The organism is uncultured Ruegeria sp. (assembly GCF_947497005.1).
In the GTDB taxonomy this organism is placed as follows: domain Bacteria; phylum Pseudomonadota; class Alphaproteobacteria; order Rhodobacterales; family Rhodobacteraceae; genus Ruegeria.
Genome location: NZ_CANMFF010000027.1, coordinates 1 through 46,013, shown reverse-complemented (window position 1 = coordinate 46,013; position 46,013 = coordinate 1). Strand labels below are relative to the sequence as shown.

Here is a 46,013-nt window from a genome sequence, read left to right as displayed (position 1 = left end):
CGACGGTACTGACGGACCGCCGCCATCAACGCAGAAAACACTTGCAATGCAGGCGCCACCCACACAAGACATTCACCCGCAGTTTGTCATGCTGCAGCGCGGCCCGTCGAACCTGCCGTTCGCTGCAAACGCAAAACCTCAGGCCAGCCAAATTCGCACAATACCGACAAAGTTAGCATTTGCAACGCTTGCACCAATGATTGCTTTTTGGGTGTTCATGGCCCAGTTTCTCGGCAAAACTCACACCCAAAACAATCTATTCTGCTGGAAACAAATAAAAGAGCTTTCGGTCGAGGTCGTGCCGCATTCGAGGTGCAATTAGAGTGTAAAGCTAAAGCCAGATAGATATCTAAAACTCGTCAAATTCCGGGACGTTGCCAAGCCGAATGAGGAAACTTGGCGACCCGACTTCGCCACTGTTCGGATCCTCACTGACCATGTAGGCATCGGCGCCAGCGCAATCGTCGGATTGCGCTTCTCTTTCTGCTCTGTTTTGTGCCTCCGCTGCCGTGGAGTATTCAAATTGTTTGCCAATTTTCAGGCTTCCTTGCCCTCCGCGTCCTGGCTTCTGTTCGACATATGTCTGGCAGATATAGTGAACTTTTTTTGAGCTCTCATCTGAGAGTGTCATGACAAAATCCTTGAAACGAGTACGGGCGCTACTGATGCATGAGATAAACAGTGCTCGCTAGCCACTTTGTTTGTGTTTCGCTCAATCAAGTCGCGTGGAGAGGAGGGCCAACGTTCTTGTCACCGATTTTTGACGGGCTTCGGCGGACTGGCTTCAGATGGTGTCTTCGCATCCCTTTCGAGCCGAGTTTTGCGAAGCCGAGCGTTCTTGATCTGTCTTTGCTCTGCTTCTTCGTTGACCATTTCCCGAACGACTCGCGTTGTTTTTTCCATCGGCGTTTCCGCCATGGGAACGTGTGCATTGAAGAGAGTTGCTTTTTTCGGCTTTGCCAATGGTTATTCTCCTATCCGTTTCCAACGGCGCATTTATCAGTTAAGTATTTCAAATTGATGCCAGGTGATTGCCTGGTCCTTGAGAGACACGCGCGTGTCGTGAAGGACTGCCACGGAGCAGTTTTGTCTGAACGTCAGGAGCAGACATAGCTTTCATCAACGCACTATAGTTCATTTGGAATCTCATTTCCGTTCCCACGCTCTGCGTCGAATTGTAAGTGCCGACGACAAGATGATCGCTTGTTGCACCGATGAGTCTATTTCCAGGGGGCATAGAAAGCCCAAAAACGTCCGTATCTTGCTGACCAATGGCGAGGATTAGTTGTGTGCTTTGTCCGCTTTTTGGGACAAGGTGAAGTCTTTTGAATACCGGGTCGCAGATACTCTGAGGGTGAGTTGCAGGTTTGGACCCTGTTTCAATGACCTCGGCGACAAGCGTAAAGGCATCCGTATACATCCCACCTATCTGATCTCCGGATACCGGATCAACGCCCAGAAGTATTGCTTCCCCCAGCCTTAAATCGTTGATGCGCCCAGCTGGGTGTCCACCCAGGGCCCAAGGAAGGTTGGCCGAGTTACCGCCAGATACCGTCTGAAGGAAGGGACCACACTGCCCCTCTGTGTCATTCGCCAGGGCAGACAAGGCGCCCATGTCTGCGGCATTCGGGGCAATTCCACTCAGACAAGCGAAATTCGCTCCGATGCCCTTCAGCGCGACACCTGGCATATCCACCACTTGCTGTGCAATTGAGCCGAGGTATTTTGGCATGATCCCTTCGCGCAGATCGCCCATCTCAACCATCAGGATAATTCCGTGAATGCAGTCTTTCCGGATCGCTGCGGCGGCCAGAGCGGTAATCACGAAGATCTCTGTGTTGTAGCTTACCTCACAGTACTGGACGACCTGATCGACCTGGCTCAGCGTTGGTGTACGGATCAAGGTGATCGGGCATGTCATGCCCGCATTGCGTAACTTCCGCACGTTGCTAAGACGCGCTTCTGCAAGCCCCGCAGCGCCACCATCCAGCATGGCCCGAGCGATGGTTGGATGCCCGCACACTGCTTTGGTCACACCGGTGACGCTGATTCCGCGAGTCTTGAGGCGCCCGATCACAGTCTTTGCATTATGGCGTATCTTGCTCAGATGCACCTCAATGCGGGGTGTACTCATATCGCAGCCACAGGCGTGGATTGATGCAATCCAGGATAGGCGGCGACAACCATTGCAATCAAATGCGATGCCGGCCGGCTAAGTACATCCGTTACGGGCAGCCCGAGTATTTGTGACTGTGCGGCGATAGTGTCGGTAATTTCGGCCTCAGACATCCCCTCGTGATTGAGCGTGATGCCGATGACTTTTGTGTCAGCAAACGCTTCGATGAGGGCAATCTCACTTGCAGGCTTGGGCATTGGCATATTGGGAAAATCACAGCGATGTGCGCGCTTTGGAGCGTGTTGAAGGATCACGGCGTCCGGCTGGCTGCCCCGCAGGATAAAGGCGGATGTGCAGAACGCTGGATGACTCAACGCCCCTTGACCTTCGATTAATATGACGTCGGGTTGTTCAGCCTCGGAAGCGTCAACAATCGCACCTTCAAGCTCACCGCAGCAGAACTGCGGCGGTACGGCATCCATTGCTACACCATGTTTTGCGCCCTGCATCAAACCCGTCTGGCCCGTACCAACAAGAACAGTCTTGATGCCTCTCGCGTTCAAGGCGCGGGCCAAGACGGTCGCTGTTGTCCGTTTTCCAATGGCGCAATCGGTTCCAAGAACCGCTATGCGCAGCGCTTTCACACCTGCAATACTCCCGTCGAACAGACGCATATCCTTGCTGGGTTTAGGTTTTCGAATATCTCGGATGGTGACTTTGCGTTCGGCCGCAAAAGACGCGATCTCAGGGTCATCGCTCAGATATTCATGCAATCCACTGACGATGTTCATACCAAGTGATATCGCGCCGAGAACAACGTCGCGATCTGTCGATGAGAGTCTCCCTGTAGATGGCGCCATCCCGTAAATAAAGGCGTTGGGGATCTCGGCTTCATGGGCAACAGCAGCGTCCAGACTGCTGAAGACCGGAATGTGGTTTACTGTACCGTCAAGAACCCGCCCGCTGTCTTCACCGTCGTAGTTGTTATCGATGACAGACTGAATCCTGTAGGCCTCTGAATGACGAACGAGGCCATTTGCAGTTTTTCCATCGATGTTGGCGAAGTTACCTTGGCAATAGACAATCGCAGTTGGCGGCAAGACGATCTGAGTGGCAGAGGTTGATCTTACGGGTTCATCGCTGGTCAATGGCGGCGCTTGTGCACCACTGACGGGACGACGGATAGTGTTTGCCGCGTTAAAGTCGGTTTTCATGATGTTTCCTTTATGTGGTCGACGCCGAAGGCAACGCTGCCGTCACCATCGGGTAATGAAGTCGAGAATATCGTGCCGCGCGCTCAGTTATCGAGAACGCACAGACCTTTAGACAACTTGAAATTCTTGTTGCAGTCCCAACGGTTTCCGGACCTGTCGAGATGGGCATTCGCAGGAAGGTCTATTACTTCACAGCTCACACCTGAGGCTGCGTATCCCCGCTCGCACTTCCATCCCGTGCCGTAAGTTGCATCGTCGAAGTAGGCATGTTCAGGGATCACAACGGGCGCGCATAATCCATCCTGTGCAAAGTATCCACGTTCACATGTCCAGGGTCGGCCGTATCCTGATGAATTCAGATAAGCGTTGGTCGGGACTACAATGGCAACGCAAAGGTCGTCCAATGCTTCAAACCCACGTTTGCATTCCCACGCGGGCCCATAGGTCGTAGCTGCCAGGTAGGCGTTTGCGGGCACGACAATTTCTTGGCACGTGTCGTCGATTTTTTGAAAACCGCGAGAGCAATGCCAGCGCTCACCTGATGGATCAAGAAACCCACCATCGGGTACAGTTACCGCAACACAGGCGGTATCATCGTTCTTGCGAAAACCATGAAGACATTCCCAACCAGAACCATAGGTGCGGTTGGTCGGATACGCATTTGCTGGCACTATGACAACGGCGCAGACATCGCCACTCAGCCTATACCCGGCGTTACATTTCCAGCCGTCACCGTAGCTCTTTGCAGTGGCATTTTCAGGCACAGGTTGCGATGTGGATTGAGCATATGCAGGCGTTGAAGACAGAAGCAGAGCACAGATTGGGAGCACAATCAGAGCCGCAATCATCTGAATGCCTGGTGACAGATGTGCTTCCCAAATCGTCCGACAGAGTTGCGGCATTGCCTTTGAGTTATGATCCATCCAGCTCAAGCCCCGCGATACAGGCATCTGCAAGGTCACGGCTTGGCGTTTCCGACCCCGGCAGCGTAGCCCAACCCGTATCCATCATAGCCTTGCGGCGACTGAAGCCAGAGGCCTCTTGGAGGGTTAAGATGATTTCTTCTCGCTTGGGGTCAGCAGCTGACCTGTTCAGGCAAACCGGCACCATCGCGAGCGTCACTTCTTCGCTTGCATGATCCTTAGCCAATTCTTGAGCGCCACCGCTGGTTGTCCACCCGCCCCAGGTAAAGCCAAGGATTGAGACCGCAATCGCACCACACAAAGCACCGTAGATGCCTGGTTTCGTCCATTCTGGAAATGTCATTTTAGATCCTCTGGCGGAGAAAGCGCTGCCGCGCTGTTTTGTGTCTTTTTGCGCAATCTTGGTCTCGCGCCAGGGCCATTCCCAAGGCGCGATGACCGATAGGCGCAGTTCGAGCTACTGAAATTTCATTTGATCAACGGTTGCGTTGTGGTTCTTTGGCAAGCCTTCGGTGCGTCTCATCACCACAACGGATCAAAAACGTCACACGCGATGTGGTCGTGCGCGAAAACATCGGCAACCTTCCCAAACATCAGATCCAAGTAGAGGACGTGACAGCTGAATTTTCATGATGGAAGAACTTAGTTCACTCTAGCAGGCGATACGCCTAGGCCGCAGAAAACCAGAACTTTAGTGGACTTAACATAACCACTTGGCGACGGTATTACAACGTTCGTGGGCCTAACGCTTTTTCCAAGGCCCCGGATGTCGATGAAAGAACTGGATTCAATCTGGCATTCGCCTTGTGTATCGGCAAATTCGTGACCACTTATGTAGCCTCTTTAGCATGCCACTCTGAAGCCGACATTCGTTGCATCACAAAGAACAGGTAATGAGGGCTCTGACTGATCTCCACCGTCTAAAGGCCGTTCGAGCCCTTGGTGAGGATACAATCGAAGCATACCTCGTGCGCGCCAGACTACATTGAAAGTTATGCAGTTTTGGCGTGCGATAACGCCTCAGAAAATGTCAGCAGGCGTTGACGGCTTTCGTCCCAAAGGTGCAGCCGCGCACAGTGCAGGCTTTCATAGAGTGTAATGCGCTGACATTCGGCGAGTTCACCATGATCGCGCAGCACTTCATCAAGTCTGTAAAAAGGTATCCGGCTGGCCATGTGATGAACATGGTGCACACCTATATTCGCAGTGAACCAGCGTAGAGGACCAGGTAGGGCATAGTGAGAGCTGCCATAGAATGCTGCATGCTGTAGTTTCCACTGCTCTTCGTGTTCCCAGGTTGTGTGCTCGAATTGATGCTGGATGTAGAAAAGCCAGACACCGATTGAAGCAGCTAAAATCATAGTGGGGAGAAACACAAACAACAGTGCATCCACACCTCCGACCCAATAGACTCCACCCAAAACAGTAGCTATCACAACGTTTGTCGCCATTGCGCTTAGCCAATATTGCCAGCCAGCATGCATTAATCCGACGGGCAGCCGATATAGGATAAAAAACGTATAGATTGGGACGACGCCAAACATGAACAATGGGTGTCGAACCAAGCGATACAAGGCGCGTCCGATCCACTTGCGGTTCACATATTCGTCGACAGTCAAGGTTGGTAAGTCTCCGATACCGCGCCGATCCAGATTACCGGTTGAAGAATGGTGAATTGCATGGGTTTGGCGCCAGACATCATATGGTGTGAGCGCCAGAACACCCAGAAACCGGCCTGTCCAATTGCAAAGTACACGGCTTTTGAAAAACGCCCCATGACCGCAATCGTGCATGATTATGAACAAGCGGACCAGGAAGGCGGCATTCAATATTGCCAGCGAAGTGGAGATCCAGACGCTAATGGACAATGCATGCCACGCAGCGATCCATAACACAACAAAAGGTATAACAGTGATTGTCAATTCGAAGACACTGCGTCCGGTGTTCGGTGCGCGGTATTGCGCGAGAACTCTAGTCCAATCCTGAGGTTGCAACCTGGTGGCCCTCCGATCTCTCATCGGACTTAAATGTCCAAACGGGCACCCATAAGGGTGCCCATAAAACGTTTAGGCCAGCGCCAAGTTAGCGGCGTTATCGCGCCCGTCACGACCAGATTCCAAATCAAAAGTGACCTTCTGGCCATCTTGAAGTTCACCAATGCCGGACCGCTCAAGCGCCGAAATATGTACGAATACGTCGTTCTTGCCATTTTCCGGTTCAATGAAGCCGAAACCTTTGGTTGAGTTGAACCATTTCACGGTGCCATTTGCCATGGTGTAAGTCTCCTAATAACAGCCGCCCGCACTATTGCGACGGCTCGGCGTGGTCGGTCTGAATCGAAAGACTGAACGCCGATTTTGGGAGACAGCAGGTCGAAAAAGAAAAACGTTAGCCCAGTATAGATGGGCTGCTGGGGAGCATCAAACAAGCCTTGATCCCCCGAAGAGTTGCACGATCTTGAAAAGATTAAGCTAACCGATGGGCTGGTACGGAAAATCAGGGTGAAGAGGTCTTATACACCAATAGCATCGCCTGAAATATGATCAAGCTTGGGCGGTTGCACTGTTGTCAGAAATTAACGACGCCGAGTTAACCCAGGTCTAACCGACACACCGTTTCGCCACGCGCTCAGCCCTTTGCAGCGCCGACAAATCCGCTCTCCGAACCCTTCGCTCCAGAACGGAGTTCTGCAACGTAGGCATGCGCGTTCCTGCGGCACGTCATTTAGGGCGCGTTCCAAGATCGCTTCTGTATCGTTGTCGGCTTCTTTCATCAGTTTATAACCTTGGTTTCAGTTTGGGTCACTCAGTTACCCCTTAAGAAAGAGTTGAGAAAAAAGCTCTCCCGTTGCTTGGAGATCGTGCCGGAAATGCCAGGTTCAAACGAACGAGAGGGGCCGCCTGCAATTCGAGGAGCGATTAGCGGTACGGACAGGCATTTCTTCATTCTCAGCTATTTGGACTGCGAGGGCGTCTTGGAAGTCGCATCCGCATTTTGAGCGTTTGGCTCCTTAATCCCGTGATCCGCTGGGCGACTCTGAAATATCCGATCTCGAGTAAAGGTGTCGAAGTCGAGTCTCGGACACACCATCAGCTTCCATGATCAGTTGCACCATCGGATCGGCCAGAAGTTGATCAAGTAAAAACTTCGACAACTCTTTCTTGGTCAATTTGTCCTGTACACGTGCACTGTCGAGATCAGCCAGAGAAACGGTCAAGGTTCGCGCCAACCCGGGATGGGTTTCACGGGGGTGCAGGTAAACCAATACCGAGGCTTTCCAGGCTTCTGGATCCAAATAGTCGGGCGGTGCAGAAAGCTCAGTTTCTATTTCGTACTCACCAGCCGGGAGCATTTCGTCAAAGCCCGGGAATGTGAACGGTCGGGAGAAGATTGCGGTGGTCTTACTGGTAATCTGGTCCATTTGCGTACGTCTCCTTAGCTGATACCGCTCGTTCGGAGACGTATTCAAGGACAAGTCACCCACTCCCGGCAGGGTCTTATGAACTTTGACGCTTGGGCTTTGGTTCTTCGGGGCCGACGTCAGGTTCCTCGGGAGCCAGTTCTTTTTTCGGCTTGTCCGCATGATTGGCCTTCAGCGCGGCATCCGCTCTGGTCGTCAGGTCTTTGAAAGACATGCTTTCGATCCTTTGATTGTCCGCAACACTTTCATGCCCAGGATGAGCGCGAAAACCAATTGCAGCTAAAACTAATATAGTGATTGGGGGCTCAAATTACTACGTAATGCCGCAGATTAAGACCTTTACTGAGGCCCGGACCAATTACGTTATAGCCCGACAGCGTACATTCATTTCGGGGATGGGCGATCATTGTTTGCAGCGATGTATTCCGGCAGAGCTTTCTCCCTACGGACTACCTTTGCAACATCGGGCGCAAACCATCACAGAGACACTTCCGGCTCCTGCAATGGATTTATGCTGGATGCGTTCATGGCTGTGTCGCCGTTGCCACGGAGTTAGGAGAACTCATCCAGAAGCCGTTTTGCCTCGGTGAGATCCGGGGTGTCTTGTCCCTCGCTGAACCAGGCATAAATCGGGGCCAGCAACACCTGAGCGTGGCTGGTTTCACCCTCGTCTCGCATCAGGCGTGCAAGCCCAACCGAGGTGCGCAACTCCCACAGTTTGGCATTCTGCTTCCGGGCAATACCGAGCGCCTGGAGATACAACTTCCTGGCAAGGATATTTCCGCCTAAACCGGCCCGTTCAGAGTCTCCGAGCATCCGAAAAATCTCGGCGTTGGCCCACCGTTCTGAACCTTGATCGGTCATGGTAATGACTTTGTCCCGCGCCTTTACCGCATGCTCATACCGGTTCACGGCCAACAAATTGCCGACATGATGGGAATAGAGGAAAGGCACATAAACATGCGTGTTTGATTCTTCGCATCGAGCCATGCCTTCTTCCATCAGATCGATGGCTTCTTCCGGTTGGCCCCTTGACGGCAATACAGCCGCAAGAACCAGCATTGCGATCCCCTTCCACATCACTAACCCATGCTCTTCCGCCACCTGGATCGCCCGGCGGCTGAATTCTTCGGCCGTTTCGTGCTTGCCAAGCAGCCACGCCAGCATGCCGTAGTGGGTATAGGCGTAACCGATGGTGTTTGAATGACCCAGCTGTTCGGAATGCTCAGGAACTCCGATCATCTCTTCCCATGCCATGGTCGGGAAACCGCGAACGGCCAGACCAATCGCACGGTAACACCGAAGACCCAAATGAGGACTTTGACCGTACTGCCGCGTGAGATCCGACTCGCGTTCCGGGTCGTACAGTTCAAGCACTCGTTCGTAGTCTCCCTCTGCACTTTCAAAGGCACCGGTCATCGTTCGGCTGAGATAAAAGGACCGGGCAGACATGAACAAATGGTCTGGGTTTTGGTCACCCGTTGCCGCGTCGAACATTTCCTCGGCAATTTCGAGCGCGTTTGCCTGTTGGCCGCTGACGTGAGAAATGACCCAATTGCCATAGTAGATCGGGAACCGGTGTGGTGAATCGCCGATAGAATTGACCAGGCGGCGCGCCTCGGCAAAACCGTCAACCGTAATGGGATGTGCATAGCCGCGCCCAGCCATGTTTGTATGGTTGAGCCGCAGCAGTAGCTCTAGTTCCCGGTCTCTGTCGCACTCGCTGTCCATTCCACCGCGCACCAGACGCAAGGCGCTCTCGAAGTGGTTCACGGCTTCGCGGTGGGCTGGACGCGCAAACGCATCGTCACCGGCCTGTGCCCAATACCGGATCGCCTTTTCCGTCTCGCCTGCCTGCTCGGCATGGTAGGCGAGGATCTCTGGCTGTGCGTCATCTTTTGCCTCAAGCGCCGAGAGCAGGTCGACATGAATTACCTGGCGACGTGATTTAAGAAGGCTCTCGTAGGCTGCATCACGCACCAGCGCATGCTTAAAAAGATAGTCGGCTTCTGGGGGTGTGCCACGACGGAACAACAGTTCCGCTTCCACCAGGCGATCCAGCGCCGCCGCGAGTTCACCATCCGAGTGGGAAGTGATAGCAGCAAGCGTTTGGTACTCGAAGGTCCTGCCGATCACAGATGCGATCTGAGCGATTTCCTTGACCGGATGCAAACGATCCAGGCGCGCCATCAAACTGTCGTGCAATGTTGCCGGAATGGACAGTGCGCTGAGCGGTCCCGTCAGCACATAGGCACCGTCCTCCTCACGCAATGCGCCGGACTCCAGAACCACTTTGGCAACTTCTTCGACGAACAACGGCACACCGTCGGTTTTGGCCGCGATCTCGTCGAGAACTGGATCGGGCAGAGACTTGCCCCCTCCGACGCGCGCCACAATGTCGGCAACCTGGGAACGACCCAGTCGATTTAGCATCAGGCGGGTAACAACCGGATGACCGCCAAAGCCATGCTCGAACGTAGGGCGAGCGGTCATGAGAACCAAGATGCGCGAATTTGCGACCGAATTCAAAGCCAGCTCAACGAGTTCCAGCGTTGTTGGATCAATCCAGTGGGCATCTTCAATCACGAAGCAAACAGGCCGAGCCTCTGCTAACCCCACGAGCTGATCGATCAAAGCCTGAAGCAGCCTTGAACGCAATTGTTCCGGGCTGAGGTTGGACGCGCCATAGCGCGTTTCCGCGTCAAGTGCCAACAAAGGTGCAATCAACGGTGCGTGGGCAGCCGTGTTTGACGTGCCTTGCCTCAGCAAGGTTTCAAGCTTGTCGAGTCTCGCGTCGTTGTCGTCTTGCGCAGCGAACCCGGCAGACAGGCGTAATTGCTGGATCGTTGGATAGAGGGCGCTATCGGTGTGGTAGGGCGAACACTGATAGCGGATTTTCGTGTGATCTTGGTCTCGCACCTCGTCGAACAGGGCTTGTGTAATACGCGATTTGCCAATCCCGGCCTCACCCGTCAGCAAGACCATCTGGCCTTCGCTTTTACTTGCTTGCTCCCATCGCTCCATCAGCAACGCCAGTTCCTGGTCCCGACCAACGATCTCTGACATGTTCGTCGAATCTCGTCCCGCAAATCGGCTCTCCAATGTCCGTTCACCGACCACGGCATAGGCGGCGACTGGGGCAGCCAAGCCCTTTACATCGTGCTGGCCCAGGTCTTCGAGTTCAAACAGGCCACCCAGTAACCCACTTGTCGTTTCGGCCACCACAATTTGACCCGGTTTCGCCAGCGCTTGAAGGCGCGCCGCAAGGTTCGGTGTGTCGCCCACCACTGCTTCTTCACGCGCCGACCCCTCGCCGACAAGATCGCCAACCACAACCAAGCCGGTCGCGATACCCATCCTTGCTGCCAGCGGCGTTCCGTCCGGCGCACTTAGACGCTCAATGGCCTCAAGCAATGCCATGCCAGCACGAACTGCTCGTTCAGCTTCATTTTCGTGTGCTCTTGGCCAGCCGAAATAGGCCAGCGCACCGTCCCCCATAAACTTGGCCACGTGGCCGTCAAGGCGCGTGATCTCGCCGGCAACGGCATTCTGGAAGCCCCGGATCACTTCCCGCATTTCCTCGGGATCGAGCCCTGCTGAAAGGGATGTTGAGCCGACCAAGTCCGCGAACATCACGGTCAGCTGACGTCGCTCTGCGGATTGATCAGACGCGGGAACCGAGGGGCTGCTTTCATCTACGGACGCTTCAGGGCTCTGTTGTACCAACTTGGCCGCATTCGCCAGAAACCGACGACGGGGGCCAAGCGGCAACCCCAGGTCTTTCAGATCCTGCTCGGTGACGTGGGGAAGATCCAGAAGGGCGACCTCGTTTTCCACCAGCAAATCGGCATATTTTCCAAGTTCAAGCCGCTGCAGCCACTGTTTGAGATCTTCCACCATTCGCGCCCCCTTTGGGCATCCTAGCAGATAGCAAGGATTAGGCGAGGCATTGCCGATTACGGCCCGACCGTCTTCCGCCGGATCTTGTTTGACGCGTAACAGACTGAAGTTTCAGCCGACATTTTCACTTGGCAAGCACTCCATGCCGCAGTCACATTGCTATTGTGTTCGCTCCGGGCCCCATCGGACGTCGGGTGCAGCGTGGCATGGCCCCTGCCCTTCGAATTTGTGAACCTCGAACACGGCCCAAACCGGACTCTCAGCCCGTCGCGCTACTGCTGCGGTCGCAGCCTTCATAGCGGACATTAATCGAGTTCGATTTAAGTGCTCCTCGAGCCATAAAGATAGTCCATGTCGGGTTTTTCCGTCGCGTAGTAGTGCACCCAGATGTAAGCGTGGCTGAATGCTGCAACGACGAGTGCGGCCGCAGAGTCGAATCCAATCGCAATCGCCCAAAACAGTAGGAACGCATACACATACATGCCGTTGTCTGTGTAACGGAAAATGCCATCCTTGACCAAAGGCATGCCGCGATAGCTCTCATCGAAATGTTCGCCGCCAGCGGCGCGAGACATCCCGAAGTAAAGCCTCCCACTAATCATCGCGTAAAGCCCAGGTAGAAGAAGGATTAATGTCAGTGGAACCCAATATCATTGGTGTCAGGCCCAGGCTACCTTGGTCCAGGACCGCCAACCATGTTAGCGTCACGAAGCGACCAGCGAACAGCAAGAAGAACACCCACAGAAAGGCCGGAAACCCAACCGAACGGCAGATCGCCGATGATCTCAGCTCGAGTCGCCACGCCGCCCATACCCAAACTTGATGCAGGATGGGAAAAACGATAGCGATCCAAAATTCCCGTGGGCTGGGTTTGCCAATCAAAGACCAGATGAAGGCAGCGACTGCCAAAAGTAAAACGAGACCAGCGAGATGGAGTGCCTGGCCTTTCCACAAGCTGGGGGACGAAGAGTTGTCTGGCTCAATAATCATGGAACAACTCAACAACTTGGTCGAGCCGATGTCGAATAGATTCACGGCCCATTCCGGTCGCTCGACCTATGTCTCAGATGCTGCGGTCGCAGCTCGCGTTGCCGACATTCGCTGCGGCTGCAGAGAAAATTTGTTTTCGGGAACCGTGATGAAGCACGCTGGCCAGCCAGGGCAAGAAGGCCATCGGGTCTTTTGCGGGCCAAATGTGATCGGCGCCGACAATAGCGTGACCGCGCACATTTGTGAGACTCGCGGCAGCTTTGCTTGGGATTGTCCAAACCTCCCCTGATTGCTCACCCCACGCCACGTGCACCGGCATCGGCAGAGTTTCAAGTTCAGAAGCTGTTACCGAAGCAAAGCGATGCTTGGCGCTGAGCAGAGGGATCAGCGTATGCGCATTGTCCATACAGATCTGGCAAAGGTCTGGCGTGAGTTTGTCGAATGTGTCCGGCCCGCCCACCGCACTGATAAAGGCCTTCAACACTTCGATTCCGTTGCCCTTTGCGGCGGCATCTGTGACAGGTAGAAATGTTTCCAGCATGCTCAATTGATGCATCGCGATATCAAGAGGGTTGCTGGTCAGGCTCGTCGAGCTCGGCTCATAGACTGCAACGCCCGATATCAGGTCAGGCCTGTCGACGCTCAGGCGCAGGGCGACATTTGCGCCATAGGACCACCCCACAACAAAGACCGGGCCGCAATCATGGCTTTCGATTATGGAGGCAAGATCATCTGCATGGGTTTTCTCGCAGAACTCCAACGTGGTTACTGGCCATTCGGATGGCCCGAACCAGCGTAGGGTCGGAGCGATGCATCTGTACCGCTGTGAAAGCATCTGTACGTGAGGTGCCCAGATCCGATGATCGCAGGCCGCACCGTGGGCGAACAAAATGGGTGCTCCATTCCCGCGATCAATGCAGGGAAAATAATCGGCTGATACATGTTTGGTCATGAAACTGACTCCTTTTTGAGGATTAGATTGACAGATGAAGATCGGGGCCGGTCGGGCAGCGGTCAGGGCGCTCGCCTAGCTTCAGCGGCCTCGCGTGCCCGGTTGATTGCCACGCGATTGGGAACGGGACGCCATCCAGCTTGAAGGTGTCTGCATCGACACGAAACTTCGCATAGCGCAATGCGGTGGCCGCGCGGCGGTTCAGTTGACAACCGCCCAGCAGTGAGGCCCAGGGCCGCTGAACAAAATCCTGCACGCGCGAAACCCAAGGCGTTGGCGCGCTGACATGTTCACAAAACAGCACCTCGCCATCTGCGCGCAACACACGCCGGACCTCACTCAGCACTGCTGATACGTCCTGAACCGTGCAAAGCGTGTAGGTCAGCACAACTGTGTCGATGCAGCTATCCGCAAGCGGGACATCCTCGCCAAAGGCCTGAACCAGTTCGACAGGGAAACTTGACTGATCAGCCAGTTTCTGCGCCATGCTGAGGCTGCTTTGGCAGGGGTCCAACCCGATGAGTTTGGTGACGCGCCCCGCATCGTAAAGCGGAATGTTCAGCCCCGTGCCGATGCCCAAATCCAGAACGATGCCCTGCGCCTTGGGCACGATACGTTTGCGTTGCCCTTCAAAGGCGCGCCCACCACAGCCGCAATCGACAATTCGAGGAAGGATATGTTTATTGTACAAAGACATGGTTTTGCTTTCTGCTAGGTGACGATGCAGAAACCATGTCGGGGTTTGACTCTATGCACTTGGCGGAGTTCTGGAGAAGCAATGAATAAACGCTGGATTTTCAAGTCTCATAAGAGCTTTTCGTGGAGCCACCGTACTGATGTCTGAGGTTTGAAGCCCGTGATCTACACGTTCTCCGATTGCGTTCTGGACCTCGACCGCCGCACGCTGGTGCGCGATGAGGTCGCACAGCATATCGAACCTCAGGTCTTTGACCTGCTGGTTCTTCTCGTTCGGGCCAAAGGACGGACCGTCACCAAAGACGAGATCATCACGCAGATCTGGGGTGGGCGAGCGATCTCGGATGATGCGATTACCAGCCGGATCAAGAGCGCGCGAAAGGCAATCGGCGACAATGGTCGCGCACAGCGGTTTATTCGCACGCTACCGAAGATTGGGTATCGCTTTGACGGGCAAGTGGACGCGGTGTCCGGCGATCTTCAACAGCCCGCGTCCAATGCATTGCCAGCCCCTAGTGGTGTACGGACGGCTGACACAACCGCGCCCGAGATTGGATATATAGCGGATCGTAAGGGTCGCTCTATTGGGTATGCCGTTCACGGCGACGGCCCGCTGGTCATAATTCCTCCGTTTTGGGTCACCGCGTCTGATCTCTGGCATGATCACCTGGACATCCAAGAGTTCTTTCTGACCCTGGGCAAAGGGTTGCGCATGTTGCGCTATGACCGGCCGGGCTCGGGCCTCAGCCGTAATGCGTATCCAAACAAGACGCTAGAGGATGAGGTCGCACTGCTTGAGGATATGGTTGCGGCGTTTGGCGCCGATCGTTTTTCACTTCTGGCGATCTCGGCTGCCGGGCCTGTGGCCATCCGATACGCCGTTGTACACCCCACGAAAGTTGATCGCAATTGTTTTTATGGCGCCTATGGCTCAGGCAAGGATCTGGCACCTCCGGAATCGCAGGCCATGCTTTTGGCGCTGATCCGGCAGCATTGGGGCGTCGGATCGCGCGCCCTTGCAGATATCTTCGTACCATCGGCGGATGCTGAAGACAGAAAACGTTTTGCAGCCCAGCAACGCGTTGCTGCGAACCCGGAACAAGCGGCTTCCATGCTCGAACTGAGTTGGCAGATTGATGCCAAACGCGACGCACCCAAAGTCGATGTCCCGACGCTTGTGCTGCATCGTCAGGAGGATCGCGCCGTTCTAGTTGATCACGGGCAATGGTTGGCTCGGGTGATCCCAGGCGCCCGGCTGCAGCTTCTTCCTGGAGATGCACATGCACCATGGTTTGGTCCATTGGATGTTGCGCTACAGGCCAATTCGTTTTTGCTTGAGTAGCAATTCGCTTCCCGAAGCGGCCCAATCTGGCCGTTCGCTTAGTAATTCAATTTCAGCGGTTGCAGCTCGCACTACGGACATTCGTCGATGCGCTTTGGCGCAACTCCGATGCCGTATCTGCTTGAAGTCTGGTGCAGATATAAAGATCGCAGCTGCGCCAGTCACCAGATGGACAGCCATTATTTCTTCGGAGTTGCACCCGCAGAAAAACATCGACCATACTGGTGACATAGTTTGATATTTCTTCCTTTGTCATTGATCCAGCTCCTGTCATCAGGGCCCTACGCGAATTGAAATGTCGCGACAGGCGGAAGACTGACTAAATATCAGATGGGGACCCCAACAGTCTCTAAAGTGCTACCACAACGGCTCCACTTCTGTCGCCCTGACTTCCAGAACCGTCGCATTTGACCATCGTTGCTTTCGATAATTACTGATCATTGAGATATTTTGAATTATTGTTACTGAGTGGATTGGGCGTGAGCCCTGAAGACGACCTAAACGACGTTCTAAAACAAACTTGGAAGCGGTCAGGGAGGAGCTTTATCAATGAATTGTAAGCTAAACGCAGTCAGAGGCTGTCAGGTTTTGATAGCCGTGCTGTTTACGTCTCTCTCTGCGAGCAATGTGATAGCACAAAGTACTTCTGAGAGTGACGCCACGATCCCAGAACCCGGGCCGACCATCACGTTCACATCCTGGACCGGCCCTTATATGCGAAGTCAGATGTTTGGGTTTGTGCGCCCCTATGAACAGGCCAACAACGCCAAAGTGCATGTTGCACATTACAATGGTGGCATTTCGGAAATCCGCGATCAGGTCGAAAGCGCAAATGTGGTTTGGGATGTGGTTGACCTGACGCAGGCCGACTCTCTGCGGGCATGCAATGAAGGTTTATTGGAGAATATCTCTGACATTGTTCTGCCTGACGGAGTAGATGGAACACCATTTCGCGACGATTTCGTTGAGGGAGCTCTGAATGATTGTGGCGTTGGTGTCATTGTATGGGGAACCGCATACGCATTTAACAATTCTCAATTTGCAGACACGCCACCCTCAACAATTACTGATTTTTTTGACACGGAAACCTATCCTGGGCCACGCGCGATCCGAAATGATCCGACAGTGATCATGGAATGGGCCCTTATGGCCGATGGTGTACCCCGAGAAGATGTCTATCCAATGCTGGAAACCGAGGATGGAGTCGAGCGCGCCTTGAATAAGATGGACGAAATAAAAACTGGCCTGCAACTCTGGGAAACCGGTCGTGAACCAGTGCGCTTGTTGAATTCTGGCGACGTGGCGATGTCATCGATCTGGGCGACTACGGGTGCCACTGCCGCTCAGGAAGAAGGGGCCGATTTTACGGTCAACATGGACGGGCGCGTGATCGAACTAGACCTGTTCGGAATTCCAAAGGGAAGCCAGAACAAAGAAGGCGCTCTTGATTTCATTCGCTTTGCCAGCAGCTCAAACTCTCTGGCCGATATGGTTGGGTACTTACCAAACGGCCCGACCCGAAAATCTTCGTTGGCACTCCTGTCAGATGACGTTTTAGAGCGTATTCCGAACGGCCCGGCGTATGAAGACAATCTATTTATCATGTCGGACGCTGAATGGTGGGCAAACAACCACGCACGTCTGGAGGAAGCATTCCAGTCCTGGCTAACAGCATCCACTCGTCAGGGTGCTGCAGGTTCAACACGATAAGCCGAAACAACAGGGCTAAGAGGTGAAATATGAGTGATCAATCGACACAGAAACCTGAAAATCTTGTTGCAAATAGCGGCTTGTTCAAAGGTATGAACCCAACGATGGGTATCGCTTCAATGGTAATGATATTGGGGTTTGTGTTTTTCACAATCCGTGATGTGGAAACTTCAAGTGCGATCTTTGCGTCTGGCAAGGATTTTATCATCGGCAGTCTTGACTGGTTTTACGTACTGGTCGTCAACGTAGCACTGTTCTTTGTGATTTGGCTGATGATCAGTCGGTTCGGTCACGTTAAACTGGGTAAAGATGACGATGAGCCCGATTTTTCGACGTTTTCCTGGATCTGCATGCTGTTTAGTGCGGGCTTGGGATCTGGGCTGATCTATTGGGGCGTGGCTGAGCCGATGTTCCATATTCAAGGCAGCCCTTTTCTTGATCGTGCAGGAATTGAACCCGGGTCGGTCGGCGCGGCAGTCTCCGCCGTTACAATTACGAACTTCCATTGGGGGTTCCACGGTTGGGCTTTGTATGTGTTGGTAGGACTATCTCTCGCATATTTTTCTTATCGTCATGGGTTGCCGCTTACACTGCGCACTGCGCTTTATCCGGTGCTCAAGGAGCGGATATATGGTCCCTGGGGGCACCTCGTCGACTTGATCGGAGTATTTGGCACCATATTTGGCCTAGCCACCTCATTAGGGCTGGGCGTGACGCCGATCGCTGCTGGTCTTGAAGACCTGGGCTGGATGGCAAACACCCAAACAAATCAGTTGATCCTTGTCGCAATCATTACCTGTCTCGGGACGGCTTCCGCTGCCTCCGGCGTTGGCAAAGGCGTGCGCATCCTGTCCGAGGCCAACGTTATGGCAAGTATTGGCCTGCTGATCCTTTTCGTAATCCTGGGGCCGACAGCGTTTTTGCTGGGCATCACGATATCCGGCTTCGGCGACTACTTGTGGACAGTGATCCCGATGGGCTTCTGGATCAATGGTGAGCCGGAGAACCAATGGCAGAGCTGGTGGACGATCTTCTATTGGGGCTGGTGGATCGCATGGTGTCCGTTTGTGGGTCTGTTCATTGCCCGCGTGTCCAAAGGTCGGACAATCAAGCAGTTCTGCTATTGCGTGCTTCTTATTCCGACATCGGTTGTGATGCTGTGGATGGGGGTCTTTGGTGGCGCTGCCGCAGGCGTTGATCTGTTCTATGACGCAGGCGTCGTCGAAGCGGTTAACAACGACTATGCGGCTGGCGTATTCCAAACCGTCAAAGGATTTGGCTACACATGGCTGGTTTATCCGATCACCGTATTGATCACGGTCCTGCTGATTTCATGGTTCGTCACGTCTTCTGACTCAGGGACGTTGGTGATGTGCACAATGCTGTCGATGGGTGACGAACACCCACCGGTCAAGTTCCGTGTTTTCTGGGGGATCACGGCAGGCGTTGTTGCTGGAGTTCTGATGCTAGCTGGCGGCTTAAGTGCGCTCCAGACGGCGTCAATCGTCGCAGGGCTGCCAATTGCCGTGATCTTACTGTTCATGATCTACGGCATCGTCAAGTCGCTTCATACCGAGCATCCTTTGCCCGATGTTGCGGACAAGTATGAGCTGGAGTTCCTCAACAGATAACCCTGCATTGATGTACAATTTATCGAAAGGCGGCCACATCCGCCTTTCGCAATTGCCAGCATTACTTGCAAATAAGCGAAACATAACTGAAAGTGTCAGGTGACTTCCCCCCAGCCGCATTGCGGCGCTTCTTGTCATAGGTGGCAATGCGAGTGAGCAGACAAACCAACGTCTGTTTTGAGTTGTACGCTATCTGATTGGTATCGTGACACAATTGGCGGCAGTCATCCATGCCAAGCCTGCAGATGTGGCTTTGGTGTTCAATACAGAGCCCATGGTTTCCATCGCCTTTGCCTGGGTGATGCTGGGCGAAACGCTGTCGATGGTCCAAATGACAGGAGTTGCCCTTGTGATCGGCGCCATCTACACCGGTGCACGGTTAGGCGCGTCGCACCCGCTTAAGCCGCTCGCTTCAAAGGGAAACAAAGACTCCTAACGGTCCTCGGAAGCGGCACAACCATCTGCGCAACTTCGAGCAGCGCTCCCGGCCCTTTCCTGCCGTTGGCCAACGGGTCAAGATGCTGCAGTCGCAACCCGCTTTTCGGACATTCACTGCTGTCGCGAAGATAGAGCCTAGTGTTGACTTTTCTGTCGCCAAGGCATTTCCTTTGTGTCCCCCTTGCACCCATATTTTTTTCAATACAGGGCCTCGCGTTCACCAGCGGCTCGACAGAGAATCCAGTCGATACCGCGCAGATAATCTTCTATTGTCAGGGGATTGTTCGCTCCGCTGGAGGCAGAGAGTACAAACCCGTGTGCATAGTCAATCAGTAGGTGAACAAGAACATCGCCACCATCGCTGTTTTCAAGCTGATCCGTGTTGGCCTTCAGCTCCGTCGCCACGTCTGTCAGGTTCGCGCTCATCAACGCCACATCCTCAAGGATCGCGCGCAATAGGTTGGCGTTCTTCAAGGCGTAACCGTAGTACTTCGCCATGATGCTTCGAGCCCGTTCGACCGGGGTATCCCCTTTTATACCTTCCAAGACTCCTGCAAATGCGAGTCCTACCAAATCGGACAAAAGCTGTTTCTTGGTGCCAGCGTGATAGGTCACTGCCATCGGAGTCACGCCAAGCTGATCGGCAAGAATACGAAACGATAGCGCGTCAACGCCTTTGCCTTGGACAATCGGCAAGGCAGTCTTCAGGATCAGCTGTTTCGAAAGGTGCTGATCGGCCCTCTGCGGCCGTCCTGGCGAAGAAGCTTTCCTCACGTGGCTTTCAGCCTGTAATCCAGATCAACCAGCCCCGAGGGAAAGCCGTTAACCGACACCAGTTCCAGATCGACGTCGCCCTCGGTCTCGCCAAATATCCGAATGCCCTCGCCGATAAGAATGGGAACCAGAGTGATCCGCATGTCCTCAACCAACCCGGCTTTCATGAACGATCGAATAATCGCACCGCCATCCACATAGACGCGATTGAAACCGCGGGCGTCAAAGCTCTTCATCAAACCTTCGGGCACCATATCTGAGACTTCCACTTTGTCGCGCAGATCGTCAGGAATTTCGCCTGCGGTCATTGTTCTACTGAGAACGACCACCGGTTTGGCATAGGGCCAAGCTCCGAAGCCTCGCACCGTCCGATACGAACCAGACCCCATGACGATCACATCGACACTGTCCTGAAAGGCGGCGAACCCGTGATCTTCATCCGCGGTCGGTTGCTTTTCCAACCAATCCAACCTGTGATCAGGCCGCGCTACAAAACCGTCCAGGCTCATCGCCATCATTATATGTCCAGTGGGCATCTTCCGGGTCTCCTGCAAAATATTTATACGGCATATAATAAAAGCAAAGACGACGCTCAAGAAATAGTTGTCATTTCTGACTCTGAATCCGGACCCAGAAGGCCTGCACTGCTTCGCTCAAAGCGGCCCTGAACTGCCTTTGAGCCAAAGGTTCGATCTCCTCGGCTGATCCAGAAACATGCCATTCGGGCTACTGGAAGGATGCGCCGCTTTCAGAAGTTTCATCGCTCTCCACGGCATACGGATGACGCTCGACAGGGATTTTGCGGCCCGATGTACATTTTACGGCGATTGCTCCACACTTCCACCTGGATGCTCCGGGGAAGTGAACCTCACGAATGACCGACGCAAAGCCCAAACGCCACCTTGCCGCCATTCTCGCTGCTGACGTAGAGGGATACTCCAAGTTGATGGGCGAGGACGAGGAAGGTACGCTCGCTGCGATGACCGCCCATCACAAAGACCTCATCGGCCCCTGCATCGCCGAGCATCGAGGTCGCCTGGTGAAGACCACAGGTGATGGACTGTTGGTCGAGTTCGCGAGCGTTGTGGACGCGGTGCGGTGTGCAGTCGCGATACAGGAAGGCATGCGACCTCGAAACGCCGAAATGCCCGAGGACAAGCAGATTCTGTTTCGAATTGGCATTAATCTCGGCGACGTGATCGCGCAAGATGACGACGTCTTCGGCGACGGTGTGAACGTCGCGGCACGACTTGAGGCTTTGGCCGATCCCGGCGGAGTCTGCATTTCACGAGCGGCTCGCGATCAGGTGCGCGACAAGTTTGACTATCCTCTGCAGGACCTGGGCGAGGTCGAGGTCAAAAATATCTCTCGGCCTGTTTGGGTGTTCAAGGTGCTCTTAGACGGCAGCCCACCGGCAGCAAACAGTCGTCCGAGTCGGAAGTCGCTTTGGCGCGTGTCAGCCGCCATTGTGATTATCGGCCTACTTTTTGGTGGTGGCCTATTGTGGTGGTATCAAGCCAGATCGACCGATCCAAGCGACGCTATTTTGGCGTTGTCCGACAAACCATCAATCGCTGTCCTTCCCTTTGACAATCTGTCTGCTGACGCGGAGCAGGAGTATTTCTCCGACGGTGTTACTGAGGACATCATTACCGATCTGTCGAAAATTTCCGGGCTTTTGGTGATTGCGCAGAATTCGACATTCACCTACAAAGGGCAAGCGGCTAAGGTCAGTCAGATCGCCGAGGACCTGGGTGTGCGCTATGTGCTGCAGGGCAGCGTCAGGCGGACCGACGAGAAGATACGGATCACTACACAGCTCATAGACGCGGCCACCGAAGGGCACCTTTGGGCCGAGCGCTATGATCGCGACATCACAGACGTGTTTTCAGTTCAGTCCGAGGTCGCGCGGCAGGTGGCAAGAGCCCTGTCAGTAACGCTCAAAGCCAACGAGAACGAGAGGCTGTACCAGAAGTACACAACAAACATCGACGCCTACGATGTTTTCTTGCAGGCGCGCCGCACTGTCGATGTGCCAAGCAGGGATAATATCCTGCGCGGCGAGAAGCTCTTTGAGCAGGTGATAGAGCTGGACCCGAATTTTGCGGGCGGTTACGCCGGGCTCGCCTTCAACCTCTCGGTGCAGGTGCGTTTCCAATACACAGACACGCCATCAACCCACCTGTCACGGGCACTAGAACTTGCCAGAAAGGCAATCGAACTCGACACGGATTTTGCGTGGGGGCACATTGCTCTGGGAGGCGTGTATGTTGCCAGCGGCGACGCAGAAGCAGCCGTCGACGCTGTTTATCAGGCACTTATCCTCGAACCTAACGGCTACGAGGCTAACCTCTTCATGGGTTTCTATCTCCAGTTTGCGGGGGATGCCGCAAGTGCCGTGGACTATCTGTTGATCGCCAAACGTCTTAGTCCCGTGGAGACATACCGGGATGTCTCGTTTCTGGCTCTGGCGCAATTCATGAACCGAAACTACGAAGAGGTCGTGCGCCTTTGGACGAAAACATCTATTAAACCGAGGGGGCAGGCAAAAATTTTCTTGGCGGCGACCTATTCGCTGCTTGACATGCCAGAAGAAGCCGCTGCGCTCGTGGAGCAATATTTGGAAACTAATCCGGATTTCAATCTAACGGAATGGCGGTATCTTGATACCTGGAAATCCGAGGAAAATCGGACGAGGCTGTATGAAGCCGCGAAAGCCGCAGGGGTCCCGGAATTTCCCCGCGAAAACTAACCTGCCAACAGCAACGTACGGTAATTCGTTCTCAACGGGTAGATCCGGAGACTGACCATGCAGAAAGGTCAATGGGCCGAAGCTCGCGGCCCAAACTGGTCACTCGACCGAGGGTCGAAATGCCGCGTTCGCAGCCCGCATTCCAGACCTTCGCTGCGGGAGCATATCCGTGTCTTAGGTTATGACGGGAATGCGGGGCTTTGCAGCCATTCGGTTGCCCTCGCTGAATGCTCGCTACTCAAAAATAGACCCGACGCTTGGCCGGGTCAGTTGGTGACGACGGGGATCGTCACTCCGTAATGTGGTGGTCAAAGGTGTTCCCAAAGGCGCCTTACTCAGCTTGTTCGGGGTTGCGCTTAAGGAAGCGGGAAAAAAGTCGACCGTCAGTTACGGCGAAGCCCAGAGCAATGATAGCAAACCCAACCCACGCGTTCGGCTCCATCTTTTCACCCAGGATTGTAACGCCAAGGCCGATAGCGAACGGTGGGATCAGCAGTGTAACCAAAAGCAGGTTGGCGGCACCGGCGCGCGCAAGGATTGCGAAATAGAGAACATAGGCCAGCGCTGTTGATAGTGCGGCCATCCCCAAGAGCGCCGACCATACGCCAGTTGACAGAGCAAAGTTTGGGGGGCCATCCATCACAAAAACGATTGGGATCATAAGAACTGTGCTGCCGATCAGCATGCCAAGTGCATTCACAAGCGGTGGTTGGCCTGAAAGAGCAGTCCTGCCCCATACACCGGCAAAGGCATAGGAGAGCGTTGCCCCAAGGATAGCCAGCTGTGCCAGATTGCTCGGATTGAACTCGGTCAATGCACTCGGCCCCATAATGAAGGCCACCCCCAAAATACCCAGCGCAGCACCTGCTATCTTTTTCGGAGTTAACGGCTCGTCCTTAAGAAGCAAGCCAGCCACGACCGCAGCAAACATTGCTGTTGTTGCATTAAGGATAGAAGCCAGCCCGCTGTCGATTTGCGTTTGCCCCCAGAAGATCAATGAGAATGGGATTGCATTGTTGAGCGCTCCCATAACGAGATAAGCGCCCCATACCCGAGGGGCACGTGGAACACTCAATCCTTTGAATAGGACGATGAGTGCCAGTATTGGGACGGCCCAGATCACCCTATGCAGCGTTATTGTCAGCGGGGGCACTTCAGTCAGTGCAACCTCGCCAAAAAAGAACGAACCGCCCCAGACCGCAGCGAGCAGAAGCAGCATGACGCTGGCCGGAAAATCCACTGCTGGCATGGGTTGGTTTGTCATGTCTTCTGGTTCCGTCACTAACTATTAGCTAACGGATTAGCTTACGTGACCGCGACACCGCGACCCGTTTCTTGCGGGAAACCAATACAAAGCCAACTTGCATCTATCCAATTGTGAACGGCTGCATTCGCCTATCGGTGGAGTGCCTCAGCAATCATTTCTGCAAGCCTTTCGGGCTGATCAACGCTCGCCCAGTGTGTGGCATTATCGAGAACGATCCGATCCATCTTGTTTTCTTCTAACCAACGGACGGTGCCATCCGGACAGTTGTCGGGGTTGTAGAGATAAATCGCATTTGCCGCGTTCTGCAAAAGCTCGCCGGGCACGCAGCCTGCTGAAAAATGCCGTGCGTCGGTGCCGAGTTGCCACAGCGCCAGAGTATCGGCCTTTGATACTTCATTACGATACCGTCGGATGATTGGTGCCGTTTTTGCCATTTCATCTAGCCGCTCAAGAAACGCCGCACGAAACGCAACCGGATCACTGTAGTCCGCGGCAGTTCCAGAAAAATAGGCATCTTCGGCGGTGATATTACCCTCTAGAGAAATAATGGTTGTCAAAGGACAGTCGGCCCTTTTGGCGGCCAGGGAGGCTATGATTGAAGCAACCGAATGAGCGACAATGATCTTAGCTCCGTGCTTGACCGCTTTGTCGACGACGGTTTGTGCAAGTGCTTCAAGAGTTGTCGCCTTCGCCAGTGGCGGAGCGCCAAATCCCGGAAGATTGATGGGTAGCACACGATAGCTGTTGGCGAGGTGGGTGTCAGCCAAACCGTCATACATGCTCGCATTGTCACCAAAGCCTGCAACACAGAGAATGGCGGGTCGTTCATCGCATACTTGACTGGGGTGTTTGGGCATTTCGGCTTCCAGAGCATCGTATGCGGACATTAACACGGCTCCACAGTATTCGACAATTTTGGGCTCGTTCGTTGAATCTGCCGCGCTCTGGATGAACGGCGGCTTAGCCTGAGCCCCTTAGAGTGTCATTTCGCCCCGAACTGCAAAGGACTCCAAATAACGCGCAGCGGCCTTTGGACCCGCATCATTGGCACATGGCCGCGGCGCTTTGAATTGCAGTTTCGTGTTTCCTTCGCGTGTCCCCATTTCTAGTCATCGTCACCGCAAAAAAAGCTGGTAAAGCACCGAGATCAAACTCGATACTTTTTCATCTTCTATCCTGTAGTAGATCGATTTGCCTTCGCGTCGCGCTGCGATCAGACCCTCCAGGCGCAGCCTGGCCAATTGCTGCGACGCCGCAGATTGCCGAATAGAAACCAACTTCTGCAATTCAGAGACTGATTTCTCTCGCGACAAGAGAAGGCACAGATTTGTAAGGCGGTGCTCATGCGCAATCGCCTTCAGAAAGTTGGTGGCCTCCAGGGCTTTTTCGTCGAGCTCTTCTTGCAATTTCCGGGCCGCCTCACTTTTGATCCCTGAACCTGTGTATCACGTATACCGCGATGAACTTGAGACGTTCGTACTCGGTTTCGACTTCGGCAATCACATCCTGGAATGTCCCGGCTGCCAGCATTTCGGTCGCCAGCGTCTAAGCCACGGCCTGAGCCTGTTCATCTATATCGGCGGCTAATGCTTTTGCTACAGAAGACGGTGGCCAGACTTGGGAGCGGCGCAATTTCTTCGCACGAGTCAATATTCGAGGAGTATCATTACACTTGGCCAGCGACCTGTCGTTCGTAATCCACGGCATCGAACCAGCCTAGTGAATTGGTGATACGACAGTTTTCGTCCAGTTCCCATTCTTCCCAGCCGCTGGCCTTGACGAGGTTACCCGTATCCGAATGATGCCCTTCAAGCGTCCAACCAAAGATGGCGTGATCTCCGGCAAAACGAACAAAGTCCCTTGTAAGTTTCAAATCGGGAAAAGAAGACATGAAACCACCCGCCATGGCAATTATCGCGTCGCGCCCAAATTGGTTTTCCCCTCGGTTGATCGTGATACCCTTGTCAGGAGCATAGTGATCGGCGACCACCTCGGGATTTCCCGAGTTCCATGCCGTAGTATAAGCCTCGGTCATTCTTTCGAACTCGTTTTTATTCAGTCGCATGCCAGCCTTCCCGTCTCCAAACCCCAAGCCAACTTAGTTGGCGCCCCACTCTTATGTCCACAAGCCAAATATGGCGTTATTCTGTAGCGATTTGAGCAAATTCGCAGTCTGAGGAATACTCGTTGCCCAAACTGACTTAATCGGGAACACTACGATTCTCAAACCCTCTTAGAAGACCAATTACCCTATGTCCGATCTCATTGAATGGCTGACACGAAGGAAGCTCCTTAATCTGGAAGCGGTTCTGGTCGAGAATGAGATCGATCTTGATGTCCTTTATGACCTAACGGATGAGGACATGCGTGAGATCGGCCTTTCATTGGGTTCGCGCAAGCGGTTGCGAGCGGCTATTGAAGCAGTTGAACCTAATCAATCCCAGTCTATCGCGACAAGTACAACGGATATCAAGCGCGAAGCCGAGCGTCGCCATTTGACGACGCTGTTCGTAGATCTTGCCGGATCAACAGCAATGTCAGCGCGGTTGGATCCCGAAGACATGAGCGAAGTGATCAAGCGCTATCAAAATACCGTTGCCGGTATCATCACCCGCTATGAGGGGAATGTCGCTAAATATATGGGTGACGGTGTACTGTGCTATTTTGGTTGGCCGGTGGCGCATGAAGACGACGCCAAACGCGCTGCGCGCTCTGCGCTGGAAATTATCGGGGCGATCGCCGAATTGCGTTCGCCTGATGAACAGGCACTATCAGTTCGGGCCGGAGTAGCGACCGGCATGGTCGTCGTCGGCGACCTCATAGGGGAAGGAGCATCAAGGGAAGAAACCGTTGTTGGCGACACGCCAAACCTTGCAGCGCGTCTTCAGACATTGGCTGAGCCGGGGCAGGTTCTGGTTCCAGAATCGACGAAGCAATTGATCCAAGACTCGTTCGAGCTAGAAGAGTTAGGCCGTTTCGACATTAAGGGATTGGACTCGCCAGTACCGGCGTGGAGGATCGGAACCGAGCGCAGCTTGGAAAGCCGGTTCGAGACCGAAGATATCAGTCCTGTTCTGCCGATGATCGGGCGCAACCATGAACTGGGACTGATCATGGAGCGCTGGCATCGCGCAATTTCCGGGGAAGGCCAAGTCGCTGTTCTGATCGGTGAGGCAGGCATCGGCAAGTCCAGACTGACGCGTGCCGTCATTGATGCGGTCTCGACGCAGGATCACTTCCGGATGAACTATCACTGCTCGCCCTACCACACGGATTCGAGTTTCTTTCCTGTTATCCGGCAGCTTTCACATGCCATGGGCCATCTGGAAACTGACACTGCCAGCAAAAAAATTGCAAAGCTTCGCAAGCAACTCCGGGCCGCTGACCCAAAGATTATTGCTGAACTCCTGCAGATTGAAACTGGTCCATCTGCCGAAAATCCCGATCTGACACCACAACAACTCAGAGTTCGGATCATGGAAGAAACCTCGGCAGAATTGCAGGCGCTTTCACGGGAAAAGCCAGTTCTCCTTGTCGTAGAGGACGCACATTGGTGCGATGCCTCGACGCTCGCGATGCTCGAGGCGTGTCTGGATCGAATTGCTACCGAGCGGGTAATGATCTTGATTACCGGTAGACCGACTTTCCAGCACGCGTTCGGAGGTCATCCAATCGTATCCAAGCTTACCCTAAACCGATTGGGGTCCGAGCAGATCGAGGCTGTTCTCGCAAAGATATCAGGTGGGAAAACCCTTCCCGACGAACTGACTAAAGAAATCATCCATCGAACCGACGGCGTTCCCCTGTTTGTCGAGGAACTGACAAAAACCATTTTGGAATCCGGCGACCTGATTGAAGCCGAAAACAGCTTCCAACTTGCCGGTCCTATTGATCGGGTGACTATCCCAGCGACCCTGCATGATTCCCTAATGGCCCGGATCGACCGGCTTCAACCCGTGAAGGAAATCGCCCAGATGGCCGCCTGCATCGGGCGAAGTTTCGACCGTGCGTCGTTGACAAAAATCGCCCGGGTCGATGATTTGGCGCTTGACGATGCGCTGGGGCAGCTTGAACGCAGCGAGCTCGTGTTTCGACGGGGGATACCTCCGGACGCGACATATGTCTTCAAGCATGCTCTGGTTCGGGATGTAGCCTATGAAAGCTTGCTGAAACGTCGACGTTTGGAAATCCACCACAGGCTCACGGATCTGTTTGAGGCCGACCCGAACGCACCCTCGGAGTTGATCGCACATCATGCGACTGAGGCTGGGTTGGCGGAAAAGGCTATTACGCTATGGGGCGACGCTGCCAGAAAAGCTCAGGCCCGGCCGGCTTATGTCGAAGCAGGAAATCATCTGCACAATGCCTTGACGCTGGTTGCAGGCTTGCTGGACAAACCGGAATGGCGCGAAAGGGAACTAGCGCTTCTGGTGCAGCTTGCTCAGGTACATATCGCCAAGGATGGCTACGCCTCAGCCGAAGCCAGCAACGCATTCTCACAGGCGTTGGAAAGGATAGAGGCAACCACGGACCCAGAACTCAAGGTTGCAATCTACTATGGGACGTGGATCGCGCCTTATATCGGCAACGATCTGCATAAAGCGTTCGGTCTGGTTTCGAGACTTGTAGAAGACATGGCGAACGAGCGCGCTCCGATCCCGAAGCTGATCTCGCGCCGGATGCGGGCTGCGACCCTGATCGCCAAGGGCCGCTCTGCTGAAGCACTTCAAGATCTCGAAGTCGCTTATGAACTCTATCGGTCGGCCGAGATCATAGATTTTTCGACGAAATTCGCCCAGGATCCAGGAGTGCAGATCTGGTGCTATATGCTCCTTGCGCAGTGGATGTGCGGCGACGAAGACACGGCGCAACAGACCTGCGTCAAGGCCCTTGCTCGAGCCCGCGAGCTCAAACACGCCAACACAATCTGTTACGCTGGTCTGCACGCTGTCACCTTATCGATCTGGATTGGCGACTTGGAAAGTGCAACCGAGATCAATGAGGAAATGCGACAGGTCTCAAACGAGCACGACATGGCGTTGTGGAAGAATTTTGTTGCCATTCATGACGCTGTCCTGGCTTGCATGACGGATGCGCCTGGCGCCGTCCATCAATTGGACAAGGCCTTGGAAGAGTATCGTGCAAAAGGATGCTGGCTTTGGGTAACGCTCTATTTGGCTGAACACGCGAAAGCCCTACTCAGGGCCGGTGATCCCAGCGCGGCCCTACAAACAGTGGTTCGCGCTTTGCGAGAACAGGATACCACAGGAGAACACTGGGCAGAGGCTGAGTTGCTGCGTATCAAAGGAGAAATCAGAGCAGCACAAGGAGATACCGATTCAGCGAGTGCCGCCTTTGACCAGGCTATCTCGGTTGCCCAGACTCAAAAGGCCCAAATATTGATCGAGCGCGCGTTTCGTTCAAAACAGATTCTCCTCGACGCAAACGGCTGAGCATTCGGGTTTCTCGCTCGCATCTTGGAGCATAACCCTTCTATGCAAACGTTTAAGGTCGTCATTTCCATTAGATGCAACTTCGATCATACTGAACCCTCTGCCACCAATAGATCAGCTGCAACATTTGCTACGATTGGTGAACAACGCGTTACAGGGTCGGCCCAGAGCCGACCTTGAACCTGGTCAAAGGATGCTGCAGCCGCAGCCCGCATTGCCGCCATTCGCCGCAAACGCGAAACTCAAAGCAGTTGAGGGTCAGGAGTTCGGTACGAAGCCGCCTTTGTCTCTTGCCACTATTGTTGAGGCAGAAAACCCTCGCTCTCGCGGTGCGAGATTTTGGAAGCGCAGCGTGCTACCCGTCTTCGGGTGGCAATTGCAGCGTCAAGTTTTGGGATGGTAGTTAGCTTGGAACCGTTCATGGCCAAACTGAACTTCCGAAAGTGGTACAGCCCATCGATCACGACTGGTTGCGATGCGAAGGACCAATGCTACCATGGGAGCTTCAGTCTTCGCAGGGTACGCGCGTGAATACGAACGCTCCGAGATCGGCGGGTATTGGCTCGGGTCTCTTGGTGCGCAAAACGCAAATTTTCGCGGCCTGTCCATCGATATGTCTGTATCCGACTATGCTCTCATAGAAAAAATCGCCATTGATCACCAGACACTGCATGGGCGCGACTCCGACGCACGGCACTCTATCGGCGGCAATCTCAAACACCAGTTTTTCCTCGTCATTGCCTGCAAACAGGACCAGTACCGGTGGTGTGTATTGAATGCCCGAGTCCCTGAATACCTCGCCCCATATAACTTCGGTGTCTGCAAGGACGACGGCCACAAACTCCTCTGTTTCATCGTTAATCTGAACAGGCGCATTTGCTTGCGGAGGAGCAACCTGACCCCCGCCACTCAGAAACGGCGTGATATCTACACCAAAAAACAGGCCGATCACCAGGACCACAATCAATCCGGCGCCGCCCATACCGGCACGAGACACCCCACGTGACGTGTGGCGTCGGTCGTCGATGTTTTTGCTTGTGCGTCGTCCTTTCCAGCGCATGTGGCCGCCAACCCATTCGGGAGTTTAAAACTAACTTCTAACGGCTCCCCGATCTACGAGGTTTGAACGGGGAACCGATCCGGAGTTCCAAAGTCTGAAGCAGTGACCGCCGATCCTAATGGACGATATCGGGTGTCACTTCGCCACCACTCACGTTTTGATCAAAGCTTTGGAGGGTCCGAATTTCTTAGCCGTCGATACCTGCGGTATCGCGTGCTGTTTCAGCGGGAGTGCACCGGTTGCTGACACCGATCGTTGCCTGCTGGACCTGACGTTTCGCGGCCTTTTCCGGTGTGCAGTCCGGGTCCACCACGTCGCAGCCGGTCAGCGCGACCATGGCGAGCAGCATCATGCCTCCAAGTGCTTTCATCATTGTCCATTCTCCTTCCTTTTTTGTTCAAAATCCGGCCAGCCGCTCGGCCAACCAGAACGCGGCGACACATCCGATGGGATATCCGAGGAATTGGCGCGACGGCACTTGTGCTACCGACCACCCCCAGACAATTTGCAGTGTTTTTTTCAGTGTCAGGAACACGCCCAATACCGCAAAGATGAAGGCCAGTTGCCCTGCCTCAACGCCGAGGTTGAAGGCCAGTAAAGCCGCTGGGATGTCCTGTTCAGGCAGACCAATCTCGGCCAGCGCTCCAGCAAATCCCAGACCGTGCAGCAGGCCGAACCCAAAGGAAATCACCCAGGGGAAACGGCTGGCCAGCGTCTTTGGTTTGTCCTCCGACCGTAGCACTTCGGTCGCGAGAAAGACGATCGACAGCGCGATTATAGCCTCAACGGGCGGGCCCGGTACGTTCAACACGCCAAAGGTGGCCAAGCCCAGCGTGATCGAATGCGCAACGGTAAATGCGGTCACGGCCCAGATCAGTTGGCGCAGGTTGCGGATCAGCACCAGCAGGGCAAATACAAACAGAAGGTGATCCCAGCCTTCAAGGATATGTTCAAACCCCAACACGCCGTATTGCCACAGCGTCTGCACCAGCCCCTGTTGCGCAGGCAACGTGACGGCAGGCGCATCAGGCGTCAGGCGGAAGGTGGCCATGTTCACTGTGTCCAGATATCCCACCCGTAGCAAGACGTCCGTTCGTTGTGTGTCCAGCCTGTCAATCTGGATCGTATGACCGCGCAGGTCTTCGGCGCAGGTCACACGCCAGACCTGCGTCCAGGCGCGGCCGTCAAAAACCGGAGCATCGAATGCGGGCGATGAGCAGCTCTGGGGCAGCGCGACGTCGATATCCATCGGTGCCCCCCGAACATCGGGCTTGCGCCAGAAGACGTACCAATCGCTTTCGGTCTCCTGCGAGATTTCCAGATAGCCGGGCTCCAATGCATGGGCTTGCACAAAGGCGGGCACCAGCAGCCCCGCCATCATCGCAATCAAGAGCAGAAGACGCTTCATGACTCACCCGCAGACAGGCCAGCTTCTCCGAGGTCTTGGATCACATAGGTGGATCGCAGATTTTCTAAAAAAGTCTCTGTCGCCCGTTCAGCGTGCTTTTCGCGCCAAGCAGCCAAAACGCGATCTCGGATCGCGCCAAACGGCGGCAAGACGGCGTCCCACCTGTTGTCGAGCCGAACCATGTGAAGCCCGAAGGAAGACTGAACAGGACCGCTCCATTCACCCAGTGGCAGGGGGTGCAACTGGTCGAAGAAACCCGTTCCGAAGTTTCCATCAACCGAAGCTCGGATGCTCAGATCAAATCCTGTCGGAAGCAGTGACGCCTGACCCAACTGGCGGTGATCTTCCCCTGCAGCCAAACGAGCCTGCGTCTGGTCGATAAACCTGTCGCTGGGGTATTGCCCGAGATAAACAAGGCTGACTGCAAGCTGCGCGGGGGTCGTGAATGTCTCGGCATTGTCGGACAGGTAAGTTTGCAGCACCTCATCTTCAGGTCGGGCCGCGCCTGCCTCCGAGGTCAGAAGAAAGTTCATCTTCTGTACCAGGCGGTTGCGAATGATCTCATCATTACCATCCAACCCCAGCGCTAACGCTTCGCGCACCAGCACTTCGCGGTTCAGCCAATCCTCTTTCAGCTTTCCCAACTCGTCAGCTGTCGGAGGGCGCCGCCACGTGTCTTCGAACTGACCAGCCAGAACATCGACCTGCCTTTGATCGATGATGATAACCCGCGCGTCAGGATCAATGGACCACTCGTCTGGTTGGACAAGTTTGAACCAGCTAAAGATCGCTATGCTGAGAAGCGCAAAAAGGACAAAGGGTTCCGTGACAATCCGGCGGAACAGGCTCTTTTTGCGTGTCGAAGATTCCATCATTTGTGGAGGATCTGTCGTTCGCCAGCTCACATTCATCAGCTCTTCGCCCATTTCCTTAACCGCCCTTGGGCACCAACAATTTCAGCGTAAAGCTCACCGTGTCGGCCGCCGAAACCACGTCATCGTAAAAATTGTGCTCGTAGGACAAGGACCACTGCCACGGTAATCCGTTGCCGCGGACCAACTTGGACACCTTGACCCCCAGCGGCAGACTGCTGAAATCGCTGGTCTCCCAGTCGTAGACAAAAACCATTTCGGATGTCCCTGCCGACCAACCATTGCCGAGGTTGTAGTTGAAGACAGGCTGGGCCGTAGACAAGTTGACATCGGGCCGGTCGTCATCCCCGGCAAAAGTGAACAAGTTCTGGTTGAATAGGCCCCAAAGCCCCCACTTTTCCTGCTTTGCAAAACCGGCCGCTGGACCCAGTGCCCATTTCTCCGCACTCAGCCCGTCCTCACCTGTTGGTAACAGGGCTACGGCACCCACACCGAGACGACCCCATTGTCGATCAAACGTCACAAGGTCAAACAGTGTGGTGTCACTCAGTCCCGACTGCCCGGTGGCACTGTCCGTCACATAAGGCAGCGTAAGCCGCGCAATGTGGTTGGTTTGTCCCAGCGTGAACGGGATCGCGGCGCGAAATTGCAACAGACTGCTGTCTTCGGGCGAGTTGTGCAGATTGAACGAATGAAATCCCTGAAGCTGGAATGACATGATCGAAGCAGTCGGGTCATTGGCAGCCGATTGCAGCGATTCCGAATTGTCCTGCGCCTGAACACCTGAAGGGACCAAAAGAACAGCCACCAAACACGACAGGTAAATTTTCTTTGACACGTTTAACACCGTGATTTCAATTTCAGAAAGACAGAGAGATCACGGCCGTCAGGATATCGCTTTCGAACCGCCGTTTTGCTGCAAACTCATGCGTATATTTGAGCTTTAGGGAGGCGTCGGCTCCCAGCAAAGTTCCGCCATCATAGGTGACAAGCGGGCCAATACCGCTGACCTGAGCCCGCAGGCTGCTGGCCCCCAGGGCGATCCGGGTGAGCTCGGCGCCTGCACCACTGTCATCTTCAAGCTGATGGTAAGTGTACCCGGCAAGGCCAACCCCCCAGCCCGAGCGGAAGCGTTGCACAACGGCTCCTTCTAATTGAAATGCAGGAGCAGTCTGATAATCGGTCGCATCGTTTTCTTCGCTGAACAACAGGCTGGCCGCGCCTGAAACCTCAAAACCACGTTCCGGAACGAACCAGGTCGCGGCAATGAAGGGCTGGAAAGACCAGACATTCTTGCCTGCATTCAATACTTGGACGCTGCGCTGCTGAATGTTAATAGATGCGGTATTGTATTCGCCAGTCGGGGCATAAACGGTCAGGCCCGTACTGTAATGCAGATTACCGCGATGCCAACCCACCAAACCGGTCAGGCTGATGTCCCCGAAGCTGGAGAGCGTGTCGTCGATCATAGCGCCCTGCAGAGGAGGGCGGATCGCTGTGAACGTGAGTTCAGCAACAGGAAATGGAACAGTGAGGTTTATGGCAGGGGTCCCGCCAAATAGCTGCGCGTCGAAAACCTGAGTTACACCCAGTCGCCAGAGATTGAGCTCGAGGTCTGCGTCTGCTGCAATCGGAAGCCCTGCAAGCGAAACGCCGTCCACGCTGCCGTCCAGATGGTCGAATGTAAGGCTTGTGTAAGTTCCTGGCTCGGGCACGAAACCGGCAAACGTATCTCTGGTTCCCAGAAAATAGGCGCCCAACCCTCCTTCAACCGCAACCGCTGGTTTTACCGGCAGAACTATAAGCGCAGCAATGGCCGTAGCACCCATCGCTGAGCACATCTCGCGCAAAAATATCTTCATTTGTCACCTCGTTCTAACTTCTTGACGCGTTTGCCGCGCTGTTTGCTCTGTCGGATCACGGCGTGTACCAGATGGGCGATGTATAGGCCCGATCCTGAATTGACTCGGGCGCACCTTCTGGGAGTTCGACGCCAAAGAACTTGCGGTCATAGGTTGTCCAGCGCGGGGTTGGAATTTCCAGAACCCGAACATAGTAGAACGCACTTTGCTCAGGATCGAAATCCGGGTCTTCCCAATAACCACCCAAGATGGCCTGACCGATATCGTTGGTATAAGTGGCTTCTCTGGCATTGACGGTGTTGCCGACCAAATCGTCGCAGATGCCTTCAATCACTTCGCGGCCTCCGCAAGAGACGTCATAGACTTTCTCGGATGTGGTCCCATCTGCGTTTAGCCAACCCTTGATGATCTGAACACGGTCTAGATTGGCCCCGTCCGGGTCACGCAAGGCCCGCACAAGGAATCGCGGCGCACGACTTTCACTCTTTCCCAGATCACCCCCCATAGGTACGCCATTGGCGTAGCCGTGCACCGCGAAGTCTGACCGAGGGAGGTCAGATTCTTCAAAATCGTAACCTGCAAATACACGTACGCGGATGCGCGTGCCCGAAGTTGCATAGACTTCTTTGCGCTGCATCGCATCAAATATGGCTTCGCGCGTATTCTCGCGCGCCCATACGGCGGCCAACCCAGACGCTGAGGTTTGCCAGGCCTTAATTGCGTTTTCAGGAGCGCCCAGTCTTCCGGCGATGGTCTCTTCAAAACGGACCGGGTCAGCTGTTGGTTCAAGCTGGGCCACTTTGCCAAAAAAATTGTCTTCGCGCGTTGTCGGCAGTGAGGTATGTGAGTCAGTTGATCCAATCATGCCGAATTTGAATGGGTTCGCACCCAACTGCGCTTCATAAGCCAAACCGCGTCGCAACGCCGGACGTACATACTCATTCGGCAACATCTCGGGCGTTTTGGCATCAGCTCCAAAGTTGGCCGTATCCCAAGTTTCAAAATCAGCAAATGGATCATCTGGTGAAAGCATTGGATGCGCTTCGCCATCCCCCTTCATCTGGGTTACTTCGTACAACGGTTCCCATCGCGCCCGACGCTCGGCATAGGCTTTGTCGATGGGTTCATCCGAGTCATACCGGGTGTCATCGAACATCAGCCCGTTAGAAAGATTGCCGTTGTGCGGAATTGCCAAAACCCGCCCACCGGTTTCCACCTCCAGAGCCTCCATCCAGTCCCACAGAGCTTCAGGGTTTACTCCTGAGTCTGACGAAAGCGGAACGCGGCTGTTAGCGACATCCTTGCCATCTCTGTAGACAACCACGCGGTGCATATTGTTGCCGTTTGGTGTCGATGACCATTCGAACCCAATGATCGCAGAAAAAAGTCCCGGCTCATTTGCGGCATCGGCCGCATCAATGGTTTCTTCCCAAGGCCCTCGGGAAAATTCAGGGTTGTTCGAATATGGATTCTTGCCTTCGAACCGGGACCCGGCCCAAAGGTTCCATGCTTCTCCGGCGGCCTCGGCAGATCCATCCTGGACATACCCATGCAAAGTCCGACCAAATTCGGTATCCAGAACAGCAGGGTCGTCTCGTTTCAGCATCGGTGCTACGCCAAGCCCCTCAGCGTGGTCCGAAATCACAAGCCAGTCCAACGGGCGCACGAGACGCACAGGTACACCCATCGAAGAAACCACCTCTTCTCCTTTGGCGAATTTGAACGCCTCGGCGGGACCCAGGTTGTTTCCGATCATGCCCGCATCCGGCGAATAAGAGGTGTGCAGATGGGTATCGCCAAACAGCACCTGATTGGGAAAATCCTGTTGAGGATAAGGTGAATACTCACGGTCGCCCGGATTCCACGGCGGCGCATCCTGCGCGATGGCTGCTGAGCAGACCGCCATGGCAGATATAGTTAGTGCTTTCAAATACATGGTAAATTCCTCAGGATGGCGTGTACCAGATGGGCGAAGTGTAGGCGCGTTCCTGGATCGAAACCGGAGCACCCTCGGGCAGTTCGGTCCCAAAGAACTTGGCGTCAAAGGTCGTCCAGCGCGGCGATGGAATCTCAAGCACGCGAACGTAATAGAACGCCGATTGCGCGAGATCGAAATCCGGGTCTTCCCAGAAGCCTGCAAGAATGGCCTGACCGATATCGTTGGTCCAGGTGGCTGTTTCCTGATCCACCGTATCACCGACAGGACCATCGCAGTCCCCGTCAACCAACTCGCGCCCGCCGCAGGCAATGTCGAACACCCGCTCGGTGGTTGTGCCGTCAGCATTCATCCAACCTTTGACGATCTGGATGCGGTCCAGATTAGCCCCATCTGGATCACGCAGGGCCCGCACCAAAAAACGCGGCGCACGATCATCGCCCGAGGCGACTAAATCCGCACCCATCGGAACTCCGTTTTCATAGCCGTGAACATCGAAATCGGAACGCTGCAGGTCGGACTCTTCAAAATCGTATCCCGCAAAGACCCGGACCCGCATGCGTGTTCCGGTGGTCGCAAAGACTTCACGCCGCATCATCGCGTCAAAGATGGCCTCGCGCGTGTTTTCACGAGCCCAGACAGCGGCGAGGCCCGAGGCAGAGGTTTCCCATGCTTTGATCTGGTTGGCCTCATCGCCAAGCCGGCCGGTGATGGCCTCGTTAAACCGCATCTCATGGGCCGAAGGCTCAAGAGCCGTGATCTTGCCAAAGAAGTTCTCTTCCCGCGAAGTGGGCAGAGACGTGTGCGCATCCGTGGACCCGATCATCCCAAACTTAAACGGGTTCGCGCCAAGCGCGGCCTGATGTTGGAGACCCAAACGATAGGCGGAGCGCGCATATTCGCGGGGCAGCATTTCCGGTGTTTTGACTTCGGTTCCGAAACTGCCTTTGTCCCATGTTTCGAAATCAGCGAAGGCGTCATCAGGGGACAAGGCTGGGTGGGTTTCTCCGTCCCCTTTCATTTGAGTTACTTCATAAAGAGGCTCCAGACGCTGCCGACGCTCGGCATATCCGGCAGACAGGGGCTCTCCAGAGAACCGTTTATCGTCGAACATCAACCCGTTGGACAGGTTTCCATTATGTGGGATGGCCAGAAGCTGGCCACCGGTTTCCGACTGGTATTCCTCCATCCAGTCCCACAGCGCCTCGGGATCATTGCTGAGCTCATTGGACAGCGGGATACGGGTGTTGGCCTCTTCCTTGCCGTCCCGATAGACAACTACTCGGTGCAGGTTGTTGCCGTCCGGGGCCGAACTCCATTCATATCCGATGAAGGCGGTAAAATGACCGGGTACGTAGGCCTCTTCAGCGGCATCGATGATCTCTTCCCACGGAACCTTGGGCACATTTTGATCCGAAGCCAGATGGTTCGTGCCTTCATACGCGCGGCCGAGCCAAAGGTTGTACGCAGCCTGGGTGCTCTCAATCGTCTTCTGACTGACCAGTTCGTAAAGTTCTGCGCCCAGGGGGTCTTCCAACAATGTCGGATCAGCGCGTGTCAGCAGCGGCGCGATGCCAAGACCGTCGGAATGATCGGATACCACCAACCAGTCGAGTGGTTTCTGCAATCTGGCGGGAATCCCGGTGGACGCAACCACCGTTTCGCCCTTGGCGAACTTATAGGCGTCCGCGGGCGACAGTTTGTTAAAAACCAGCCCGGCATCCCAAGAATAGGACGTGTGCAGGTGGGTGTCGCCAAAGAAGACCTGATTGGGAAAACTCTGTTCCGGGTATGGTGAATATTCAGCCCGATCTGGCGCAACATTGGGCGCATCCTGCGCCATAGCCGAATGTGCTATTATGCCTGCAATGCAAGTTACAGCAACGCAACTGATCGCAGAAGTCGAGAATAGAAGCCCACGAGAATTCTGAGCGGAATACATGCCTAATGCCCCCATAATATCGTTTATTATCAGGTAACTATGTTATTGTAACGTGAACGTTATTGGGCAAAGCTAACAGAACAGTTTTCAAAATACTTTCCCAAATGGGGTAATTGCGATGAAGAAGAAATCTAAAGATGCATTTTACCCTATCTTTTCTTCAGCGTGGCTAGCAGGCGTATCTCAAGGAAGCTTAGAAAAACTCGAGCAGATTTCGGAAATCGTTGCGTACAAGGATAAGGAAACGATTTACGCAATTGGCGGGCCCCAGAATTCGCTTTACGGAACTGTTTCGGGAAAGGTTCAGGTCCGTCTCACACTGACAGAAATGGAGCCGGTCCTGGGTCATATCCACCACCCTGGTGCCTGGTTTGGTGAATCAGAGTTGTTGCTTGATGTTGACGGTTTGGTTGAGATGAAGGCAGCAGGCGATGTCAGACTGGTCAGGATCGCGTATTCCCGATTTCGGCCACTGGCAAATGCGCGCCCTGATCTGTGGGAGGCATTTGCCCGCCTCAGTTCGATGAACCAACTGCTGGCCATGTCCGCGGCCAACGACCTTGCACAACGAAATACCCGAAAACGCATCGCTGCCGCGCTTTTGCGATTGGGCGGATGGCGTGGCGTTTTGCAGGGCGCTGAACCGACAGACACCGTTGTTGCCAGCCAGCAGGAACTTGCGGACCTGTCGAACATCGCCCTGTCCAAGATCTCTGTTTATTTGGGGGAAATGGCAACCGAAGGCCTGATACGTCTGGAATATGGTCGCACCGTCTTAGTCGATTTGGACGGGTTGCGGCGCGTGGTCGAGGAATAGAGTGATGCGTGCTGCTGCATGTCATAACCGTAGCCAATCTTGGAATAAGCTGCCCCCGGCCTTTTCAAGGGTTTTCATACTTGTTTCGATCTTCTGTTTTGGACTATTTGATTCGCGTTCGGCTTTGGCATGCCAAGTGTGCGTCACGCTGCCCGAGGCCTCACTTGCGGATCATTTGATCACGGCCGACGTCGTCGTCATGGCAGGACCAGCGCAGGACAATCCATTCAAGTTTGCCCCGCGTCAGATCATTAAAGGCACATCGGACGATCTGGAGAGATTTCCTGAAATTCCATTCTTGATCGACAGCACAACCTGCGCTGCCTTCCGCGCTGACCCCGAGATGTCAGTTCTGCTGACTTACGGAACACTTGCCAAGGATGGTGCCAGACGCGGCTTGTCACGCAAGTGGACAAGGATATTCACGCTGACCCCCGAGCGCGAAAAATTCTTGGAAGCGCTTTGGACCGAAGCCGAGCTGTGGCAGGGCCGCACTACGGCATCCAATGCGCACGTTGCGTTTTTTGCCCGATACGTTTCGCACGAAGATCGGGTGCTAAGAGATACTGCCCTAATAGAAATCGACCGTGCACCTTACGCAAGCATCCAGACGTTGCGTAACACAGTTGCGGCAGACGCGTTGTTGCGCGAGTTCGACAGTCTTACTCGCATGAGCTTTGTCCCGATCGCGATCCGATTGCTGGGCCTGCAGGTCGATGATGACAAAGCCAGAAAAATTGTCCGATCACGTTATCCCGGGTCGGTTCTTCAAGGCTCGGGATATGCGTATGATCGGGCTCTGGCTGGGATATCTGTCGATGGGTCAGACGCGATCATGGCTGTCGACGCCGCGTTAGGGTCAGCAAACCTCAAACAGGACCATAAACGATCTCTCATTCGCGCCTTGGCTGACTCCGGTACAGTGTCACCTGCCCTCAGAAATCAGATCATCAGGATTTTTTCCCGCGAGTTGGAACAGGATCACTCGTCGGCTTTGGAGATTGCGATTGCCATGCGCGATTGGAATGAGAAACGTCTGGACAGCCAGTTCGCAAACTTGCTCGAAAACGAAGACGTTGATCCGGTCACTCAGTTCGTCATTCAAACCAAATTGGCACCAAAAAACTGAATGCCAACAGTGTTTCCTCAGAGTGTTGAAGCGGCGCTACGCCTGCGCGCGACGTCGGCGATTGCACTAGCGTATTTTGTCACACAACGGTTTGGGTAGCGAGTTAGAGCAACTCTAAGTCTTGAAAAGCTGACCTTCGTGCAGAGTGCGGCATCGATCAAATCGGGCTCACAGTTGACTTCGGATGCAACGCAGCATCTTGCTGGCAGGCCTGCGTCGCTCGGATGGGGAACGGCCCTTACCGGTCACTCAACTATGGACCAGAATGCTGCAGTCGCAGCCCGCTTTCCGGACATTCGCTGCAAGCCGGCAGTGAAAGGTGACCCTTAGTTCAATCGTTGAGGCACCTGCGACGCGTTGCTCCATTGTCGGGGCGACTGGCCGTACATCCGCTTGAACTCGCGGCTGAACTGAGAGGAGCTTTGATAGCCCACGTCCCAGGCCGCCTCGGACACTGTCTTTCCTTCGGCGATCTTCATCGCTGCGTTGTTCAGCCGCATCGATTTCACAAACTGTATTGGGGACATTGTCGTGGCTTCCTTGAACCTCCGATGGAAGACTGCGCGGCTCATACCCACATGATCGGCCATGTCGTCGATGGTGACCTGTTCGTTCAGGTGGTTCGCGAGGTAGTCGATGGTGCGCGCGATTTCGTTGCCGATGCCAAAGGCACGTCTTGCGGCGACCCCGGCCTCGCCCATGAGCACCGCGTAACACAATTCGCGCAGTCGTCCCGGTCCAAGGACTTCTAGATCAACCGGGTTGTCGAGCAGCTTGAGAAGTCGCAACAGAGCCTGTGTGAACCCAATATCCCAAGACGCCAATGCCAAAGCCGACGACGCTCCGCCCTGAGACTGTCTAATGCCACCGGCAGCCGTCTCTATCTCCATGGTGAGCGCGCGCATCACTCGTGGCGCCAAAGTGATCACTACGCCGAGCAGAGGATTCTCTTCAGAAGCGTGTGGCGTGCCCGCCTCGACTGGTAGCGTCATTGGGCACAGCAGGTATTTGTCACTGCCGTAGATGTGGTGCTCACCGTCCAGTACAGCTTCCTTGGTGCCGTTGAGGATGGCCACGACTGTAGGCTCGTAGACGGCGGGCACGCAAGGAATAGCCTCGGTCACCCGGAATAGCTGGACGCCCTCAAACGCGGTGTCGACAAGGCCTGCCTTGGGCAGACGGCGCTCGATAAGGTCTTTGATCTGTTCTTTGCTCATGCGCTCTAGCTGGCAGAGGACTTTCATCTTTGCAATGAAGTTGAGACGAATGGGCAAGTAGTCGAGAGGATATCGCCTGTTTACTTGCCCAGCCTGGTTCTATCTGTGCTTTCAGACAATAGCACCCGAAACCGCCAGCTTGGACTGGCAGGAGACAGAAAATGGCAGATACGACATTTGGCCCTAAAGGCTGGACACCCGAACGTCTCGTCGACCAGTCAGGCAAGACCTATGTCGTCACCGGCGCCAACGCTGGCGCAGGCTTTCAAGCCGCGCGCATTCTTCTGAAGAAGAACGCGAAAGTGGTGATGCTGAACCGCTCGGCCGAGAAATCCGAGGTGGCGATTGCGGACCTGAAACAGGAATTCGGCGCGAAAGCCGACGTGAGCTTCATCCGCATGGATCTGTCAATCCTGGACAGTGTGCGCGAGGCGGCAGAAGAAGTCTTGAAGACCGTGCCCCGCATCGACGCACTGATCAACAACGCGGCTATCGCGCAGGTGCCGACCCGCAAGCTGACCGTAGACGGGTTCGAAAGCCAGCTTGGCACCAATCACTACGGACACTTTCTGCTCAACGGTTTGCTTTTTGACCGCATCGCCGAAAGCAAAGGCCGCGTCGTGGTCGTCGCCAGCCTCGGCTACAACATGGGCCTCAAGACCGTCAAGTTCGATGACATGAACTGGGATGAGGGCTACGGCGCAAACACTGCATATTCCCAGAGCAAACTGGCGCAGATGATGTTTGCCTACGAATTGCAGGACCGACTGGCTGCTGCGGGGCGCACGGATATCGAGGTTTTCGTCTGTCATCCGGGCTCGTCAGCCACATCGCTGATCACCACCAGCGGTAGCCGTACAATGCGGTTCATCTGGTGGCTGATGACCAAGACGCCGATGGTACAGACTGCGGAACAGGGCTCATACCCAGAAGTCATGTGCGCGACAGAAGAGGCCCTAACCGAGCAACGCGCCCTCTACGGCCCGACGGGCCGTATGGAAGCGATCGGTCCTGTCGGCAAAGGCACACTGAACGCCCACGCCCATGACAAAGCTGTCATGTCGCGTCTCTGGGAGGTGTCTGAAAAGGCTGTGGGATTTAAGTGGAAACTCTGATCCCATTGCCACCGGCACCTGCAAAGCAAATGCACACCGGTTGGGCCAAGAGGACGCGGCAATGTGATTGCAGCGCGCAGTAAGGGTCGTTTTTTGAAAGCGGCCCAAACCGGTCACTCGACCGAGGGTCGAAATGCCGCGTTCGCAGCCCACATTCCAGACCTTCGCTGCGGGAGCATATCGGTGTCTTAGGTTATGACGGGAATGCGGACAAAGTTGCCGTTACTCACTGTCTCAGGTCTGATCGGACTTCTTTCTTTTTTGCCTGTTGGCAACGCGCGTCTCAGAAGACGACGGTGTTGGTCCAGAACTTGGTTCGCCTACAGAAACCCAACGAGAGGACATCCGCAGATCTTCTTCTGTTCTAATTCTGGGTAAGTCGTCATGTATGTCGACCCACGGGATTTGACTTTCCACTCCATAGTGCAGTTCGGGTGGAAAATCGGCTGGGTTGTCCAGTGTTCCAACCCGGATTGAATAATACCCGATGTCGCTAATGTCGGTATAAATGCTCGTCCCGCAATTCTTGCAAAAGGCTCGCTCAGAGAGCTTCGAAGAAGCATACAAACCGGGTTCCTCACCCTCGAAAGTCACATTTGGCTTCTCAAAAATCGCCCATGCATTCACAGGAGAGCCAAGAGCCAGTTGGCAATGCCTGCAATGGCAAAAACCGACTGCAACTGGCAGAGACCAGACCTGATACCGAATTGCGCCGCACAGACATCCACCTGCAGTGACCGGTTCACTTTTCGCCGCTGTGAGGAAAGGCCACCCAATTGGCTTCGCCTCTTCACCGGAAGCTGTCAAAGTCGAACGATAAGCGCGGACAGGCTGAACGATGTTTTTCAGCTTTCGATGGCCAATATCTACAAACGAATGCTCAATCTTTTCTTTGACTTGGTCCAAGACGCTCCCGGAGACGCAGAGCTCACCGGGTTTGGCAATTTCTTGAAGTCGGGACGCCTGATTGACACCGTCGCCAAAGATATCGTCGCCTATGACAACAATATCACCAAGATTTACGCCAATACGAAAGGTGATTTTTTGTTTACCCGCGTTATCAGCTTCACGTTCAGCCATAACCGTCTGGACTTCCAGCGCGCAAGCGACCGCATCAACAGCAGTAGGAAACTCAATCAGTAGGCCGTCGCCCATCGATTTGACTACACGCCCGTTATGAGTCGAGACCAGACGTGACACGATGCCGTCAAAATACATGCCGAGCCGCGTCAGAGTGCCTGCTTCGTCTCTTTGCATAAGGCCCGAGTATCCCACGACATCGATCGAAACGATAGCAGCAAGTTTTCTGATCTCTGGCTTTGGCATGTGGTCAAGTTACGGCAGTTTAACTAGCACGCATAGTCTGCGTCGTTGGTTGCGATGATTATGATTTCGCCTGAATTTCAGACACGCCACATAGCATTTGAACGACTGCCTGGAGCTCAGAAACGGTCATTCAGTGAAATCTGTTACATCTGGTATGCGGGCGGAAGCTGCCGTCCGGTACGTGGAAGTGGATACCAGCTTCTGACTCTTTTCAGAGCGAAGTTCCCAATTTAGCAGCCTTCACACGGTAAAAGGCTTCTACCGCGATCGCGGTGTCCTGTGCGCCAGTTCCCGTCAAGTCGCAGATCGTCACGGCACCAGTTGGGCGCGAAAATTGGTCCGCTCCTGAAATGATTGAACCGAGTTCTAATACTTTTCTGCTGCCTTCGCCTAAATTCTGAAGCTCGCCGCCGATGACGCACTGATCAATCACATCACAAACCACGACGTTTGCGCGCTCGAGTACGTTCGAATGTAGTTCTTGTTTACCTGGTAAATCTGACCCCATGGCAGTGATGTGCAAGTCAGTGTGAAGCCATTCGGCCATAATGATTGGCTCCGTCGCAGGGGTCGTAGTGACGACAACTTGCGCAGACGTCACCAAATCCGCGAGGGACTGGCAGGGTTCCACCGGAATTCCAAGTAGACTTGTCATTTCAGTACAGTAGCTCGAAACAGATGCCGCGCTGCGCCCATAAACCAGAAGGCGTTCGAATCTACGCACAAGGGCGAGGCTTTCAATCTGATATCGGGCCTGAACGCCTGTGCCGACCACGCCGACAGTTTTGGTTTCTTGGGGTGCCAGGTACTTTGCAGCCACCGCACCGGCAAGTCCGGTGCGCAGGTTCATCAAATATCCGTTGTCTAGGAATATACAATCAAAGGCACCTGTCTTTGCGCTCATCAAAGCGATGATACTACTGCAACTGGGCAGTCCGATCTGCGGGTTCCGAAAGAAGCCGGTGGCGATTTTGACAGCAAGATGCTCAATGCCATTCACAAAAGCGCCCTTTGTGTCGACAGCACTATCCTCATCAATGTCGATATGCATAACTGGCGGCATTGAAATACGCCCTTCCGAAATCCACGAAAAGGACCGCTCGGTTGCGCCCAACGACCCTTTGTCTATCGGAAGACAATTTCTCAACTCTGCTTCGGTGACAACCAAGGTGCCCATTGCAACTACTCCTTAGCGCGTATGCGAACGGTATTGCATAGCCTACTGTAGTGTCATCCGCGAAGTCGCGAACCAGACTTTCGCCGCGAAACGGAAATCTGGCAAAGAGGGTTCCTTGCAGACCTCGGTGCGGACGCAGCATGTGAACCCTTGAGCCACCGCGCCTCGTCGAGGACGGCCCAAAGGAGAACTTCACCGATGCGTCAAGACTGCTTCACAACTGCTCAAAAGCGGACATTCGAGCATCTTGCGGTGCATTGAGCTTTCACTGGGCAGGTTCAACCATCGCGCAGAAAACTATGACCAGTGCATCCAAACGACTTGGTTCACGCGTTTGCATGTGTATCATACAAAAGGACAGTTCCGCCGCGCAGAATTACACAGTCCTTGGCGGTACTTCTGCGGAGTGTTGTTAATGCCCGCCATCGACGATCTCTCTTGGCCGGAAGCCTACAAAGAGCTTCTGCCATTGATAACTGACCGCTGGTCGGTAAAGGGTGAAATCTACTTTCACCGACAACTAAGTGCAGGCAAGTCTGGCGCTCTTGTCTATATTGTCGACATCACATGCGA

General features: G+C 54.4%; 42 protein-coding genes. 10 read left to right on the top strand and 32 right to left on the bottom strand.

Annotated features, from left to right (window positions below; genetic code table 11):
* Window positions 1-322, top strand: a 322-nt coding sequence (locus tag Q0816_RS23630; RefSeq protein ID WP_298855327.1) for a hypothetical protein, incomplete at its 5' end; no start/stop codon positions are given.
* A gap of 27 nt (window positions 323-349) precedes the next feature.
* Here Q0816_RS23630 and Q0816_RS23625 read toward each other — a convergent pair.
* The 14 genes from Q0816_RS23625 to Q0816_RS23560 all read right to left on the bottom strand — a co-directional run bounded on the left by Q0816_RS23625 (window position 350) and on the right by Q0816_RS23560 (window position 14,213).
* The gene (locus Q0816_RS23625; protein ID WP_298855324.1) at window positions 350-631 is read right to left on the bottom strand and encodes a hypothetical protein; all 282 of its coding nucleotides are present in this window, start codon (window positions 629-631) and stop codon (window positions 350-352) included.
* A gap of 119 nt (window positions 632-750) precedes the next feature.
* Window positions 751-963, bottom strand: coding sequence for a hypothetical protein (locus Q0816_RS23620; RefSeq protein WP_298855321.1), 213 nt, complete (start codon window positions 961-963; stop codon window positions 751-753).
* Between the two features lie 49 nt (window positions 964-1,012).
* Window positions 1,013-2,134 (bottom strand): alanine/ornithine racemase family PLP-dependent enzyme, encoded by a 1,122-nt coding sequence (locus Q0816_RS23615; protein ID WP_298855320.1) that lies wholly within the window; start codon window positions 2,132-2,134, stop codon window positions 1,013-1,015.
* Window positions 2,131-3,330, bottom strand: coding sequence for a DUF1611 domain-containing protein (locus Q0816_RS23610; RefSeq protein ID WP_298855318.1), 1,200 nt, complete (start codon window positions 3,328-3,330; stop codon window positions 2,131-2,133). The genes Q0816_RS23615 and Q0816_RS23610 overlap by 4 nt, the downstream gene beginning before the upstream one ends.
* 912 nt (window positions 3,331-4,242) lie before the next feature.
* Window positions 4,243-4,596 carry a hypothetical protein gene (locus tag Q0816_RS23605; RefSeq protein ID WP_298855316.1) on the bottom strand — a complete coding sequence of 118 codons (354 nt, stop codon included), beginning with the start codon at window positions 4,594-4,596 and terminating at the stop codon, window positions 4,243-4,245.
* A 649-nt stretch (window positions 4,597-5,245) separates the two neighbouring features.
* Window positions 5,246-6,271, bottom strand: a complete 1,026-nt coding sequence (locus Q0816_RS23600; protein WP_298855314.1) for a fatty acid desaturase — start codon at window positions 6,269-6,271, stop codon at window positions 5,246-5,248.
* Window positions 6,272-6,319: 48 nt separating this feature from the next.
* On the bottom strand, window positions 6,320-6,526 hold the full coding sequence (locus Q0816_RS23595) for a cold-shock protein (RefSeq protein ID WP_298855312.1): 207 nt from the start codon (window positions 6,524-6,526) through the stop codon (window positions 6,320-6,322).
* A gap of 737 nt (window positions 6,527-7,263) precedes the next feature.
* Complete coding sequence (locus Q0816_RS23590) at window positions 7,264-7,674, bottom strand: hypothetical protein (RefSeq protein ID WP_298855309.1); 411 nt, start codon at window positions 7,672-7,674, stop codon at window positions 7,264-7,266.
* 76 nt (window positions 7,675-7,750) lie between these two features.
* Complete coding sequence (locus Q0816_RS23585; protein WP_298855306.1) at window positions 7,751-7,888, bottom strand: hypothetical protein; 138 nt, start codon at window positions 7,886-7,888, stop codon at window positions 7,751-7,753.
* A 338-nt stretch (window positions 7,889-8,226) separates the two neighbouring features.
* The gene (locus Q0816_RS23580; protein WP_298855304.1) at window positions 8,227-11,574 is read right to left on the bottom strand and encodes an adenylate/guanylate cyclase domain-containing protein; all 3,348 of its coding nucleotides are present in this window, start codon (window positions 11,572-11,574) and stop codon (window positions 8,227-8,229) included.
* A 320-nt stretch (window positions 11,575-11,894) separates the two neighbouring features.
* Window positions 11,895-12,149 (bottom strand): methyltransferase, encoded by a 255-nt coding sequence (locus tag Q0816_RS23575; RefSeq protein WP_298855301.1) that lies wholly within the window; start codon window positions 12,147-12,149, stop codon window positions 11,895-11,897.
* 19 nt (window positions 12,150-12,168) lie between these two features.
* Window positions 12,169-12,609 carry a hypothetical protein gene (locus Q0816_RS23570; RefSeq protein WP_298855299.1) on the bottom strand — a complete coding sequence of 147 codons (441 nt, stop codon included), beginning with the start codon at window positions 12,607-12,609 and terminating at the stop codon, window positions 12,169-12,171.
* A 28-nt stretch (window positions 12,610-12,637) separates the two neighbouring features.
* Window positions 12,638-13,516, bottom strand: a complete 879-nt coding sequence (locus tag Q0816_RS23565) for an alpha/beta hydrolase (protein WP_298855297.1) — start codon at window positions 13,514-13,516, stop codon at window positions 12,638-12,640.
* 22 nt (window positions 13,517-13,538) lie between these two features.
* Window positions 13,539-14,213, bottom strand: a complete 675-nt coding sequence (locus tag Q0816_RS23560; RefSeq protein ID WP_298855296.1) for a class I SAM-dependent methyltransferase — start codon at window positions 14,211-14,213, stop codon at window positions 13,539-13,541.
* Window positions 14,214-14,372: 159 nt separating this feature from the next.
* On the opposite strand from Q0816_RS23560, the gene Q0816_RS23555 reads away from it, so the two are divergent.
* Window positions 14,373-15,554, top strand: a complete 1,182-nt coding sequence (locus tag Q0816_RS23555; protein WP_298855294.1) for a winged helix-turn-helix domain-containing protein — start codon at window positions 14,373-14,375, stop codon at window positions 15,552-15,554.
* Between the two features lie 52 nt (window positions 15,555-15,606).
* Here Q0816_RS23555 and Q0816_RS23550 read toward each other — a convergent pair whose 3' ends face one another.
* Window positions 15,607-15,810: a hypothetical protein gene (locus Q0816_RS23550; RefSeq protein ID WP_298855292.1), complete on the bottom strand. Its 204-nt coding sequence runs from the start codon at window positions 15,808-15,810 to the stop codon at window positions 15,607-15,609.
* A gap of 293 nt (window positions 15,811-16,103) precedes the next feature.
* Between Q0816_RS23550 and Q0816_RS23545 the strand changes: the two genes are divergently transcribed.
* The 3 genes from Q0816_RS23545 to Q0816_RS23535 all read left to right on the top strand — a co-directional run bounded on the left by Q0816_RS23545 (window position 16,104) and on the right by Q0816_RS23535 (window position 19,331).
* On the top strand, window positions 16,104-17,264 hold the full coding sequence (locus Q0816_RS23545) for an extracellular solute-binding protein (RefSeq protein ID WP_298855290.1): 1,161 nt from the start codon (window positions 16,104-16,106) through the stop codon (window positions 17,262-17,264).
* A 29-nt stretch (window positions 17,265-17,293) separates the two neighbouring features.
* Window positions 17,294-18,895, top strand: coding sequence for a BCCT family transporter (locus Q0816_RS23540; RefSeq protein ID WP_298855288.1), 1,602 nt, complete (start codon window positions 17,294-17,296; stop codon window positions 18,893-18,895).
* A 193-nt stretch (window positions 18,896-19,088) separates the two neighbouring features.
* Window positions 19,089-19,331: an EamA family transporter gene (locus Q0816_RS23535; RefSeq protein ID WP_367180585.1), complete on the top strand. Its 243-nt coding sequence runs from the start codon at window positions 19,089-19,091 to the stop codon at window positions 19,329-19,331.
* Window positions 19,332-19,531: 200 nt separating this feature from the next.
* On the opposite strand, the gene Q0816_RS23530 is transcribed toward Q0816_RS23535, so the two are convergent.
* Together Q0816_RS23530 and Q0816_RS23525 are read right to left on the bottom strand one after the other, a co-directional pair.
* A complete protein-coding gene (locus tag Q0816_RS23530) occupies window positions 19,532-20,029 on the bottom strand; it encodes a TetR/AcrR family transcriptional regulator (RefSeq protein ID WP_367180581.1) in 498 nt (165 codons plus the stop codon).
* A 74-nt stretch (window positions 20,030-20,103) separates the two neighbouring features.
* Window positions 20,104-20,643, bottom strand: coding sequence for a dihydrofolate reductase family protein (locus tag Q0816_RS23525; protein WP_298855284.1), 540 nt, complete (start codon window positions 20,641-20,643; stop codon window positions 20,104-20,106).
* A gap of 338 nt (window positions 20,644-20,981) precedes the next feature.
* Here Q0816_RS23525 and Q0816_RS23520 point away from each other — a divergent pair, with 338 nt between their 5' ends.
* On the top strand, window positions 20,982-22,859 hold the full coding sequence (locus Q0816_RS23520; protein WP_298855282.1) for an adenylate/guanylate cyclase domain-containing protein: 1,878 nt from the start codon (window positions 20,982-20,984) through the stop codon (window positions 22,857-22,859).
* Between the two features lie 331 nt (window positions 22,860-23,190).
* Here the strand turns inward: Q0816_RS23520 and Q0816_RS23515 are convergent, their stop codons facing one another.
* The 4 genes from Q0816_RS23515 to Q0816_RS23500 form a co-directional block, all read right to left on the bottom strand.
* Window positions 23,191-24,123: a DMT family transporter gene (locus Q0816_RS23515; RefSeq protein WP_298855279.1), complete on the bottom strand. Its 933-nt coding sequence runs from the start codon at window positions 24,121-24,123 to the stop codon at window positions 23,191-23,193.
* Window positions 24,124-24,254: 131 nt separating this feature from the next.
* A complete protein-coding gene (locus Q0816_RS23510; protein ID WP_298855277.1) occupies window positions 24,255-25,013 on the bottom strand; it encodes an alpha/beta hydrolase in 759 nt (252 codons plus the stop codon).
* A gap of 228 nt (window positions 25,014-25,241) precedes the next feature.
* The gene (locus tag Q0816_RS23505; RefSeq protein WP_367180578.1) at window positions 25,242-25,532 is read right to left on the bottom strand and encodes an ArsR/SmtB family transcription factor; all 291 of its coding nucleotides are present in this window, start codon (window positions 25,530-25,532) and stop codon (window positions 25,242-25,244) included.
* A 260-nt stretch (window positions 25,533-25,792) separates the two neighbouring features.
* Window positions 25,793-26,191, bottom strand: a complete 399-nt coding sequence (locus Q0816_RS23500; protein ID WP_298855275.1) for a nuclear transport factor 2 family protein — start codon at window positions 26,189-26,191, stop codon at window positions 25,793-25,795.
* A gap of 187 nt (window positions 26,192-26,378) precedes the next feature.
* On the opposite strand from Q0816_RS23500, the gene Q0816_RS23495 reads away from it, so the two are divergent.
* The gene (locus Q0816_RS23495) at window positions 26,379-29,579 is read left to right on the top strand and encodes an adenylate/guanylate cyclase domain-containing protein (RefSeq protein WP_298855272.1); all 3,201 of its coding nucleotides are present in this window, start codon (window positions 26,379-26,381) and stop codon (window positions 29,577-29,579) included.
* Window positions 29,580-30,084: 505 nt separating this feature from the next.
* On the opposite strand, the gene Q0816_RS23490 is transcribed toward Q0816_RS23495, so the two are convergent.
* The 8 genes from Q0816_RS23490 to Q0816_RS23455 all read right to left on the bottom strand — a co-directional run bounded on the left by Q0816_RS23490 (window position 30,085) and on the right by Q0816_RS23455 (window position 38,560).
* Window positions 30,085-30,639 carry a neutral zinc metallopeptidase gene (locus tag Q0816_RS23490; RefSeq protein WP_298855270.1) on the bottom strand — a complete coding sequence of 185 codons (555 nt, stop codon included), beginning with the start codon at window positions 30,637-30,639 and terminating at the stop codon, window positions 30,085-30,087.
* A 187-nt stretch (window positions 30,640-30,826) separates the two neighbouring features.
* Window positions 30,827-31,012, bottom strand: a complete 186-nt coding sequence (locus Q0816_RS23485) for a hypothetical protein (RefSeq protein ID WP_298855268.1) — start codon at window positions 31,010-31,012, stop codon at window positions 30,827-30,829.
* A gap of 24 nt (window positions 31,013-31,036) precedes the next feature.
* Entirely contained in the window at window positions 31,037-32,047 is a 1,011-nt protein-coding gene (locus tag Q0816_RS23480; RefSeq protein WP_298855266.1) for a HupE/UreJ family protein, read from the bottom strand.
* Window positions 32,044-32,922, bottom strand: a complete 879-nt coding sequence (locus Q0816_RS23475; RefSeq protein WP_298855263.1) for a peptidylprolyl isomerase — start codon at window positions 32,920-32,922, stop codon at window positions 32,044-32,046. The genes Q0816_RS23480 and Q0816_RS23475 overlap by 4 nt, the downstream gene beginning before the upstream one ends.
* Before the next feature lie 55 nt (window positions 32,923-32,977).
* Window positions 32,978-33,757 carry a hypothetical protein gene (locus Q0816_RS23470; RefSeq protein ID WP_298855261.1) on the bottom strand — a complete coding sequence of 260 codons (780 nt, stop codon included), beginning with the start codon at window positions 33,755-33,757 and terminating at the stop codon, window positions 32,978-32,980.
* Window positions 33,758-33,779: 22 nt separating this feature from the next.
* Window positions 33,780-34,781 carry a transporter gene (locus Q0816_RS23465; protein WP_298855260.1) on the bottom strand — a complete coding sequence of 334 codons (1,002 nt, stop codon included), beginning with the start codon at window positions 34,779-34,781 and terminating at the stop codon, window positions 33,780-33,782.
* Between the two features lie 55 nt (window positions 34,782-34,836).
* Complete coding sequence (locus tag Q0816_RS23460; protein WP_298855259.1) at window positions 34,837-36,717, bottom strand: DUF3604 domain-containing protein; 1,881 nt, start codon at window positions 36,715-36,717, stop codon at window positions 34,837-34,839.
* 10 nt (window positions 36,718-36,727) lie between these two features.
* Complete coding sequence (locus tag Q0816_RS23455; RefSeq protein WP_298855258.1) at window positions 36,728-38,560, bottom strand: DUF3604 domain-containing protein; 1,833 nt, start codon at window positions 38,558-38,560, stop codon at window positions 36,728-36,730.
* A gap of 217 nt (window positions 38,561-38,777) precedes the next feature.
* Here Q0816_RS23455 and Q0816_RS23450 point away from each other — a divergent pair, with 217 nt between their 5' ends.
* Complete coding sequence (locus Q0816_RS23450; RefSeq protein ID WP_298855257.1) at window positions 38,778-39,476, top strand: Crp/Fnr family transcriptional regulator; 699 nt, start codon at window positions 38,778-38,780, stop codon at window positions 39,474-39,476.
* A 136-nt stretch (window positions 39,477-39,612) separates the two neighbouring features.
* Entirely contained in the window at window positions 39,613-40,605 is a 993-nt protein-coding gene (locus tag Q0816_RS23445; RefSeq protein ID WP_298855256.1) for a hypothetical protein, read from the top strand.
* Between the two features lie 326 nt (window positions 40,606-40,931).
* Here the strand turns inward: Q0816_RS23445 and Q0816_RS23440 are convergent, their stop codons facing one another.
* Window positions 40,932-41,822 carry an AraC family transcriptional regulator gene (locus tag Q0816_RS23440; protein WP_298855255.1) on the bottom strand — a complete coding sequence of 297 codons (891 nt, stop codon included), beginning with the start codon at window positions 41,820-41,822 and terminating at the stop codon, window positions 40,932-40,934.
* A 161-nt stretch (window positions 41,823-41,983) separates the two neighbouring features.
* Between Q0816_RS23440 and Q0816_RS23435 the strand changes: the two genes are divergently transcribed.
* The gene (locus Q0816_RS23435) at window positions 41,984-42,937 is read left to right on the top strand and encodes an SDR family oxidoreductase (RefSeq protein ID WP_298855254.1); all 954 of its coding nucleotides are present in this window, start codon (window positions 41,984-41,986) and stop codon (window positions 42,935-42,937) included.
* Between the two features lie 234 nt (window positions 42,938-43,171).
* Here the strand turns inward: Q0816_RS23435 and Q0816_RS23430 are convergent, their stop codons facing one another.
* On the bottom strand, window positions 43,172-44,263 hold the full coding sequence (locus Q0816_RS23430) for a GFA family protein (RefSeq protein WP_298855252.1): 1,092 nt from the start codon (window positions 44,261-44,263) through the stop codon (window positions 43,172-43,174).
* 211 nt (window positions 44,264-44,474) lie between these two features.
* A complete protein-coding gene (locus tag Q0816_RS23425) occupies window positions 44,475-45,440 on the bottom strand; it encodes an ornithine cyclodeaminase family protein (protein ID WP_298855251.1) in 966 nt (321 codons plus the stop codon).
* Between the last annotated feature and the right edge of the window lie 573 nt (window positions 45,441-46,013).

What these genes read in the sequence shown, in the direction of transcription:
- Q0816_RS23525 (WP_298855284.1), bottom strand. Translation starts at nt 20,643, where the DNA reads ATGCCCACTGGACATATAATGATGGCGATGAGCCTGGACGGTTTTGTA.
- Q0816_RS23510 (WP_298855277.1), bottom strand. Translation starts at nt 25,013, where the DNA reads ATGTCCGCATACGATGCTCTGGAAGCCGAAATGCCCAAACACCCCAGT.
- Q0816_RS23465 (WP_298855260.1), bottom strand. Translation starts at nt 34,781, where the DNA reads ATGAAGATATTTTTGCGCGAGATGTGCTCAGCGATGGGTGCTACGGCC.
- Q0816_RS23495 (WP_298855272.1), top strand. Translation starts at nt 26,379, where the DNA reads ATGTCCGATCTCATTGAATGGCTGACACGAAGGAAGCTCCTTAATCTG.
- Q0816_RS23480 (WP_298855266.1), bottom strand. Translation starts at nt 32,047, where the DNA reads ATGAAGCGTCTTCTGCTCTTGATTGCGATGATGGCGGGGCTGCTGGTG.
- Q0816_RS23610 (WP_298855318.1), bottom strand. Translation starts at nt 3,330, where the DNA reads ATGAAAACCGACTTTAACGCGGCAAACACTATCCGTCGTCCCGTCAGT.
- Q0816_RS23440 (WP_298855255.1), bottom strand. Translation starts at nt 41,822, where the DNA reads ATGAGCAAAGAACAGATCAAAGACCTTATCGAGCGCCGTCTGCCCAAG.
- Q0816_RS23430 (WP_298855252.1), bottom strand. Translation starts at nt 44,263, where the DNA reads ATGCCAAAGCCAGAGATCAGAAAACTTGCTGCTATCGTTTCGATCGAT.
- Q0816_RS23485 (WP_298855268.1), bottom strand. Translation starts at nt 31,012, where the DNA reads ATGATGAAAGCACTTGGAGGCATGATGCTGCTCGCCATGGTCGCGCTG.
- Q0816_RS23625 (WP_298855324.1), bottom strand. Translation starts at nt 631, where the DNA reads ATGACACTCTCAGATGAGAGCTCAAAAAAAGTTCACTATATCTGCCAG.
- Q0816_RS23455 (WP_298855258.1), bottom strand. Translation starts at nt 38,560, where the DNA reads ATGGCGCAGGATGCGCCCAATGTTGCGCCAGATCGGGCTGAATATTCA.
- Q0816_RS23550 (WP_298855292.1), bottom strand. Translation starts at nt 15,810, where the DNA reads ATGACAAAGGAAGAAATATCAAACTATGTCACCAGTATGGTCGATGTT.
- Q0816_RS23425 (WP_298855251.1), bottom strand. Translation starts at nt 45,440, where the DNA reads ATGGGCACCTTGGTTGTCACCGAAGCAGAGTTGAGAAATTGTCTTCCG.
- Q0816_RS23565 (WP_298855297.1), bottom strand. Translation starts at nt 13,516, where the DNA reads ATGACCAAACATGTATCAGCCGATTATTTTCCCTGCATTGATCGCGGG.
- Q0816_RS23520 (WP_298855282.1), top strand. Translation starts at nt 20,982, where the DNA reads ATGACCGACGCAAAGCCCAAACGCCACCTTGCCGCCATTCTCGCTGCT.
- Q0816_RS23545 (WP_298855290.1), top strand. Translation starts at nt 16,104, where the DNA reads ATGAATTGTAAGCTAAACGCAGTCAGAGGCTGTCAGGTTTTGATAGCC.
- Q0816_RS23435 (WP_298855254.1), top strand. Translation starts at nt 41,984, where the DNA reads ATGGCAGATACGACATTTGGCCCTAAAGGCTGGACACCCGAACGTCTC.
- Q0816_RS23575 (WP_298855301.1), bottom strand. Translation starts at nt 12,149, where the DNA reads ATGTCTCGCGCCGCTGGCGGCGAACATTTCGATGAGAGCTATCGCGGC.
- Q0816_RS23580 (WP_298855304.1), bottom strand. Translation starts at nt 11,574, where the DNA reads ATGGTGGAAGATCTCAAACAGTGGCTGCAGCGGCTTGAACTTGGAAAA.
- Q0816_RS23590 (WP_298855309.1), bottom strand. Translation starts at nt 7,674, where the DNA reads ATGGACCAGATTACCAGTAAGACCACCGCAATCTTCTCCCGACCGTTC.
- Q0816_RS23605 (WP_298855316.1), bottom strand. Translation starts at nt 4,596, where the DNA reads ATGACATTTCCAGAATGGACGAAACCAGGCATCTACGGTGCTTTGTGT.
- Q0816_RS23450 (WP_298855257.1), top strand. Translation starts at nt 38,778, where the DNA reads ATGAAGAAGAAATCTAAAGATGCATTTTACCCTATCTTTTCTTCAGCG.
- Q0816_RS23540 (WP_298855288.1), top strand. Translation starts at nt 17,294, where the DNA reads ATGAGTGATCAATCGACACAGAAACCTGAAAATCTTGTTGCAAATAGC.
- Q0816_RS23500 (WP_298855275.1), bottom strand. Translation starts at nt 26,191, where the DNA reads ATGCGACTGAATAAAAACGAGTTCGAAAGAATGACCGAGGCTTATACT.
- Q0816_RS23585 (WP_298855306.1), bottom strand. Translation starts at nt 7,888, where the DNA reads ATGTCTTTCAAAGACCTGACGACCAGAGCGGATGCCGCGCTGAAGGCC.
- Q0816_RS23515 (WP_298855279.1), bottom strand. Translation starts at nt 24,123, where the DNA reads ATGACAAACCAACCCATGCCAGCAGTGGATTTTCCGGCCAGCGTCATG.
- Q0816_RS23475 (WP_298855263.1), bottom strand. Translation starts at nt 32,922, where the DNA reads ATGATGGAATCTTCGACACGCAAAAAGAGCCTGTTCCGCCGGATTGTC.
- Q0816_RS23490 (WP_298855270.1), bottom strand. Translation starts at nt 30,639, where the DNA reads ATGCGCTGGAAAGGACGACGCACAAGCAAAAACATCGACGACCGACGC.
- Q0816_RS23560 (WP_298855296.1), bottom strand. Translation starts at nt 14,213, where the DNA reads ATGTCTTTGTACAATAAACATATCCTTCCTCGAATTGTCGATTGCGGC.
- Q0816_RS23600 (WP_298855314.1), bottom strand. Translation starts at nt 6,271, where the DNA reads ATGAGAGATCGGAGGGCCACCAGGTTGCAACCTCAGGATTGGACTAGA.
- Q0816_RS23460 (WP_298855259.1), bottom strand. Translation starts at nt 36,717, where the DNA reads ATGTATTTGAAAGCACTAACTATATCTGCCATGGCGGTCTGCTCAGCA.
- Q0816_RS23595 (WP_298855312.1), bottom strand. Translation starts at nt 6,526, where the DNA reads ATGGCAAATGGCACCGTGAAATGGTTCAACTCAACCAAAGGTTTCGGC.
- Q0816_RS23615 (WP_298855320.1), bottom strand. Translation starts at nt 2,134, where the DNA reads ATGAGTACACCCCGCATTGAGGTGCATCTGAGCAAGATACGCCATAAT.